Raw genomic sequence first — 54,830 nt, 5'->3', positions numbered from 1 at the left:
CACGACTCGATCTGCTCAACCGTCAGCGACTTCTCACACAGTCACACCAACGAGCCCCAGCCCACACGGTCACACCACATGCGGTTGCAGTATTAGGGGTGAGGGGAACAGATCCCCTAAGGGGTGCGAGGGCCCCCTCGGGGCCGACAACGTGGCGGGGCGAGGCGGTATTCCCGGCGGAACGGCGTAACCACGGGAGAACACCACGGCGGGAACCGGGTGCAGTTCGGCCCGTATGCCCCGTACGAGCGGTACGGGCGGTACAGCGGTGCGGGTCATACGGCCCGCGTGGCCCCGTAGGTCGCTACCGCACGGGCCTACGGGTCATCTGGCCCCGCGTGGCCCCGTAGCTCGCTACCGCCTAAGCCGGTCGCCCCGACGTCACCGCGTAGAAGGCCACCGCCGCGGCTGCGCCGACGTTGAGGGAGTCGACGCCGTGGGCCATCGGGATGCGGACCCATTCGTCGGCGGCGCGCAGGGCGCCGGTGGTGAGGCCGCCGCCCTCCGCGCCCAGCATCAGGGCGACGCGGTCGAGCGTGTGCGGGGCGGCCTCGTCGATGGTGGAGGCCTTCTCGGCGGGGGTGAGGGCGAGCAGTTTGAAGCCCGCTTCCCGTACGACGGACAGGTCGCGGGGCCAGCTCTCCAGGCGGGCGTACGGGACGGAGAAGACCGCGCCCATGGAGACCTTCACCGAGCGGCGGTAGAGGGGGTCGGCGCAGTCCGGGGAGAGCAGCACCGCGTCCATGCCGAGGGCCGCCGCGCTGCGGAAGATCGCGCCGATGTTGGTGTGGTCGTTGACGGCCTCCATGACCACGATGCGGCGCGCCCCGGCGAGGAGTTCGGTGGCCGCGGGCAGCGGGGTGCGCTGCATGGAGGCGAGCGCGCCGCGGTGTACGTGATAGCCCGTCACCTGTTCGGCGAGGGCCGGGCTGACGGCGTAGACCGGGGCCGGGACCTCGTCGATGACGTCGCGCATGACGTCGACCCACTTCGAGGAGAGCAGCATCGAGCGCATCTCGTAGCCGGCGTGCCGGGCGCGCCGGATGACCTTCTCGCCCTCGGCGATGAAGAGTCCCTCCGCGGGCTCGCGCCGGCGCCGCAGTTCGACGTCGGTCAGGCCGGTGTAGTCGGCCAGCCGCGGGTCGTCCGGGTCGTCGACGGTGATGATTTCTGCCACGGGGAGATAGTGCCTTGTCGGTGTCGGGGTTCCAATGCCGGGGGAATGCCCGGGGAAACGAATCGGCTAGTCGGCCGTGGTCGTCGCGCCGATCGTGACGACGTCGCCGATGACGATGACCGCCGGCGGCCGGACGCCCTCGGAGCGGACCGTCTCGCCGAGGGTGGCCAGGGTGGCGTCGACCCGGCGCTGGGTGGCGGTGGTGCCCTCCTGGATGACGGCGGCCGGGGTGTCGGCGGGGCGGCCGTGCTCGACGAGCTTGGCGGCGATGGCTCCGCTGTTCTCCACTCCCATGAGGACGACCAGGGTGCCGCGCAGCTTGGCGAGGGCGGGCCAGTCGACCAGGGAGCGCTCGTCGTCGGGGGCGACATGGCCGCTGACGACGGTGAATTCGTGGGCGACACCGCGGTGGGTGACGGGGATGCCGGCGGCGGCGGGCACCGAGATGGTGCTGGAGATGCCGGGCACGACCGTGCAGGGGATGCCGGCCTCGGCGAGCGCTTGGGCCTCCTCCATACCGCGGCCGAAGACGAACGGGTCGCCGCCCTTGAGGCGGACCACGGCCTTACCGGCCTTGGCGTGCTCGATCAGCGCGTTGTTGATGGCCTCCTGGGCCATGAACCGGCCGTAGGGGATCTTCGCGGCGTCGATGACCTCGACGTGCGGGGGCAGCTCGGCCAGCAGGTCGCGGGGGCCGAGGCGGTCGGCGATGACGACGTCGGCCTCGGCAAGGAGACGGCGGCCGCGGACGGTGATCAGGTCGGGGTCGCCGGGGCCGCCACCGACCAGGGCCACGCCGGGGGTGTGCGCGCGGCGGTGGTGCGGCGCGGCGATGCTGCCGTCACGCAGGCCCTCCACGATGGCGTCGCGTACGGCGGCCGAGCGGCGCGGGTCGCGGCCGGTGAGGACGGCTACGGTCACGCCCTCGCTGCGCCCGGTGGCCGGGGTCCAGGCGGTGGCCGCCTCGGCGTCGTCGGCGCGTACGCACCACACCCGCCGCTCCTCGGCCTCCTGGGAGGCGGCGGCGTTGGCCTCGGGGTCGTCGGTGGAGATCAGCGCGTACCAGGCCTCGGCGAGGTCACCGGCCTGGTACCGGCGGCGCTCCCAGCGGATCTCGCCCGCGTCGGCCATCGCCTCGACGGAGGGGGTGGCGGACGGGGAGACGAGCACGACGTCCGCGCCCGCGGCGACGAGCGAGGGGAGGCGGCGCTGGGCGACCTGACCGGCTCCCAGGACGACCACCCGGCGGCCGGACAGCCGCAGTCCGACGGGGTAGGCAGCGTGTTCGGCGACGTGCTCGGCCATGGCGGGGCGGCTCCTTGTGCGGATGGTGCGAGTTCGAAACCGGATCGGTCGCTGCGGCTCTGGAGCGGCTGATCAGGGATGATACGACGCTTGAGGGCGTACGGCCCCGGCCCACAGCCTAGGGGGCTGCGGGCCGGGGGTCATGCGGTGCGGCCGCGTTCCGGCCGCACCGCATCAGCTCTTCTCCGTCACTCCGGCGGAGTCGAAGGTGGCGACCTCGTGCATGGCGCGGGCGGCGCTCTGCACGACGGGGAGGGCCAGCAGGGCGCCGGTGCCCTCGCCGAGGCGCAGGTCGAGGTCGACGAGCGGGCGCAGGCCGAGCTTGTTGAGGGCCGCGACGTGGCCGGGCTCGGCGCTGCGGTGGCCGGCGATGCAGGCGGCCAGCGCCTCGGGGGCGATGGCGCGGGCCACCAGGGCGGCGGCGCCGGCGCTGACGCCGTCGAGGATCACCGGCGTGCGCAGCGAGGCGCCGCCGAGGATCAGGCCGACCAGGGCCGCGTGCTCCAGGCCGCCGACCGCGGCGAGCACGCCGATCGGGTCGGCCGGATCGGGCTGGTGGAGTTCCAGGGCGCGGCGGACCACGTCGACCTTGCGGGCGTGCGTCTCGTCGTTGATGCCGGTGCCGCGGCCGGTGACCTCGGCCGGGTCGACGCCGGTGTAGACGGCGATCAGCGCGGCGGAGGTGGTCGTGTTGGCGATCCCCATCTCGCCCGTGAGCAGGGCCTTGTTGCCGGCCGCGACGAGGTCGCGGGCGGTTTCGATGCCCACCTCGATGGCCTTGAGGACCTCCTCCTGGGTGAGCGCGGGGCCCTGGGTGAAGTCGGCGGTGCCGGGCCGGACCTTGCGGGGCAGCAGGCCGGGGGTGGCGGGGAGTTCGCTCGCCACGCCGACGTCCACCACGCACACCTCGGCGCCGACCTGGTTGGCGAAGGCGTTGCAGACCGCGCCGCCGCCCAGGAAGTTGGCGACCATCTGGCCGGTGACCTCCTGGGGCCAGGGGGTGACGCCCTGGGCGTGCACGCCGTGGTCGCCGGCGAAGATCGCCACGGCGGCCGGCTCCGGGATCGGCGGCGGGCACTTGCGGGACAGTCCGCTCAGCTGCGCGGAGATGATCTCCAGCATGCCGAGCGCGCCGGCGGGCTTGGTCATCCGCTTCTGGCGCTCCCACGCCTCGCCGAGCGCCTTGGCGTCCAGCGGGCGGATGCCCTGGAGGGTCTCCTGGAGGAGGTCGTGCGGGTTCTCGCCGGGCAGCGCGCGGCGGCCGTAGGTCTCCTCGTGGACGACCCAGGACAGCGGGCGGCGCTTGGACCAGCCGGCCTGCAGCAGCTCGGGCTCCTCGGGGAACTCGTCGACGTAGCCGACGCACAGGTAGGCGACGACTTCGAGGTGCTCGGGCAGGCCCAGTTCGCGGACCATCTCGCGCTCGTCGAAGAAGCTGACCCAGCCGACGCCGAGGCCCTCGGCACGGGCCGCGAGCCAGAGGTTCTCGACGGCGAGCGCGGAGGAGTACGGGGCCATCTGCGGCTGGGTGTGCCGGCCGAGGGTGTGCCGGCCGCCGCGGGTGGGGTCGGCGGTGACAACGATGTTGACCGGTGTTTCGAGGATCGCCTCGATCTTCAGCTCGCGGAACTGCTTGGCGCGCGCCTTGGGCAGCGACTTGGCGTATGCGTCGCGCTGCTCCATCGCGAGCTGGTGCATCTTCTCGCGGGTCTCGGCGGACCGGATGACGACGAAGTCCCAGGGCTGGGAGTGGCCGACGCTGGGGGCGGTGTGGGCCGCCTCCAGGACGCGCAGCAGGACCTCGTTGGGGATCGGGTCGCTGCGGAAGCCGTTGCGGATGTCGCGGCGCTCGCGCATCACGCGGTGGACGGCGGCGCGCTCGGAGTCGTCGTAGCCGGCGGCCGGGGGGCCTGCCGGGACCTCTTCCGCCGCGGGGGCTCCGTCGGCGGCGTCGGTCTCCTCGGCGGCGGGCTGCTCGTCTGCGGCCTGCTCGTCTGCGGCCTGCTCGTCTGCGGGCTGCTCGTCAACGGCCTGCGGCTGGTCGGCCGCCGGAACCGCGTCGGGCTCCTGCGGCTGGTCCTCGTCCGCGCCCTCACCGAGCTGGAGGAGCGCCTCGGCGTCCTGCTGGTGGGGGGCCTCGTCGGCGGGGGCCTCGTCGGGCATCTCTACGGCGACCGGGGTGCCGGCGGGGTCCTGGGCCTGCGGAACGGTGTCGTCCGCGGCGGCCTGCGGCTGCTGTTCGGCGACCTGCTGGGCCGGGATGTGGACGGTGCCGGGCTGGGCCGCGGGGGCGGCCTTTGCGGGGGCGTCGGCCGGGATGGCGGGCTGCTCGTCGGCGGCCTGGGGCTGCTGGGGCGCGGGGGCCGTGTCTGCTGCCTGCGCCGGTTCCGTTGCCTCTTCCACTGCCGCTGCCGCCGCTTCTTCGGTTGCGGCCGGTTCCGCGGCCTCTGGCGTTGCTGCTTGCTCTGTGGTCGCGGGGGCTGCCGAGGCCTCCGGGGTGGCTGCGGCGGGCTCCGGAGCCGGGGTGACCTCGGGAGTCGCTGCGGCCTCGGGGGACGCGTCGGCAGGGGTGTCCGGCGTGGCGTCCGGTGTGGCGTCCGCGGCGGGTGCTGCGGACTCGGCGGCCGGGGTCGCCTGTCCCTCGGGGGCGTCCGTGGCGGCAGCGGCGGCCGAGGTGTCAGGGGTAACGGCCTCGGGCGGCTCTATGACGACCTGCTCCTGCTCGACGGGGGCGCCGTCCTCTGCTCCGGGCAGGGCGACGGGGCCCTGCGGCGGCGCGGCGGCCTCGGGGGCGACGGCCTCAGGGGCGACGGCCTCAGAGGCGACGGTTTCCGGCGCGGCGGCCTCGGGCTGCGGCTGGGCGGCGGCGTCGACCGTGACGTTCTCCTCCGTGCCCTCGGCCGCGCCCTGCTCGGAAACGTCCTGTACGGGTACTTCCTGGGCAGGCACTTCCTGTGCGGGCGCGTCCGGAACCGGAGCCTCCTGTGCCGGAGCGTCCGGAGTCTGTGCCTCCGGGCTCTGGGCCTCCGGGCTCTGGGCCTCCGGAGCCTGGGCATCCGGGGCCTGGGCGGTCGGCTGCTCCGCCGTCGGGGCCTCGACGGGCTCGCCCGGTACGGTCCCGTCCGCGGCGCCCTCCGCGGGCTGCGCCACCGGCTCGGGCTGTGCCTGCGGCTGCACCACGGGCTGCTGTTCGGCCGGCAGCTGCTGTTCGGCGTGCAGCTCGGGGTCCTGGGCGACGGGCTGCGCGACCGGCTGCGCGGTCTCGTCCGCCGGCGCGGCGGTGGCCTCCGCGGGCGCGGTCGCCTCCGCCGCCGGGGCCGCTTCCACCACCGGTGCCTCGTCGGCAACCGGGGCCGCTGCCGCGGCCGTTGTGGTCTCCTCGACCGGCGGCACCTGATCCGCCACCGGCGCCGGTGCGGCCACCGCGGCCGGTTCGGGAGCCGGTGCCGGCTCGGGGGCCGGCTCGGGGGCGGGGGCCGGGGCGGCCTGGGCCGTGGCGTCGTTCCAGGCCGGCATCTGGGCCGGGATCTCGCCGAGCTGCGGGCCCGGCAACGGGCCCTGGCCGGCGGCGCCGTAGGTCTGCTCGGGAGACAACTGCCCACCGTAGGACTGGCCACCGTAGGACTGGCTGCCGTACGTCTGCTCGGCGTACGGCGCCGCCCCGGCCTGCGGCTGCGGTGCGGCGTACGCCTGGGCCGGCTGGGCGTCCTGGGGTGCGGCGGGGGCCTGCTGGGCGGCCGCGGCGGCTTCCGGGGCCACGGGGGCCTGGGCGGGGGCGGCGGCGTCGAAGTATTCGGGGGCACCGGCGGGCGGGGCGGCGTGCCGGGCGGGGGCGTCTGCGGGGCCGCGGTCGGCGAGCGAGCGGACCACGCCGCCGGTCGCGTCGGGCACCGGCGGGCCCATGTGCAGCGGGCGGCGGTTGGGCGCGGCCGCACGGGCCCGGTCCGGCTGCTGGGGCGCCGCGGGCTGCGGGATGCGGACCGCGCTCAGGTCGACGGAACCGGAATCCCGGCCGCCGCTCTCGTGGTCGCCGGCCTGGGCGGGCATCGCCTCGTAGCCGGTGGCTCCCTGGGCGGCGGCGTCGAACGGCACACCCTGCTGCGGCTGCTGGGTCTGGCCCTGGTGGGTCTCGTGCGGCAGCGGCTGGGCCGCGGGCTGCTCGCTCCAGGCGCCCTGGGCGCCCGGCATGAGCAGCAGGTCGTCGTCCTCGACGCCGGGATCGGTCTGGTCGAGGTAGGGGTAGTCGCCCTGAGGGGTCACCATGCCCGGCAGCTCCGTGGGTCCGGCGTCGGCAGGGGAGGGAGCGGCCGCCGGCTGCGGCTGCCCGGGATGTCCGCCTGCGTTCTCCGGCTGTCCCTCGCCCGGGACCTGGCCGGTGTCGGTCATGCGTACCCCTCGCCCATTGGTAGTGCTCCTTCCAACCGCTCGTGCGACACGCTCGACCGGGGCGCCCCGACGCCCCGATAGCTAGAACGAGCGAGCACGCCTCGCGGCACGTCCACGCTCACAGCTTCATATTCGTCCAAAACCACGGCATTTTCCGGATATTGGCGTACGAAGCCGAACGGGGAACGGCGGCGCAACGATCCGCCAGCCTACCTCGCGCGGGTTGCCTTCCAGGTCAGGGGTGAGGAACGCGATACCCGCTGAGCAAAAACACCACGGACCGCTCGCGTTCGACCCAGACGGAGGTGTCCAGGTCCACGGACTGCAGCAGGGCGCACTCGACGTCGTACCCGCCGTCCGCCAGTGCCCGGCCCAGCAGCTCGGCCTCGTCGCGGGTGGCGGCGTGGGTGACGATCCGTTCGGGACGGCGGGCGGCGCAGGCGGTGACGACCTCCACTCCCCCGCCGCCGATCCGTACGACGTCGGGCTCGGGCAGGTCCTCCAGGATCTGCGGCGCCCGCCCGTGCACGACCTGGAGTTGGACGCCGTGCCGGCGGGCGACGGCGGCGGTGCGTCCGCAGGCGTCCGGGTCGGCGTCCACCGCGATGACCGCGGCGCCGAACCGCGCGGCCTCCACGGCGGCGGCTCCGCTGCCGGTGCCGATGTCCCAGACCAGGTCGCCCACCCGGGGCCCGAGGCGGGCGAGTTGGGCGGTGCGCAGCTGGACGGTTTCCCCCTCGGCGAGGGCTCCGCCGTAGGCGCGGTTGGGCAGTCCCCAGCCACGCGGTCCGGTCGGGTGGCCGACCTCGTGGCCGGCGATCCAGCCGGTGCCCTGGGCCGCGGCGCCGCCGGGTGAACCACCGACGACGATGACGACGTTGGGGTCGCGCCAGACGTGGTCGGCGGCCTTGTCGGATGTGAGGACCGTCACCTGCTCGCGTTCGGTGCCCAGTTCCTCGCAGATGACGAAGGTGCGGTGGACGCCGCCGAGCAGCAGGGCGAGTTCGGCGGGGCCGGCGCCGGGCGAGGTGAGCACCGCGACCTTGGTGTGGGCGCGGCAGACGTTGACCGCGCGGCGCAGGTCGCGGCTGTGGGCCACGACGATCTGGGCGTCGTCCCAGGGCATGCCGGCGCGGGCGAAGGCGGCCGCGACGGAGGAGACTGCCGGGACGACCTCGACCTCCAGGCCGTGCTCGGGGGCCCGCAGGGTGCGGACGACGCCGAAGAAGCCGGGGTCGCCGTCGGCGAGGACGACGGCGGTGCCGCGGTGCTGGGCGATCCGGCGGGCGGCCAGGGTGACGCTGCCGAGCCGGATCCGCTCGGCGTGCGGCGGGACTTCGGGCAGTGCGAGGTGGTGGGCGGCACCGGCCACCAGTGTGGCGGCGCCGAGGGCGGAGCGGGCGGCGGCGGTCAGCGGAGAGCCGTCCCATCCGATCACCGTGACCCGGTCGGCCATGCTCGTCAGTCTCCTGGGGCTGCTGTGGGTACGCGGGCGGTGGCGGCCGCGGGGTGGCCGCGGGCCGGTGGCGCGCCGCTGTGGTGCGCCGGACGCAGGTCCGCGCTGGTCGCGCGGGTGCGCGGCAGGCCGAGAGTACCCCGAGAGGTACGGACCTGGACGCGGGCGTGGGTCAGTTCCACTCGAGGTAGGTGAATCCGTTCGCGTCGGCCATCCGGTCGGGGATCCCGTCGAGGTCCTCGGGCAGCAGGCTCCAGACGATCAGATCGGTGCGGATGTCCGTCCAGCCGCCGTCCTCCGTGCGGCTGCGGGCTATCCAGGCGTTGCGCAGCACGCCCTCGCTGATGCAGCCGATCTTCTGGGCGACCTGCTGGGAGGCGGTGTTGTCGGCGGCGGTGCGCAGTTCGAGGCGTTCGAACTTCTCGTGGTGGAAGAGCCACTGCGCGACCGCGAGGACGGATTCCGAGGCGTAGCCCTCGCCGCGGGCCCAGGGGGCGGTGACGTAGCCGATCTCGGTGGAGCGGATGCGCCAGTCGGTGTTTTCGAGGTGGACGGTGCCGACCAGGCGCTGGGTGAGGAATTCGGTGACGGCGAGGGCGAGGCCGCGGCCGGTGGTGCGGAGCGCGGCGGCCTTGCCGGTGGCCCAGGCGCGGGCCTCGGCGGTGGTGTACGGGTGCGGCAGCGCGGTCCAGGCGGTGACCAGCTCGTCGGACATCATCTCGGCGAGGGCGGGGACGTCGGCCTCTTCGAAGGGGCGCAGCACCAGCCGGTCCGTGCTGAGGGAGATGTCCGGAAAGGTGGATGTCATGCCGCTGCTCCAACGCCGTTGACCGTGGGTGCTCCGGGACGTCGCGGGATGGTTCACCGCGAGGTCACGGGCCGTCTGACCGTCTTGAATGCACCAGCATGCAGCATGGGCGGGTGGGTGTGCCACGCGCCCGGGCCCCGGCCGCGCGGGGTGCGCTGCCGGGGCCCGGTGGTGGCTCGGGGGTCAGGCCTTGGCGGGACCGAAGGCGGGGATGACCGAGCCGTCCTTGTACTTGTCCTCGATGAACTTCTTGACCTCGGGGGAGTTCAGGAGCTTGGCCAGCTTCTTGATCCGCGGGTCGTTCTCGTTGCCCTTCTTGACGGCGAGGAAGTTGGCGTAGGGGTTGTCCTTGGCCTTCTCCAGCGCGAGGGCGTCCTTGGAGGGCTTGAGGTGGGCGCCGATGGCGAAGTTGCCGTTGATGATGGCGGCGTCGACGTCGTCGATGCGCGGCGCGGTCTGTGCGGCCTCCAGCTCCGTGATCTTGACGCCCTTGTCGTCCTTGACGTCGGTGAGCTTGGCGTCGGCGCCGACGCCGGGCTTGAGGGTGATCACGCCGTTGTCGGCGAGCAGCTTGAGCGCGCGGCCCTCGTTGGACGGGTCGTTGGGGACCGAGACGGTCGAGCCGGACTTGAGGTCCGAGAGCTTGTGGATCTTCTTGGAGTACAGGCCGAGGGGCTCGATGAGCACGTTCTGGACCGGCACGATGTGGGTGCCGTTCTCCTTGTTGAAGGTGTCCAGGAAGGGCTTGTGCTGGAAGAAGTTGGCGTCGACCTGGCCGTCGTCGGTGACCTTGTTGGGGATCTTGTAGTCGTTGAACGGCTTGACGACGAGCTTGAGGCCCTCCTTGGCCGCCAGCTTCTTCGCGACGAAGTCGAGGATGGTGGCGTGCGGGGTGGGGCTCGCGGCGACGACGAGGGGGGCGTTCTTGTCGCTCTTGTCGCTGCTGGCCGTGGTGTCGGAGGGCGCGGAGCAGGCGCTCGCGCCCAGGGCGACGGCGGAGGCGGCGGCGACGGCCACGGTGATCTTGACGGTGTTGCGCACGAAGAGTGCCTCTTTCTTGTTGCCACACGGGGGTGTCCGTGTGCTGTCCGCCCGGCAAAGGGTCCGGGCTCTCGGGTGGTGCGGGTGACGCGGGTGGCTTACGGGGTCAGGCGGCCTCGGTGACGGCCGCCGGCTCCTCGGTGCGGGCGCGGCGCAGGCCGACGCGTACGGGCGAGGAGGGGCGGGTGCCGCGGCCGGCGAGCCGGCGGACGATCAGGTCACCGAGCAGCTGGACGAGGGTGACCAGGACGATCAGCTCGACGACGGTGGTGATCATCAGGGAGGTCTCGTACTGCTGGTAGCCGTAGGTGTAGGCGAGGTTGCCCAGTCCGCCGCCGCCGACCGCACCGGCGATCGCGGAGTAGCCGATCAGCGTGATCACGGTGGTGGTGACGGCCGCGACCAGTGCGGGCAGGGCCTGCGGCAGCAGCACCTTGAAGATGATGGTCCAGGTGCCGCCGCCCATGGCCTGGGCGGCTTCCACCAGGCCGTGGTCGACCTCGCGCAGCGCTGCCTCGACGAGGCGGGCGAAGAACGGGATGGCGGCGATGGCGAGCGGGACGACCGCGCCGGTGGGGCCGATGGAGACGCCGACGACGAGCCGGGTGAAGGGGATCAGCACGACGATCAGGATCAGGAACGGGAAGGACCGCCCGATGTTCACGATCGCGCCGAGGACCTTGTTCACCACGACGTTCTGCAGCAGGGCGCCGCGGTCGGTCAGATGCAGCAGCACGCCGGCCGGGATGCCGAAGAGGACCGCGTAGAACGTCGACCACCACACCATGAAGAGGGTGTCGAGCGTGTTGTCGTAGAGCAGCGGCTGCATCTCGGTCCAGCTCACTTGGCACCTTCCTTCTGGAGCGGGGCGGCGGCGGGCGCCGGGACGGCGGGGGCGGCGTCGGCCACGTCGGCCACGGCAGCCACGGCAGCCACGTCGACCTGTAGGCCCTGCTCGCGCAGGAAGCCGATGGGGACGACGTTCTCCTCGAAGCGGCCGGGCAGCTCGATCCGCATCCGGCCGATCTGCTTGCCGCCGACGGTGTCCATGGCGGCGCCGAGGATCGAGATGTCGACGTTGTAGGTGCGTGCCAGCTCGGAGATCACCGGGCGGGTGGCGGCCGAGCCGTGGAAGGTGATGTCGACGACGGTGCGGTCGTCGGCCGAGGGCTCGCCGCCGACCGGGAAGAGCTCCCGGGCGAGTTCGGAGCCGGGGGTGGCGAGCAGTTCGGCGACGGTGCCCTGCTCGACGACGCGGCCGTTCTTCATCAGCGCGGCCGAGTCGCAGATGGTCTTGACGACGTCCATCTCGTGCGTGATGAGGACGATGGTCAGGCCGAGCTGGCGGTTGAGGTCGCGCAGCAGGGTCAGGATGGAGCGGGTGGTCTCCGGGTCGAGGGCGCTGGTGGCCTCGTCGGAGAGCAGCACCTTGGGGTCGCCGGCCAGGGCGCGGGCGATGCCGACGCGCTGCTTCTGGCCGCCGGAGAGCTGGGCGGGGTACGCCGTGGCCTTGTCGGCGAGACCGACCAGGTCCAGCAGTTCCAGGGCCTTGCGGGAGCGTTCGCGGCGGTCGACCTTGAGGATCTCCAGCGGCAGTTCGACGTTGTCCTGGACGGTGCGCGAGGACAGCAGGTTGAAGTGCTGGAAGACCATGCCGATGTGGCTGCGGGCGGCGCGGAGCTGGGCGCCGGCGCGCTTGCCGCGCCCGGCGATGGAGGTCAGCTCCTGGCCGGCGACGGTGACCGTGCCGGAGGTGGGGCGCTCCAGGAGGTTGAGGCAGCGGATGAGGGTGGACTTGCCGGCGCCGCTCTGGCCGATGACGCCGTACACCTCGCCCTCGCGGACGTGCAGGTCGACGCCGTCCAGGGCGGTGACGTCGCGGTCTCCTGAACGGTAGACCTTGGTCAGGCCCGTTGTGGTGATCACAGGGAATTCCGTCACTGTCGAGTGCACGGCGGGGTCGCCGCCGGCACGGGGCATTCTTGCGAGTGCGGCAGGGGGGAACGGGAGCGGTGGCGGGCGCGGAGCCCGGCTCCTGGTTCCGGTGACGCGGGGCGGCCGGCGCGGTCGGGGACCGGTGCACGGCATGGGGTCTCGCTTCGGGGCGCGAGGCTCAGGCGGGGGCCCTCAGCGGTCACACATTCGACACATGCAACGAGCACCGGGCGTCAGGTTCGCCTCGGTCGCAGGGGTGCGGTAGCTCGTCGTGGTCATGGCGGCAAGTAAACCAGACGGCCGTGCGGGCCGATCAACCGTGTCCGAATGGCGGACCTGACCGACCGACTTGTGGACAGCGCCTCATCCCGCCAGGGAGATCTCCACCGTCCCGTCCGTGGCCTGCGCGGATACCGCAGACAGGTCGGGGACGACGACGTCGGCGGAGAGCTCGGCGGCCGGGTGGGTTGTGGTCAACGCCACGGTCGTCATGCCGGCCGCGCGGCCGGCCGCCAGCCCGGCCGGGGCGTCCTCGAAGACGACGCAGCGGGCCGGGTCCACGCCGAGCCGGCGGGCGGCCAGCAGGAACGGCTCCGGGTCGGGCTTGCCGCGGGTGATGTCGTCGGCGGCTATCAGCTTCTTCGGCCGGATGCCGACCTCACCGAGGCGGGCCTCGGCCAGCCGCCGGGTGGCGGAGGTGACCACCGCCCACCGCTCGGGAGGCAGGCCCGCGAGGAGGGCGCGGGTGCCGGGCAGCAGGGTCACACCCCCGGCGGCGTCCTCGACCTCCAGCTGTTCGATCCGTGCCAGCGCGCCGGGCACCTTCCCGGCCGGGAGCAGATCGGCGGCGATCTCGACGGCCGGACGGCCGTGCAGCTCGACCCGGGCGAAGTCCTCGGGGGCGATGTCGTACTCCTCGGCCCAGCGGGTCCAGCAGCGGTGGACGGAGTCGAGGGAGGAGATCAGGGTGCCGTCGTTGTCGAAGAGGAGTGCGTCCGCGTGGATCTTCATGGGGACCGAGCGTATGTGCGGTCCGGGGGCGGGCGCATCGGGTCTTTTGGCCCGTAATAGGGTCTCGGCATGCTTGATGCCCTGACGATCGCGACCGGTGTGGCCGCGCTCGCGCTCGCCGCCTGGTGCGGTTTCGCCGCCTACCGGGACCAGCGGACCATGGACTGGCACTTCCTCGGCATGGCCGTGGTGTCGCTGCTCGCCGTGGTGCAGCTGGTCGTCGGCATCGTCCAGCTGGCGCGCGGCGAGAAGCCCGCGCAGGGCACGGCGATCTTCGTGGCGTATCTGCTCGGCGCGTTCGCCTGTGTGCCCGCCGCGGGCTTCATGTCCCTTGCGGAGCGCAGTCGTTGGGGCTCGCTGACGGTCTCCGCCGGCGGCGTGGTGCTGGCCGTGCTCGAAGTGCGGCTGTTCGACATCTGGGGAGGCTGACGTGACGGCGACCGATCGCACCGCCGAGGAGGGTGCGCCGGGCACCCGCCGGAAGCTGATCGCCGGCCCGGGGATCCTGCTGGTCTGGCTGTACGGCGTGATGGTCGTCGGCGCCGTGTCGCGCTCGGTCTTCCAGATCGCCACGGACTTCGACCGGGCCCCGCTGGCGTACTCGCTCTCCGCGCTCGCCGGTGTGGTCTACGGCTTCATCACCTACTCGCTGGTCCGCGGCGGCGACCGGGCGCGCCGGGCGGCGCTGGTGTGCTGTGCGGCGGAGCTGGTGGGCGTGCTGATCGTGGGCACCTGGACGCTGCTGGAGCCGTCGGCGTTCCCCGACACCACGGTGTGGTCCGACTACGGCAGGGGCTACCTGTTCATCCCGGTCCTGCTGCCGGTCACCGGGATGCTGTGGCTGCGCCGGGCGCGCACGGCGTAAGGGTCGCCCCGGGGCCCCTGCGGCACCTCGCCGGTGGACGGGCCCGCCCCCACGCGGGCCCGTTCCCCTTCCGCGATGTCCGCGACGCGCGAGGTGCGAGTCGCTACGCCTGGGCCACGAACTCCTCGGCCGCGGCCTCCTTCTCCAGCGTGACCAGGCTCAGCCGCCGGCTGAGCTCCTCGGTGCCCACGGGCGCGTAGCCGTGGCTGCGGTACAGCCGCAGATTGCCCTCGCTGCGGTGGCCGGTGAAGAGGCGGAACCGGGTGGCCGAGCGCTCCTCGGCCAGCCGCTGCTCGACCGCGGCCAGCAGCCGGCCGCCGAGGCCGTGCCGCTGGAGCCGGGGGTGCACGATGAGCTTGGCTATCGCCGCGGTGCCCGACGCGTCGACGGTGCCGCGCACGGATCCGACCACCTCGTCACCGAGCCGGGCCACCAGCACGCACCCCTCGCTCAGTTCGGCGCGCAGTGCGGCCAGTGTCTGGGTGAGCGGCTCGATGCCGTAGTCGTCGTACAGCGCGGCCTCCGACTGGTAGCAGAGGTACTGCAGTTTGAGGATCTGCTCGGCGTCCTCGTCGGTCGCCGCAGAGATGGTCACGCTCGTGCCCATGCGCGTATGCCTCCCCTTATTCGGTTGGCCCGGGCGCGCGAGGGTGTAAGGGGTGTGCGCCCGGACGTGGTGCCCTGACTTCCGGACTCCCCGGAATGTGGCGGCGGCAATCGCCACCGGGAGCATTCTGCGCAGGCAATTGGGGCAAGCGGAACGGACCGGCACCGAGCTCCTCTGTGACATTCCCAACTCAGATGAGAGCGGGGGGGAGGTCGGGGGCCCGGTGCCGGTAAGCGACCGGGCGGCCGGTCAGTGCGTGCGGAACTCCTCGGCGGCCAGCAGCGCGGTGTCGGGGTTGTCGGAGAACAGCCCGTCGATGCCGGTGCCGAGGTACGCCTTGAAGACGCCGAGGGAGTCGCCGTAGGCGTTGGGGTCGGTGCCGCGGCGGAAGTCGGCCGGCAGGAACGTGTTCTCGTTACGGACCGTGTACGGATGCAGGACCAGCCCGGCCGCGTGCGCGTCCTTGACGACGGAGGTGGGCTCGCCGAGCTTGCCGTCCTTGTCCCGCGGGATGATCACGGTCAGGTCCGGGCCGATGCCCTCGGCGAAGCCGGCGATCCACGCGAGGCCCTTGGGCGTGACCAGGTCGGCGACGGTGCGCGGGTCGCCCGCCTCGGTGAAGTCCCAGGGGCGGTCCTTGAGCGTGCCCAGCAGGACGACCTTGGGGCAGTCGACGAGCTCGCCGAGGCGCCGGATGCTGCTGGGCTCGAAGGACTGCAGGAAGTTCGGGGAGTTGCGGCGGTGCCGGCCGTGTGCGCGCAGGGCCTTGGCGAGGCGCTCCTCCAGGCCGAGGCCGAGCTTGCGGAAGTAGGTGGGGTGCTTGGTCTCGATGTGGAGCCAGACCCGGCGGCCCCGCTTGCGGCCCTCCCGCTCGGCCCACTGGAGGACCTCCTCGAAGGTGGGCACCTGCCAGTGGCCGTCGTAGAGGGTGTTGTGCTGCCGGGTGCCCGGTATGCGCTCCTTGGCGCGCAGGGTCTTGAGTTCGGCGAGCGTGAAGTCCTCGGTGAACCAGCCGGTCAGCTGCTGTCCGTCGACGGTCTTGGTGGTCCTGCGGTCGGCGAACTCCGGGTGTGCGGAGACGTCGGTGGTGGCGGTGATGTCGTTCTCGTGCCGGCAGACCAGATGGCCGTCCTTGGTGGGGACGAGGTCCTGCTCGATGACGTCCGCACCCATGTCGAGGGCGAGTTGGTAGGAGCCGAAGGTGTGCTCGGGGCGGTAGCCGCTGGCGCCGCGGTGGCCGACGATCAGCGGCACGGGCAGTTCCCGGCCCGCCGTGCCGCGTACGGCGGCGCTCGCCTGCCCGGCCCCGCCGAGCACCGCCGCTCCCGCCCCGAGGGCCGCCGCCCCCAGCACCGTCCGCCGTCCCGGCTGCTGCCGCTTCTGCATGCCCACGCTCCTTGTTGTGCGTCGTTGTGCGTCGTTTCGTGCGTTCCGGGCGCGCCCGGGCGCTTCAGTGCTTCCGGGTGCTTTCCGGGTGTTTTCCTGCCCGCTTCGAGGCGTGTTGCCCGGGCGGGCGGGGAACCCGGCTGATCGTAGGCACGGACGGGTCATGCCGGGGAGACGCACGACGACTCCGGAGGGAACATGGTGGTAACACACGTCAACCGTGAGTCAACTGTGCGTATCGACCTCATGAACCCGATGTGCGCGCGGGAACGACCCGCGAGTATCGTCCTGGGCTGCAGAGTTCTGCGCCCGCTTGACGCTGACCAGACAGCCACGACCCGGAGGACCCGTTGTCCCGCATTGTGCTCAAGGCGATTCTCGGATTCGTCATGCGTGTCCTTTACCGCCCGAAGGTCGAGGGTATGGAGCGCATTCCGGCGACCGGACCGGTGATCCTGGCCGGTAACCACGTGACCTTCATCGACTCGCTGTTCCTGAGCCTGGTGGTCAAGCGGCCGGTCTACTTCATCGGCAAGGACGAGTACGTCACCGGCACCGGCATCAAGGGCCGCCTGATGGCCTGGTTCTTCACCAGCGCCGGCATGATCCCGGTGGACCGGGACGGCGGCCACGGCGGGGTGGCGGCCCTGATGACCGGCCGCCGCATCCTGGAGCAGGGCAAGGCGTTCGGCATCTACCCCGAGGGCACCCGCTCCCCCGACGGCCGCCTCTACCGCGGCCGTACCGGCATCGCCCGGCTCGCCCTGATGACCGGCGCGCCCGTCGTCCCGTTCGCGATGATCGGCACGGACAAGGTGCAGCCCGGCGGCAAGGGCCGGCCGCGGATCGCCCCGGTCACGATCCGCTTCGGTGAGGCGCTGGACTTCTCCCGCTACGACGGGATGGACCGCGACCGCTACGTGCTGCGGGCCGTCACCGACGAGGTGATGAGCGAGGTCATGGAGCTGTCCGGCCAGGAGTACGTCGACATGTACGCCACCAAGGCCAGGGCCGCCGCCTGAGCCGGCGGTCCGACACGGCGTCACCGGGCCCCGTCCGCAGCTGCGGACGGGGCCCTTCGTGTGTCAGCAGGGCACCCGGAAGCCGCCGGGGGCGCGCTGGCCCTCGGCTCCGCCGGTCAGCGCGGTGCGCAGCGCCGCCTCGGGGCGCGGCACCACGCTGCCGTCCTGGAGCAGTTGCTGGCGCTGGGTGACGGTGCCGGTGCGGGCGCCGCGCACGGCGGCGTTCTTGACCGCGACCCGGCCCAGCGGGGCGGGCACCAGCCGCTTCCGGGTCCGTACGAAGGCGATGAAGCTCTCGAAGTCGCGGGTGTGCCGGACGGGGGCGGTGAAGCCGGTGAAGGCGCTGAAGCCGTCCTGGTTGATGAGGGTGTAGGAGGGCGCGGCGAGGCGGTAGCTGCGCTTGAGGTCGAGGGGCGTGCCGTCGATGAGGACCTCGGCGGGGTCCACCCGGCGGCCGACCTTGCCGGCGGCGTCGAAGGTGTAGCGGACGTTGGCGGAGACGGCGAGGGGGGAGAAGCCGAGGCCGCCGCCGGGGGTCGGCGCCCACTGTTCCTCCAGGGCGTCGTGGATCTGCCGGCCGGTGACGGTGACGGTGACGATCGGGTCGCCGAAGCCGACCGCGTTCCAGGCCTGGGCGAAGGTGACGGTGCCGTCCGATTCCTCGTCCAGGATCAGGTCCCCGGCGATGACCGCCTGGCCGACGCGCGGGGCGACCGCGATGACGGCGAGGTCGGCGGGGGTGTCGGGGTGCTCGGCGGGGTCGGCCGTCGGGCCGGGCGGCTGCCGGCCGGCCCACAGGGCCCAGTCGGCGACGAGGTTGCCCATGGTGGACTCCCCCAGTGCGTTGCGGCGCCGGGTGAAGGAGGCGGTCTGGGTGCCGATCTTGGTGCGGGCCCGCCGGCTGCCGTAGCCGGCCCAGTAGGAGGCGATCGACTTGAGCTCCGGATCGGGTGCCACATCGCGGGTGTTGGGGTGGTTGACGGAGGTGGTCAGCTCCCGGACGACCGCCCCGGTGTCGGGGTCGAGGCGCAGATTGATCTCGTTGATGAGCTGGCCGTAGCAGCCGGCCTCGACGAAGGGGCGGGGCTCGCCGTCGGGGTCGGGCAGCATCATGGTGAAGGCGCAGTGCCAGTGGCCGGTGACGATGGCGTCGATGTCCGATGAGGCCCGCAGCGCGAGTTCATAGGCGGGTCCGGAGGGGTTCTTGCCGCTGGAGAAGTCACTGCCGGCGACCGCGCCGTCGTGCATGCTCAGCACGATCGCGTTGACGCCGCGTGACTTCAGCTCGGCGGCGCAGCGGTTGGCGGTCTCCAGTTCGTCCAGGGTGCGCAGGCCGGGCTGGTAGGAGCCGGGGAAGGACTCGGTGCCGATGGCGGTCAGGTGGATGAAGCCGATCGGCAGCCGGCGGCCGCCGCCGGCGTCCACGTGCACGATGTTGTACGGCGGAAGGACGCGTTCGCCGGTGGCGTTCCACACCATGTTGGCGCTGTAGTACGGGAAGTCCGCACCGCGGAAGCGGCGTCCGGTGGAGTCCTTGAAGCCGTCGTCGCGGCCGGCGGTCGGGAAGGCGTCGCCGTCCTCCATGTGCGAGGTCAGGAAGCGGGCGGACTTGTCGAATTCGTGGTTGCCGGCGGAGGCGAAGTCCAGGCCCATGGCGTTGAGCGCCTCGATGGTGGGCTCGTCGGCGAAGGCGGCCGCGTCGAACTCCCAGCCGGAGAAGAGGTCGCCGGGGGCGAAGAAGAGGGAGTTGCGGCGGCCGTCGCGCAGCCGCTCCAGGTGGGCGGCCATATAGGCGACGCCGCCCACGGTGTAGGTCTTGCCGCCGGCTCCGGTGATGACGGAGTGGGCGCCCGGGGCGCCTTGCAGATAGCCGTGCAGGTCGGTGATGTTGAGGAGCTGGACGTCGACGTATTCGTCGGCGGTGGCCGCGTCGCGGGCGTGGCCGGTGGCGTAGGCGTTGCTTCCGATGGCGCTCGCGGTGGCCAGGGCCCCCGCGGCGGTGAAGAAGGACCGTCGTCCGATGTCGCGCACTGCGTCACTCTCCTGAGCGGGCCGTCCGTAGGGGGACGACCGGAGAGTCGAACGAGCCGCGCCTGACGGCCGGTCACCAGGGCGCGTGCCGGGCGTGAACGGGCGGGGGACAGTCGCCCCCAGGGCGTGTCCTGTGGATCATCGCGGGTGCGGGGCGGGGTGATCCATCAGACACGCCCTGGGGCGGGGGTGTGCCCGCCGTCCGGCGGAGCGGCGGGCGTGCGGCGGGGTTACCTGTTGTCGGCGAGTTCCTGGCCGCGGAGCAGGAACCAGGCGGCGACCGCCGCGGCGAGCAGCACGACGGAGCCGACCGCGGCGGCGGAGTCCACGCCGGCCACGAAGGAGTGCTGAGCCGCCCTCATCAGAGCCGCGCCCTGGTGGGAGGGGAGGTGGACGGCGGTCTCGACGGCGCCGCCGAGCGATTCGCGGGCCGCGCCGACGGCGTGCTCGGGGATGCCCTCCGGGGTGGGGAAGCCCCGGTAGATGCTGGTGACGATGGAGCCGAGCAGGGCGATGCCGAGCGCGGCGCCCAGTTCGTAGGCGGTCTCGGAGACAGCGGAGGCGGCGCCGGCCTCCTCCTTGGGCACGCTGGAGAGGATCACGTCGGCGGTGACGGTGAAGGAGAAGCCGGCACCGACGCCGACGACGAAGAGGATGACGCACATCGCGGCGGTGCCGGTGTCGCCGTGCAGGGTGGTGCAGCCGGCCAGCGCGAGCCCGACCACGGCCAGGCCGCCGGCCACCACGATCCGTACGGACAGCTTGCGGGCGACCCAGCCGGCGGCGAGGCCGGCGCCCACCGCGCCGACCGCGGCCGGCAGTTCGACCAGGCCGGCGTTGAGGGGTGAGCGCAGCTGCACCATCTGGAGGAACTGGGAGAGGAAGAAGACCAGTCCGGACAGTCCGAGGATGGTCAGCAGGTCGGCGAGGACGGCCCCCGAGAAGCCCCGGTGGTGGAAGAGCTTCATGTTGAGCAGCGGGAATTCCAGGGTGAGCTGCCGGCGGACGAACACGACCAGGGCGAGGACACCGAGGACGGCGGTCAGCGCGACGTCCCAGCGGTAGCCGTCCACCGCGGCTTCCTTCACCGCGTAGACCACACCGACGATGCCCACCAGGGCCAGCAGCACGCTGGGGATGTCCCAGGGACCGGGGTCGGGGTTGCGGGACTCGGGGATCACCTTGGCGCCGACGACGACCAGCAGCAGCATCACCGGCAGGTTGATGAGGAAGACCGAGCCCCACCAGAAGTGCCCCAGCAGGAAGCCGCCGAGGACCGGGCCGACGGCCATGCCGGCCGACGCCATGGCGCCCCAGATGCCGATGGCCAGGCTGCGTTCCCTGGGGTCGTGGAAGAGGTTGCGGATCAGCGCGAGGGTGGCCGGCATCAGGGTGGCGCCGGCGACGCCCTGCAGCGCCCGGGCGGCGATCATCATCTCCGGGCTGGTGGCGTAGGCGGCGAGCACCGACATCGCGCCGAACGCGACCGAGCCCGTCAGCAGCAGCTTCTTGCGGCCGATGCGGTCGCCGAGGCTGCCCATGGAGACCAGTAGGCCGGCGATGACGAAGGAGTAGATGTCGCCGATCCACAGCAGTTGGGTGCCGGACGGGCGGAGGTCCTCGCTGAGGAAGGGGGTGGCGAGGCCGAGGACCGTGGCGTCGACGCCGACCAGCAGGACGGCCAGGACCAGGACGGCCAGCGCGAGCCAGCGTCCCGGGCGGGGCTGGTCGTCCACATGGGCCGAACCGGCCCGGCCTGACGCGATGGTCTCGGTCATTTCTCCATGCTCCGTCGGATGCCACCGAGCAGCAGCTCGGCGATCGAGTGGGTGAGGTCGTTGCGGGCGACCCGTCCTTCGTGGACGGACCAGGCGCCGGCGCCGATCAGGCCGTAGAACGCCTCGGTGAACCAGGCGGCGCTCAGGTCGAGGCGGAAGTCGCCGTCCTCCTGGCCGCGGCGGAAGAGGGCGGTGATGCGGGCGTCGAGTTCCGCCCAGCCGGCGTTGATCTCGCCGTCCTCGAAGAGCTGGTTCTCGGTGAAGAGGAACCCGAGGACGGCGGCGACCGGTTCGGCCTCCCGGATCAGCCGGCGCAGCGCGGCGGGGGCGTCGCCCTCGTCGAGCCGGGCGGTGTCCATCGCCTGCGCGAACCGGGCGATCCCGTGCTCCTCCAGCGCTCTGATCAGGGCGTCCCGGCCGGCGAAGTGCCGGTGCAGGGTGGCGCGGCTGATGCCGGCGGCGCGGGCGATCTCGTCCATCGACGTCGACGCCCGGCGCGTCAGCAGCGCGGCGGCTTCCTTGAGTACCCGTTCACGATCTACAGCCATGAGACGCAGGATAGCCGAATGAGACATCAATGTCTCACACGAGACGCTTCTTCTCGCACGCTGACGGCCCGCATCCGGGGTCTGTTCCGGATACGGGCCGTCAGTACGGGTCCGTCGTCGCCTACCGCGGCTGCTTGGCCGCCGCCCACTCCTGCTGCCGCACCAGGTCGGCGCGCATCTCGGCGAGCTGGACCGCCACCGCCGAGGGCGCGGTGCCGCCGCGGCCGCTGCGCGCGGCGAGCGCGCCGGGGACGTTGAGCACCTCGCGGACCTCGGGGGTCAGATGCGGCGAGATCTTGGCGAACTGCTCGTCGGTGAGCTCGTCCAGCTCGATGCCGTGCGCCTCGCACTCCTTGACGCAACTGCCGGCGACCTCGTGCGCCACCCGGAACGGCACGCCCTGCTTGACCAGCCACTCGGCGATGTCGGTGGCGAGCGAGAAGCCGGCCGGGGCGAGCTCTTCCATCCGCTCGCGGTGGACGGTCAGGGTGGCCATCATGCCGGTGAACGCCGGGAGCAGTACCTCCAGTTGGTCGCAGGAGTCGAAGACCGGCTCCTTGTCCTCCTGCAGGTCGCGGTTGTACGCCAGCGGCAGCGCCTTGAGCGTCGCCATCAGGCCGGTCAGGTTGCCGATGAGGCGGCCCGACTTGCCGCGCGCCAGCTCCGCGATGTCCGGGTTCTTCTTCTGCGGCATGATCGACGAGCCGGTGGAGAAGGCGTCGTGGAGGGTGACGAAGGAGAACTCCTTCGTGTTCCAGATGATGATCTCTTCCGCGATCCGCGAGAGGTTCACACCGATCATCGCGGTGATGAAGGCGAATTCGGCGACGAAGTCGCGGGAGGCGGTGCCGTCGATGGAGTTGCCGGCGCTGCCGTGCTCGAAGCCGAGGTCGCGGGCCACGGCCTCCGGGTCGAGGCCGAGGGACGAACCGGCCAGCGCGCCCGAACCGTACGGCGAGACGGCGGTCCGCTCGTCCCACTGCCGCAGCCGCTCGGCGTCCCGGGACAGCGACTGCACGTGCGCCAGCACGTGGTGCGCGAACAGCACCGGCTGGGCGTGCTGCAGATGCGTACGGCCCGGCATCGCCACGTCCGGGTGGGCCTCGGCCAGGCCGATCAGCGCCTCCTGGAGGTCGGCGATCAGACCGCCGATGATCCGGGCGTGGTCGCGCAGGTACATCCGGAAGAGGGTGGCGACCTGGTCGTTGCGGGACCGGCCGGCACGCAGCTTGCCGCCCAGGTCCGGGCCGAGCCGCTCCAGCAACCCTCGCTCCAGGGCGCTGTGCACGTCCTCGTCGGCGACGGTGCCGGTGAACGAGCCGTCGGCGACGTCCGCCTCCAGCTGGTCGAGCCCGGCGAGCATGCGCGCCAGCTCGTCCTCGCTGAGCAGCCCGGCCTTGTGCAGGACCCGGGCGTGCGCCCTCGACCCGGCGATGTCGTACGGCGCGAGGCGCCAGTCGAAGTGGACGGACGCCGACAGCTGGGCCAGGGCCTCGGCGGGACCGTCGGCGAACCGGCCGCCCCAGAGCCGGACGTCACCGCTGTTGCTGCTCACTGCTGCTCCTCGCAAGGGATGGGATGTGCGGCCGCCTCCCCACCGCTGGGCGGGGAGGCGGCCGTGGTACGAACTGTCGTCGTGGCCAACGAGCCGGGCTCGGGCCGGGTCGCGTTCGGGCTAGGCCCGCAGTTGACGTTGCGCCGCGATCTTGCTCGACATGCCGAAGATCTCGATGAAGCCCTTCGAGAGCGACTGGTCGAAGGTGTCGCCGGTGTCGTACGTCGCCAGGTTGAAGTCGTACAGCGAGCGGTCGGACCTCCGGCCGGTGACCACGGCCCGGCCGCCGTGCAGCGTCATCCGGATCTCACCGGAGACGTGCTGGTTGGCCTCGTCGATGAAGCCGTCCAGCGCCCGCTTGAGCGGCGAGAACCACAGGCCGTCGTAGACCAGCTCGCCCCAGCGCTGCTCGACCTGGCGCTTGTAGCGGGCGAGTTCGCGCTCGACGGTGACGTTCTCCAGCTCCTGGTGGGCCGTGATCAGCGCGATCGCGCCGGGCGCCTCGTACACCTCGCGGGACTTGATGCCGACGAGGCGGTCCTCGACCAGGTCGATCCGGCCGATGCCCTGGGCGCCGGCCCGCTTGTTGAGCTCCTGGACGGCCTGCAGGACGGTGACGGGCCTGCCGTCGAGGGCGACCGGCACGCCCTCGTGGAAGGTGATGACGACCTCGTCCGCCTCGCGCGGGGTGGCCGGGTTCTGGGTGTACTCGTAGACGTCCTCGATGGGCGCGTTCCAGATGTCCTCAAGGAAGCCGGTCTCCACGGCCCGCCCGAAGACGTTCTGGTCGATGGAGTACGGCGACTTCTTGGTGGTGGCGATCGGGAGGTTCTTCGCCTCGCAGAAGGCGATCGCCTTGTCCCGGGTCATGGCGTAGTCACGGACCGGGGCGATGCACTTCAGGTCGGGGGCCAGGGAGGAGATGCCGGTCTCGAAGCGGACCTGGTCGTTGCCCTTGCCGGTGCAGCCGTGGGCGACGGTGGTGGCGCCGTGCTTCTTGGCGGCGGCCACCAGGTGCTTGACGATCGCCGGCCGGGAGAGCGCCGAGACCAGCGGGTACCGGTCCATGTACAGCGCGTTGGCCTTGATCGCCGGGAGGCAGTACTCGTCGGCGAATTCGTCCCTGGCGTCCGCGATCTCGGCCTCGACCGCGCCACAGGAGAGCGCCCGCTTGCGGATGACGTCCAGGTCCTCGCCGCCCTGACCGACATCCACGGCGACGGCGATGACCTCGGCGCCCGTCTCCTCGGCGATCCAGCCGATGCAGACGGAGGTGTCCAGGCCGCCCGAGTAGGCGAGTACGACGCGCTCGGTCACGGGTCTCTCCTTACGTGCATTCCTCGATAGGCATAAGTATGCACTCCACCGTATGTATCGTCAATGAACGGGGAAACGCCCAGGTCAACGACATACGGTCAGTGGCAGGCCGGACGCATCGACCACCCGCCAAACCCCTCGGAACCCCCTCAGAGCCCCTTCTCCAGCACCTCGACCAGCACGGCGACATGGCTGAGCGGCACCTCCTTCGTCGCCGTCAGCAGCGTCAGCGGCCCCTGGTCGGCGAGCCCCCGCAGCCGCTCCAGCGCCTCCCCGGCCGCCTCCTCCTGCGCCAGCTCGGCGCGGTACCGCTCGGCGAACCGCTCGAACCGCCCCTCCTCGTGCCCGTACCAGCGCCGCAGCTCCGAGGAGGGCGCCACGTCCTTGCACCACTCCGTCAGCCGCGCGTCCTCCTTGGACAGCCCGCGCGGCCACAGCCGGTCCACCAGCACCCGCGCCCCGTCCGCCTTCTCGGCCGGCTCGTACACCCGCCGCATCCGGATCCCCGCACCGTCGGACATTTCACCCATATCCCCATCGAAACACGGAAGCCACCACCCCGCCGCGAGACCGGGAAGCGCCCCTCGGGGACCCCGCTTTGGATTCGCGGCCCGGGACAGGGTATTTTTCTTCTGCACGCCCCGGCCGGGACTCCTCCGGTCGGCCGTAGCACCGGGACGTGGCGCAGCTTGGTAGCGCACTTGACTGGGGGTCAAGGGGTCGCAGGTTCAAATCCTGTCGTCCCGACGGTGCAAAGGGCCCATGGCCCGCTTGGAGGCCCTGCCGCACTTCGGTGCGGCAGGGCCTTCGGCGTTCCTGCGGGCGGGCACCGCTGACCCGCCCGCAGCCGGCCACCCGGCCAGATCTATGTGCTCCCGCCGGTGTGAGGCAGGCAGGCTGACGCGAGCGGCGTGTGCCGTTCCGGGGGCCGGTCGGGGCGGCGGTGCGGGCGGTTCAGCGGGCCTTCTGGGCCAGGCGGAGCAGATGGTCGGCGAGGGCCTGGCCGCCGAGCGGGTCGCGGCTGATGAGCATCAGGGTGTCGTCGCCGGCGATGGTGCCGAGGATGTCGTGCAGCTCCGCCTGGTCGATGGCGGAGGCCAGGAACTGGGCGGCGCCGGGCGGGGTGCGCAGGACGACGAGGTTGGCGGACGCCTCGGCGGAGATCAGGAGTTCGCCGGAGAGCCGGCGCATCCGCTCCTCCTTGGCGGACTCGCCCAGCGGGGCGCGCGGCTTGCGGTCGCCGCCCTCGCTGGGCACCGCGTAGATCAGCTCGCCACCGGTGTTGCGGATCTTCACCGCACCCAGTTCGTCCAGGTCGCGGGAGAGCGTCGCCTGGGTGACGGACAGGCCGTCGTCGGCGAGCAGCTTCGCGAGCTGGCTCTGGGAGCGGACCGGCAGCCGGTTGAGGATGTCCACGATCCGGCGGTGGCGGGCGGTGCGGGTCTGCGGTACGGCCTGGCCGTTGTGCACCTCGTTGTCCTGCGGCTCGCTCATCGGTCTCGTCAGTCTCCGGATCGTTGTTCCCCGTCGGCCCCTTGGCGGACCGTGTTGAGGACAGCGGGGAGCCTCCGCAGGAACGTGTCCGCCTCGTCGTCGGAGACGATCAGCGGCGGGGCGAGCCGGATGACGTCCGGCGCGACCGCGTTCACCAGGAGACCCGCGTCCTGAGCCGCCTGCTGCACGCGCGGCGCGAGCGGCTCCGTCAAGACGATACCGAGGAGCAGGCCCGCGCCGCGGACCTGGCCGACCATTGGGTCACCCAGCGCCTCGATCCCGTCCCGCAGCCGCTCGCCGACGCGCTTGACGTTCGCGAGCACGCCGTCCGCCTCGATGGTGTCGAGAACGGCGAGGGCGCCGGCGCAGACGACCGGGTTGCCGCTGAAGGTCGAGCCGTGCGACCCAGGGGTGAGCAGGCCGGCGGCGGGGCCGAAGGCGAGGGTGGCGCCGATCGGCAGGCCGCCGCCGAGGCCCTTGGCGAGGGTGATGACGTCCGCCTCGACGCCCTGCGCCTGGGACTCCAGCCAGTGGCCGGTCCGGCCGATGCCGGTCTGGATCTCGTCCAGGACCAGCAGGGTGCCGGTGGCGGCGGTGATCTCCCGGGCGGCGCGGAGGTAGCCGGGCGGCGGCACGACCACGCCGTTCTCGCCCTGGATCGGTTCCAGGACGACGAGGGCGGTGTCGGTGGTGACGGCGGCCCGGAGCGCCTCCACGTCCCCGTACGGGACGTGGGTGACGTCTCCGGGGAGCGGGGCGAACGGGGCCTGCTTGGCGGGCTGGCCGGTGAGCGCGAGGGCGCCCATGGTGCGGCCGTGGAAGCCGCCTTCGGTGGCGACCATATGGGTGCGCCCGGTCAGCCGGCCGATCTTGAAGGCGGCTTCGTTGGCCTCGGCGCCGGAGTTGGAGAAGTACACCCGGCCGGGGCGCCCGCCGGCCAGCGCGAGCAGCCGCTCGGCGAGTGCCACGGTGGGCTCGGCGACGAAGAAGTTCGAGACGTGGCCGAGGGTGGCGACCTGGTCGGAGACGGCGCGGACCACGGCGGGGTGGGCGTGCCCGAGGGCGTTGACCGCGATTCCGCCGAGGAAGTCGAGGTATTCCTTGCCGTCGGCGTCCCACACCTTGACGCCCTCGCCGCGGACGAGGGGGACGCGCGGGGTGCCGAAGTTGTCCATCATGGCGCCCTGCCAGCGCCGGGTGAGGCCCTCGTTGGTCGCCGGCCCCTGATCGTGTGCCTCCCGGCTCATGACTCCCCCTCGGTTTCCGCGTCCGGCACGACCATCGTGCCGATTCCCTCGTCGGTGAAGATCTCCAGCAGGATCGAGTGCTGGACCCGCCCGTCGATGACCCGGGCGGTGTGCACGCCGTTGCGCACGGCGTACAGGCAGCCCTGCATCTTCGGGACCATGCCGCTGGCCAGGTCGGGCAGCAGCTTCTCCAGTTGGCCGGCGGTGAGGCGGGAGATCACCTCGTCGCTGTGCGGCCAGTCCTCGTAGAGGCCCTCGACGTCGGTGAGGACCATCAGCGTCTCGGCGCCGAGGGCGGCGGCCAGGGCGGCGGCCGCGGTGTCGGCGTTGACGTTGAAGACCCCCGAGGCGCCGGACGCGCCGGACTGCACGTCCTCCTCGTCGCTGCTGCGGGCGATGGAGGAGATGACCGGGATCCGGCCGTCGTCCAGCAGCGCCTGGACCGCGCCGGGGTCGATGTCGGTGATCTCGCCGACCCGGCCGATGTCCACCCGCTCGCCGTCGATGTCGGCGTAGTGCTTGGTGGCGGTCATCAGATGGGCGTCCTCGCCGGTCATGCCGACAGCGAGCGGGCCGTGCTCGTTGAGCAGCCCGACGAGTTCGCGCTGGACCTGGCCGGCCAGCACCATCCGGACCACGTTCATCGCCTCGGGCGTGGTGACCCGCAGGCCGCCCTTGAATTCCGACGGCAGGCCCAGCAGGTCCAGATGGGCGCTGATCTGCGGGCCGCCGCCGTGCACGACGACGGGGCGCAGCCCGGCGTGCCGGAGGAAGACCACGTCCTGGGCGAAGGCGCGCTTGAGCTCCTCGTCGACCATGGCGTTGCCGCCGAACTTGATGACGACGGTCTTGCCGTGGTGGCGGGTCAGCCAGGGCAGCGCCTCGATGAGCGTGCGGGCCTTGGGCAGCGCGGTGTGCTTGCGGGTGGTGGTCATGAGGAGTACGCGCTGTTCTCGTGGACGTAGTCGGCGGTGAGGTCGTTGGTCCAGATGACCGCGGACTCGGTGCCGGCGGCGAGGTCGGCGGTGATCCGCACCTCCCGGTAGCGCATGTCGACCTGGTCGCGGTCCTCCCCCACCGAACCGTTCTTGCAGACCCAGACGCCGTTGATGGCGACGTTCAGCTGGTCCGGCTCGAAGGCCGCGGCGGTGGTGCCGATGGCGGAGAGCACCCGGCCCCAGTTCGGGTCCTCGCCGTGGATGGCGCACTTGAGGAGGTTGTTGCGGGCGATGGAGCGGCCGACCTCGACGGCGTCCGCCTCGCTCGCGGCGTTGATCACCTCGACCTTGATGTCCTTGCTGGCGCCCTCGGCGTCCCGGATGAGCTGCTGGCCCAGGTCGTCGCAGACGGCCCGTACGGCCTCGGCGAACTCCGCGTACGCGGGCGTGACCCTGGAGGCACCGGAGGCGAGCAGCAGCACGGTGTCGTTGGTGGACATGCAGCCGTCGGAGTCGACCCGGTCGAAGGTGACCTTGGTGGCGTCCCGCAGGGCCCGGTCCAGGACGTCGCCGTCGAGGTCGGCGTCCGTGGTGAGCACGACGAGCATGGTGGCGAGGCCGGGCGCGAGCATGCCGGCGCCCTTGGCCATACCGCCGACGGTCCAGCCGTCGCCCTCGTGGACGGCGGTCTTGTGGACGGTGTCGGTGGTCTTGATGGCGAGGGCGGCCTTCTCACCGCCGTGCTCGGAGAGCTGCGCGGCGGCGGTCTCGATGCCCGGGAGCAGCTTGTCCATGGGGAGCAGGACGCCGATCAGCCCGGTGGACGCGACGGCCACCTCGCCCGCGTTCAGGTCGAGGACCTCGGCGACCTTCTCGGCGGTGGCGTGGGTGTCCTGGAAACCCTTCGGGCCCGTACAGGCGTTGGCCCCGCCGGAGTTGAGGACGACGGCGGAGACCGTGCCGCCCTTGAGGACCTGCTCGGACCACAGGACGGGGGCGGCCTTGACGCGGTTGGAGGTGAAGACGCCCGCGGCGGCCTGGCGGGGCCCGTTGTTGACCACGAGGGCCAGGTCCGGGTTCCCGCTGTCCTTGATCCCGGCGGCGATACCCGCCGCCGTGAATCCCTTGGCTGCCGTCACACTCACGGCGCGACTCCGATCGTGGTGAGCCCGGTGGTCTCGTCGAGACCGAGGGCGATGTTCATGGACTGGACGGCACCGCCGGCGGTGCCCTTGGTGAGGTTGTCGAGGGCGCTGATCACGATGATGCGGCCGGCGGCCTCGTCGTGCGCGACCTGGATCTGTACGGCGTTGGAGCCGTGCACGGCGGCCGTGGCCGGCCACTGGCCCTCGGGCAGCAGGTGGACGAACGGCTCGTCGGCGAGCGTCTTCTCGTAGGCGGCGCGGAGGGACTCCCCGGTGACCCCGGCACGGGCCTTGGCGCTGCACGTGGCGAGGATGCCGCGCGGCATCGGCGCGAGCGTGGGCGTGAAGGAGACCGAGACCCGCTCCCCCGCGACCGCGCTGAGGTTCTGGATCATCTCGGGGGTGTGCCGGTGCCCGCCGCCCACGCCGTACGGGGACATGGAGCCCATGACCTCCGAGCCCAGCAGGTGCGGCTTGGGGGCCTTGCCGGCGCCGGAGGTGCCGGAGGCGGCGACGATCACGGCCTCGTTCTCGGCGAGCCCCGCGGCGTACGCGGGGAAGAGGGCCAGCGAGACGGCCGTCGGGTAGCAGCCGGGCACCGCGATGCGCGTGGAGCCCTTGAGCGCGGCGCGGGCACCCGGGAGTTCGGGGAGCCCGTAGGGCCAGGTCCCGGCGTGCTCGCTGCCGTAGAACTTCTGCCAATCGCCGGCGTCCGCGAGCCGGAAGTCGGCGCCCATGTCGACGACAAGGACGTCCGGGCCGAGCTGCTCGGCGACGGCCGCGGACTGGCCGTGCGGCAGCGCCAGGAAGACCACGTCGTGGCCGGCGAGGACCTCGGGGGTGGTCTCCGCGAGGACACGGTCGGCCAGCGGGAACAGGTGGGGCTGGAGTGCGCCCAGGCGCTGGCCGGCGTTGGAGTTGGCCGTCAGCGCGCCGATCTCCACGTCGGGGTGGGCGAGCAGCAGGCGCAGGACTTCACCGCCCGCGTATCCGCTCGCACCGGCCACTGCCGCTCGTACCGTCATGGACCCTCCTCGTCGATGGCATGACTATACGGACTGCAACAGTTTTATGCAATGCCATTCCGTTCCGGGCCGGCTACCTGCGTTCCGGTCCATGTGCGTTCCGGCCTACCTGCGGATGGCGTGGCAAGCGGGCACATAAGATCGCCGGCATGGCACTGCGACCTGTTCAGGTGAACATCAAGGCTCTTGATCACTCGGCGGTCGGCCGGTTCTGGGCGGCGGCGCTCGACTGGGGGCTCTCCAGCGAAGGGCCGGGCGTGACCAACGTGGAACCCGGCGGCGGCTTCGTCTGGCCGGACCCGACCACCGTCTGCATCGACGTCGTCGCCGTCCCGGAACCCAAGACCACCACGAAGAACCGTGTGCATCTCGACCTCGCCACCACCTCCGCGGCCCATCAGGCGGAGTGGGTCGCGCGCCTGAAGGCTCTCGGTGCGACGCCCGCCGACGTGGGCCAGGGCGATGTGCCGTGGACGGTCCTCGCCGACCCCGAGGGCAACGAGTTCTGTGTACTGGAGCCCCGGGAGATCTACCGGGACACCGGGCCGATCGCCGCGGTGGTGGTCGACTGCGCGGATCCGCGGGCCATGGCGCGGTTCTGGGACGAGGCGCTGGACTGGACCCTGCACGAGGTGGCCGACGATCGTGCGGTGCTGCGCTCCGCCAAGGGTGTCGGCCCGTACCTGGAATTCCTCCGCACGCCCGGCGTGCCGACCGTGCCGGACCGCGTCCATCTCGACCTCCTGCCCTACCCCGGTGACGACAAAGCAGCGGAGGTGGCGCGGCTGCGAGCCCTCGGCGCCACCGACCTCGGCCTCGGCCAGGGCGACGTCCCGTGGACGTGCCTGGCCGACCCGGAGGGCCACGAGTTCTGCGTCCTCGCCCCGTGAAGCGCCAGGTCACCCTGCACTCTTCCGCTGCCGTACGTACGGCCGCCCTCCCGTGCCGCGCGTACGGCCGCCCCGTGCTGCGGGGCGGCCGAGGGCGCCGGCTCTCCCCGGCGGCCGAATGGGTGCCGGGGGCTCAGGCGGGCTGCGGCATCTCGTTCTTCAGGGATTCCCGGATCTGGTCCCGCAGCTCGGGGCTGTCGGTGTGGCCGTGGACGGAGATGGCGTGCTCGGTGGCGGCGCGCACCACTTCCTCCTCCTCGCCGGAGATCACGAGGGAGCAGTTCATCTCGCTCGGGTAGTCACGGCAGTCGATCTTCTTGCGCATGGCGCACCTCCTCGCTTCCAGTGTCGGCGGGCGTCCGGGGCCCGCCGTATACGGCGAATCCCGTATGGCGCGCGGAGCGGCGGGGCTGGTGGAGTGGAAGACGACCTGGTGGCTGTGTGGAGGCGACGGGAGGTGCGGGACGTGGCGACTTCTACCTCCGCCGGCGCCCCTTCCGGCGCCGTGGACCAGGAGCGGGTGCAGCGGTTCCTGGAGAAGGTGATCACCGACGGCGGGGCCGCGGTGGCCGGGCTGTGCACCTCGCTCGGCGACCGGCTGGGCCTGTACACGGCGATGGCCGGCGCCGGTCCGCTCACCTCCGCCCGGCTCGCCGCCCGCACCGGCCTGGTCGAGCGCTACGTCCGCGAATGGCTGGACGCCCAGGTGGCCGGCGAGTACGTCACGTACGCCCCGGGGACCGACACCTACCAGCTGCCCGACGAGCACGCCGCCGTACTGGCGGACCCGGACCGGAGCACGTACGCCGCCGGGTTCTTCACCATGCTGCAGGCCGTGTACGCCACCGAGGACAGCCTGATGGACGCCTTCCGCACCGGCGAGGGGGTCGGCTGGGAGGAGCACGGACCGGCGCTGTTCGCCGGCACCGCGAAGTTCTTCCGCCCCGGCTACGCGGCCGCGCTGGTGCCGGAGTGGCTGACCGCGCTGGACGGTGTGGTGGAGAAGCTGGAGCGCGGGGCGCGGGTCGCCGACGTCGGATGCGGCTACGGCTATTCCACGACGCTGATGGCCCGGGCCTTCCCCCGGTCGTGCTTCCGGGGCTTCGACTTCCACCGCCCGTCCGTCGAGGCCGCCCGCGGCATCGCGGCCGAGCGGGGAGTGGCCGACCGGGTCAGCTTCGACGTCGCCACCGCACAGGACTTCCCGGGCGAGGGCTTCGACCTGATCACGTTCTTCGACTGTCTGCACGACATCGGCGACCCGGGCGGCGCGCTGCGGCACGCCGAGCACGCGCTGGCCGACGGCGGCACCTGCATGATCGTCGAGCCGAACGCCTCAGGCCACGCCCAGGAGAACACCAACCCCGTCGGCCGGGCGCTGACCGCCGCCTCGGTCGCCGTCTGCCTGCCGTCCGCGCTGGCCCAGCACGGACCGCAGGCACTGGGGAACCACGCGGGTGAGGAGGCGATGCGGAAGATCGCCGACGACGCCGGGCTCCACCACTGGCGGCTCGCCGCCGAGAGCCCGGTCAACCGCGTCTATGCCGTCGGGCGTTAACCGCGCCTGACGCGCCCGGCCGGTCTTCCCCCGGCCGGCCGGGTGGCACCCCGGGGGCCGGGCGGACCTGCCTTGACGGGCCCCGGCCCCCTCGGCACGCTGGGTACATGACCCCGGCCGCGGAGGTCGGCCTGCGACGGATCCTCGCCGTCGTGGACCTCCTGATGGATGCCGTCATCGATGCCGTCGACGAGGAAACCCTCGTTCCGGTGCTGCTTCCGCTGCTGCTCGGGGCGGTCCCCGGCGACAGCATCGTCTGGTCGCCGCACGCCGGGAGTGCGGAGCGCCCGTTCACCGTCCCCACCGGGCTGCTGAGCCAGGACATCCGCGACGCCTTCGACCGCGAGGCGGCCTCCGATTCCCTCGTCCTGCACACCACCGCCGGCCCCGGCACGCCGATGCGCCGCTCGACGCTGCAGACCCGCCGCGAGTTCCACGCGCTGGCCGCCTACCCGGACGTCTACCGGCCGCTCGGCGTCGAACAGCAACTCGCGATGTCCTTCCCGGCCGGCCGCGCCGACGAGCCGCCGCGCAAGGTGTGCGTGGCGGTCAGCCGGGACGGCAGCGATTTCTCCGACGACGACGTGGCCACCGCCGCGCTGCTGCGCAGCCGGCTCACCCGGGTCCTCACCCGGCTCGCCCCGGCGCTGCCCGCCCCGCCGCCGGTCACCCGCCGGGAGTCCGCCGTACTCGCCCTGCTGGCCCGCGGTCTGACGAACCAGCAGATCGCGCACCGGCTGGCGATCAGCCCGCGCACGGTCGACAAGCACCTGGAGCACGTCTACGCGAAGCTGCGGGTCGGCAGTCGCGTCGAGGCGGCGAACGCGTGGCTGACGCGGGACGCGGCGGCGGCGCGTCCGGTCCCGTAGCGGCGGTTGCTGGTCCGGTCCGGGAGCGGCGGTTGTGCGTCCGGTCCGGGAGCGGCGGTTGCGCGTCCGCCGCCGTCGGCTTCTTCAGTCGTCCAGCCGGTCCGGGTCGGCGGCCACCGACTCCCAGAACTCCGCGTGGGCGCGCTCGTGCAGCACCCCGAGGCGCAGCAGCCGGGCCCGGGAGCGCTGCCTGGAGTCCTCGGCCGGATCGAGGTCCGCGCGCAGCGACTCGTAGTGGGCGAGCCATCCGCGGTGCCGTTCGGCCTGCCGGGTGGCCAGCGCGACGATGTCGGCGGCGGCGCCGAGATCGGCGAAGAACAGTTTCAGCTGGGCCGGATCGCGGGTCTCCGCCTCGGGGGTGTCAGGGTCGGCCAGCCAGCGTTCCAGGGCGGCGCGGCCCTCGGCCGTGAGGTGGAAGATCCGCCGGCGGCGGCCCGCCGTCTCGGTCTCCTCGCGCAGCAGACCGGCCTGCGCCAGCTCCGCCGGGATGCGGTACAGCTGCGCATGCAGGATCGGCCAGAACGGCTGGATGTCGTCCTCGACACGGGACTTGAGCTCGTACGGCGTCATCGCCCCGTGCCGGGCGATCAGTCCGAGCACGACGTATCTCGCCGGGCTGTACTCCGCCATCCTCCGCCGCCTCCCACTCACCTTGACACCATCTCATTGAGACCATACCTTCCCTCTCATCGAGACCATCTCAATGAGATGGTTAGGTTCATCTCCCAGTCATGTGCCACAGAAACGGGGAATCCCATGCCCGGCCGCACCACCGCGACCGCCGTCCGCCCGCATCCCGAACTGGCCGAGATCCTCGGCCAGTTGCCACCACGACCCGCCGACCCGTACGCCGACATCGAGGCGGTGCGCAGTGGCTTCCGGCAGCTCATGGCACCGCTGATGCCGGCCCACGACCCGCGGGTGACCGTGCGGGAGACGACCGTCCCGGGGCCGGACGGAAACCGCCTCGACGTCCAGGTGCTGCGCCCCGCCGGCGCCGAGGGGGTGCTGCCCGGCGTCCTCTACCTGCACGGCGGCGGCTTCGCGTACGGGGAGCTGGACGGGCCCAGCCCGATGGCCCGCAACGCCTGTGCCGCCGCGGGGGCGGTGGTGGTCAACGTCCACTACCGACTGGCCCCCGAGCACCGCTACCCGGCCGGGGTCGAGGACTGCTACGCCACGCTGGAATGGATGGCCGCGGCGGCGGACGAACTCGGCATCGACCGCGACCGGATCGCCGTCACCGGGGCCTCCGCCGGGGGCAATCTGAGCGCCGCCGTCTGCCTGATGGCCCGCGACCGCCAGGGGCCGCGGATCGCCTTCCAGGGCCTGCTGATCCCCTGCCTGGACGACCGGGACCGGACCGCCTCCCGGCGGCGGATCGACGACCCGCGGATCATCAACGGCACCGGCATCGCACGCACCTGGGACACCTACCTCGGCCCCGGCCGCGGCCCCGACACCCCCGCCTACGCGGCCCCCGCCCGGGCCACCGACCTCACCGGACTGCCGCCCGCGTACGTCCTGACCTGCGGCCTCGACCCGCTCCGCGACGAGGGCCTGGAGTACGCCCGGCGCCTGATGGAGGCGGACGTCCCGGTCGAGGTCAGGGACGTCCCCGGCGCCTGGCACTTCTTCGAGGCGTACGCCCCGGAATCCGGCCTGGCCCGCCGCACCACCGACCACTGGCTGGCCGCGCTGCGCACCGCCCTCAACTGAGGGACCCAGGTCCCCGACGGCCGGTGACCGCCGGGCCGTCGGGGCTCAGTGCGGAACGGAGCGGCGGCGGTAGGTCACCTTGTTGTCGTGGACGCGGGTGACCTCGACGGTCAGGTGGCGGTAGCGGCCGATCGGGAAGTGCGCCGTGCAGCGCACCGCGGCGGACCGCACCGGCCGCAGATCGCCCGAGCAGTGCACCGCGTCCGGGCCGCTGCGGAACGGGAGGGTGAGCTGGCCGCTGAGGGTGCGGGCGATCTCGGTGCGCAGGACGGTGTGGGTGCCGTCGTCGACCTCGCTGGTGGCGTCCCGGCCGTACAGCGCGGGCACGACGAGCACGAGGAGGACGGTGCCGGCCGCGAGGAGGGCGGTGAGCAGGCCGAGGAGCAGCCCGCGGCGGGGCGGTGGCTGACCGGTCACCGCCGTCAGCCCTGGGCCCGGCGGGCCCGCCGGCGGTGGGCCGAGGCTCCCCAGCCGGCCGCGCCGAGCAGCGCCAGGCCGCCGAGCACCGCCGCCGTCCGGTCACCGCCGTGGCCGGCCGTGCCGCCGAGACCGGTGCGCGATCCGCCCTGCGGGAAGTACCGGCCGGAGTCGTCGGAGAGCCCGGAATCGTCGAGCCCGGAGCGGTCGGAGAGCGCGTCGTCCGGCTGGGCCGCGTCCTCGGGGGCCGAGCCGCCGGAGAACGTCCCGGCGCCGTCGGAGACCGGGCTGGCCAGGAGCGCGCCGCCCGTGACGGTCAGGGTGCCGGTGGCGGTCTTCGCCGCCTTCCGTCCGCCGCCGTCCTCCTGCCCGGCGCGGGCCGCCTGGTACACCGCGCGGTGCTGCCCGGTACCCCTGGCGCCACCGCAGACGACGGTGACCCGGTACGTGCCCGGGGCGACGCCCTGCGGCAGGACCGCGGTGGCGCCCGCCTGGTCGGCCATGGCGGACAGCCGCAGGACCGGGATGTCCGGGCTGTCGAAGCGGGCCTCGGCGGACCCGCCCGCGCAGACGCCGCCGTCGTACACCGAGAAGGCCCCGCCGGGCGCCACCCGCTCGGGCCGGACGGTCACCGCGCCGGAGGCGTCCGGCGCGAGCCCGGAGGCGGCCTTGGACGCGGCGCCGCCCGCCGCCTCGCTCACCGCGTCCGTGGCGGCGTCCGCACCGTCCCCGTCACCGAAGAGCAGCACGGACACCGCCAGACCACCGGCCGCCAGCGCATAGAGAGGAATGTGGCTTATGTGCATACCCCACAGAGAAGCGCCCCGCCCGGCGGCCCGCACCTCGATGGGAACCGCGGCCGCCGCCCGCGACCAGGGACAACGTCGCGACCGCCACCGTTCGCGCAGGTCAGACCGGGTGCGCATGCCCAGGACAGCGGGAACGCGCGGGCTGGACCTTCCGGGTGGTGACGGTCCGTGACGGTCGGTGAGGAGCGGAACCGGGTGCCGCGGCCCGTCACGCCTCCAGCCGGAGGTCCCATTTGCCGGAGCGGCCGGTGAGGGTCACCACCGACAGCGGCTGGACGTCGATGCGCCAGTACGCGTGCGGCGGCGCCTGGAGGGCGTAGACCAGGGCGGCCCGGACCACGCCGGGTTCGGCGACCGCGAGCAGCCCGGCGGCGTCCTCGACCGGGCGGGTGTCCAGCCAGCCGCCGACCCGGGTGATGAAGGCCAGCAGCGATTCCCCGCCGTGCGGGGCCGAGCGGGGATCGGCCAGCCAGGTCTCGACCGCCGCCGGCTCGGCCGCCGCGACCTCCCCCAGGGTGCGGCCGCGCCAGCGCCCCATGTCGCAGTCGCGCAGCGCCGGCTGGGGCAGCGGGCGCAGGCCCAGCCCGTCCCCGGTCTCCCGGCAGCGCGCGGACGGCGAGCAGTAGCGCAGCTCGGCGGCGGCGAGCCGGCACAGCACGGGCGCGGCCCGCTCGACCTCCTGCCAGCCCACCGCGTCGAGCGGGCGGTCGTCGTCGAACTGCGTCGCGAGCAACGCGGAGCTGCGGGCCGCGGCCAGCATCGAGAGTCGAACGCTCATTCGCCGATGGTAAGAGCAGGATCGGCCGGCGGGACCCCGCTTGCGCGGATCCCGAGCGGTCCGCCTCAGATCCCGAGCGGGCCCGGGTCGATCAGCCCGAGGGTCATCCACTGCTCGGGCGCCACCAGCGACCGGAAGCCGATCTTCTCGTAGACGCCGTGCGCGTCCTTGGTGGCGAGGGTGAGCCGGTTCAGCCCGCTGGGCGCCAGGTGGTCGGCGATGGCCTCGACCAGGGCCGTGCCCAGCCCCTTGCCGCGGTCGTCCCGGCAGACGTAGACGTCACAGAGCCAGGCGAAGGTGGCGTGATCGGTCACGACCCGGGCGTACGCCACCTGGCGGCCGGAACCGGACGCGTACAGGCCGAAGTTGAGCGAGCCCGCGACGGCGCGGTCGTGCAGGGCCCGGGGCCGGTCCAGCGCCCAGTAGGCGTCGGTGGCGAGCCAGTTGTGGACCAGGTCGGCGTCCAGGCGGGCCGGGTCGGTGGAGATCTCGTAGCCGTCGAGGGCGTGCGCGTTCATGCCGGGAGATTCCCAGAAGGACGGCGACGGCGTCGAACCGGTGTGCCCCCGGACGCCGTCATTCGACGGTCACCCCCAGTTCGTCGCAGGCCGTGCGCAGCCGGCGGACGCCCTCGGTGATCTCGGCCGGGCCGGCCGCGGCCGCGAAGCTCAGCCGGAGGTGCCCGGCCGGCGGCTCGGCGGCGAAGTACGGGCGGCCGGCCGCGACCGCGACCCCGGCCCGCAGCGCCGCACCCGTCAGCGCGGCCTCGTCGGCGCCGTCCGGCAGCCGCAGCCAGAGCTGGTAGCCGCCGCACGGCACGTACGGGCCGCCGTCCCGGCCGGGAATGCCGCCGTACGCGGCGCCGGGCCCGGCGAGGGCCGGCAGCCGGCTCGCGAGGGCCGCGGTCAGCGCGTTCCGGCGGACGGTCAACTCGCCTGCGATGAACCGGAGATGGCGCCCCCAGGCGGGTGAGCCGACCAGTTCCAGGGCGGTCTCCTGGAGCGGTTGGGGCACGAAGAAGTTGTCGACGACCTGGATGGCGCGCAGCCGGTCGCGGACCGGGCCGCGGGCGGCCAGTGCGGCCACCCGGAGGTTGGGCGAGGTGGCCTTGGTCAGGGACCGGATGTGCACGACGGTGCCGTCCCGGTCGTCCGCCATCAGGGTCGGCGGCAGCGCGGCCGCGTCGCCGTGGACCAGCAGCCGGGCGAAGTCGTCCTCGATCACGAAGGCGCCGGCCGCCCGGGCCACCCGGAGCACCTCGCGCCGCCGCTCCGCGGACAGCACCGCCCCGGTCGGGTTCTGGAACAGCGGCTGGCAGACGAAGAGCCGGGCGCCGCTGGCCCGGAAGGCGTCGGCCAGCAGGTCCGTCCGTACGCCGTCCGCGTCCACCGGGACCGGCACCGGACGCAGTCCGGAGGCGCGGGCGACGGCGAGCATGCCGGGGTACGTCGGCGATTCGACCAGGACGGGTGCGCCGGGCGCGGCGAGCGCGCGCAGGGCAGCGGTCAGCGCGTTCTGGCCGCCCGCGGTGATCTGCACGTCGCTCGCGGCCAGCGCGCCCCCGGGGCCGCCGATCTCCCGGGCGAACCAGGCGCGCAGCTCCGGCACGCCGTCGACCGGCGGCCGCGCCCAGGCACCCGGCCGGCGGCCGGCCCGGGCCAGGGCGGCGGCGAGGGCGCGTTCGGGCTGCAGGTCGGGGTGCAGATAGCCGCCGTTGAGTTCGATGACGCCGGGGGCCGGGCGGGCGAGGGTGGCCACCACGCCCGACGCGTCGACGCTGCGCGGCACCTGGTCCCCGCCCGGCTCGGCGCTGAGCGCGATCTCCTGCCAGGAGGTGTCGACCGGCCGGGCGACCGCTGCCGGGGGCTCGGCCCGGAAGGCGCCGGCGCCGGGCCGGGTGGTGACGAGACCCTCGGCGACGAGTTCGGCGAGGGCCCGGGAGACGGTCACGGGGCTCACGCGATGCCGCTCCACGAGGGCCCGGCTCGATGGCAGCTTCTCCCCCGGAGAGTAGCGCTTCAGCTCGTCCCTCAGGCTCGCGGCCAGCTCAGCCACACTGCTACGCTCTTGCATGAGAGCCAACGATAGCGCTACTACCCCCATGGCGATAGCGGTGAACGCCCCCGCCGCGACCTCCCGGACCGCCGCCACCGCCGCCGCCACCGCCGTCGAGGCCCCGGAGGCCGCCGGGTCCACCGGCAGCGCCCCGGCCGGCCGCGGGGCGCTGCTCGCCGGCCTGGGCGTGGCGTCCTTCTCCCTCACCTTCCCGGGGACCGCCTGGGCGCTGGAGGGCATGGGGCCCTGGACCGTGGTGATGCTGCGCAGCGTGCTGGCCGCCGTCCTTGCCGGCAGCGCGCTGGCCGTCCTCCGGGTGCGCCTCCCCGAGCGCCGCCACTGGGCCGGGATCGCGGTCGTGGCCGGCGGCGTGGTGCTCGGGTTCCCGCTGCTGACCACCCTGGCGCTGCAGACCTCCACCACCTCCCACGCGGCCGTCGTGGTCGGCCTGCTGCCGCTGACCACCGCCGCCTGCTCGGCCCTGCGCACCGGCGCCCGCCCGTCCCGCACCTTCTGGGTGGCGTCCCTGGTCGGCGCCGCCGTCGTCCTCGGCTTCGCGGTGCAGCAGAGCGGCGGCGCCCCGGGCCGCGGTGATCTGCTGCTGTTCGCGGCGCTGCTGGTGTGCGCGGCCGGCTACACCGAGGGCGGCCGGCTGGCCCGCCACATGCCGGGCTGGCAGGTGATCGGCTGGGCGCTGGTGCTGTGCCTGCCGGTGACGGTGGCGGGTGCGGCGGTCGCGCTGTCCACCGAGCCGCTGCGGCTGACCGCCCACGCGGTCATCGGGCTGCTGTGGCTGGCGGCCGGTTCGCAGTTCCTGGGGCTGGTGGTCTGGTACCGCGGGATGGCCGTGATCGGCGTCTCCAAGGCGAGCCAGCTCCAGCTCGCCCAGCCGCTGCTGACCCTGGTGTGGTCGGTGCTGCTGCTCGGCGAGCGGCTGCCGCCGGCCGCACCCGTGACGGCGCTGGCGGTCCTGGCCTGCATCGCGGTCACCCAGCGGGCCCGCGGGTGACCGGCCCGGGCGCGCTGGCCGTGGGCCCGGCCGCCGGTTCTCGGGGAACCGGCGGCCCGCTCCCCGGGTGCGCCGCGCCCCCGCGGACGTAAACTTGCCGCGATGGCAGATAGCGCGCCGTCCGGGCCGCGCCAGGCCCGTAACCCCTTAAACCGTTGGCCGTTCAACCGCTCGGCCGTCCCCGCGTCGGCCGTTCGGGTCCGCGGCCGCCCGAAGCGGGGAGGACCCTGATGCACGCGACCAAGGGCGACCGGCTGGTGGTGCACGGCAGGACCGTCGGGCATCACGACCGGGTCGTGGAAATCGTCGAAGTACTGGGGACGAACGGCGATCCGCCCTACCGCGTCCGCGCGGAGGACGGACACGAGGCGATCGTGTCGCCCGGGCCCGACTCGGTCGTCCGGCACGCCGAGACCTCCGACGTCGAACCCGGCCGCTGACACCCCTCGACCGACCGGCCGAGGACCCACCGGGGCCACCCGGCCCCGCCACCCGACCCGCGCCGCGCGGACCGGCCCGGGGCGAGCGCCCCTAGGACCGTGCCGCGCCGCCGTAGTGGTCGCGCACGACCCGGGCCAGTGCGCCCACCCGGTCCTTGGCCACCTCCTTCGCCGAGAAGTAGACGTGCCCGCCGACCTGGGGGTAGCCGCGGGCGAAGGTGAGATGGCGGGAGAGTTCGGCCGGGTTCTTCCAGGCCGCCGGCCGGCTGTCGCCCGCCTTGTAGAGCGCCTCGCCGATGTAGAGGTCGACGCCGGTGCCGTCGACCGTCCGTGACCACCACGGCACCAGTTCGGCGTAATCGGCGGCCTTGGTGCCGATCGGCCAGTAGACCTGCGGCACGATGTAGTCGAGCCAGCCCTCGCGCACCCAGCGGCGGGTGTCGGCGTAGAGGTCGTCGTACGTCTCCACCCCCGCCTGGGTCCGGGAGCCGCGCTTGTCGGTGGCCTGGTTGCGCCAGACCGCGAACGGGCTGACGCCGAACCGCACCCGGCGGCCCTCCTGTTGGCCGCCCTCACCGAGCCGCTGCGCCATCTCGTACACCAGCCGGTCGATGTTGTCCCGACGCCAGTCGGCCCGGCTGTCGAAGTCCCCGCCGTAGGTGTCGTAGGCCTCGTCGTCGTCGAAGGTCTTGCCGGCGGCCGGATACGGATAGAAGTAGTCGTCGAAGTGCACCCCGTCGACGGAGTAGTGCTCCACCGCGTCGAGCATCGCGTCCTGGACGAACGTGCGGACCTCGGGCAGGCCGGGGTTGTAGTACAGCTTGCCGTTGTAGGGCACGATCCAGTCAGGATGCCGGCGGGCCGGGTGGTCGGCGGTCAGCCGGCCCGGGTCGGCGTGGTTGGCGACCCGGTACGGGTTGCACCAGGCGTGCAGTTCGAGGCCGCGCCGGTGCGCCTCGCGGACCGCGAAGTCCAGCGGGTCCCAGCCCGGATCGCCGCCCTGCCGCCCGGTCAGCGACTCGGCCCAGGGCTCGTACGGGGACGGCCAGAGCGCGTCCGCGGCGGCCCGCACCTGGAAGAACACCGTGTTGAGCTTGTGCGCGACCGCCGCGTCGAAGTGGGCGCGCAGTTCGCGCTGCTGCTCGGCGGCGGTCAGCTTCGTCCGCGAGGGCCAGTCGAGGTTGCCGACGGTGGCCAGCCACACCCCGCGCATCTCGCGCCGCGCCGCCCCCCCGGCCGGTCCGGCCGCCGCCACCCCGAGCACCGAGCCCGCCATGCCGATCGCCGCCCTGCCGAACACCCTGCGTGTGATCTGTCGCATCAAAAGTCCCCAGCTTGTCCGGTTCGTCCCGTCCTGCGGGCTCAGAATGCCCGCCCCGGAAGCCGTGGCCCAGCACCGCGCGGAGTAACGTCGGGGCCGAGGCGGCCGCCGGACCCTTACGGCGCACCGCCGGTCCTGAAGATCAGCGAAAGGCACGAGGTGACGGACATCGAACGCGTCGGAGTGGTCGGTTGCGGCCAGATGGGCGCAGGCATCGCCGAGGTGTGCGCCCGCGCCGGGCTGGACGTCATGGTCGCCGAGACCACGGGCGAGGCCCTGGAGCTGGGGCGTACCCGCCTGACCAACTCCCTCGGCAAGGCCGCCGAACGCGGCAAGATCACCCCCGAGGAACGCGACGCGACGCTCGACCGGCTCAGCTTCACCACCGACCTCGGGGAGTTCGCCGACCGCGACCTCGTCATCGAGGCCGTGGTGGAGAACGAGCAGGTCAAGACCGAGATCTTCCAGGTTCTCGACCAGGTCGTCAGCCGCCCGGACGCGATCCTGGCGTCCAACACCTCCTCGATCCCGCTGGTGAAGCTGGCGGTGGCCACCTCCCGCCCGGACCAGGTCATCGGCATCCACTTCTTCAACCCGGCGCCGGTGCAGAAGCTGGTGGAGCTCATCCCGGCGCTGACCACCGGCGAGGAGACCATCAAGCGCGCCGAGGCGCTGGTCCAGAACGTGCTGGACAAGCACGCCATCCGCGCCCAGGACCGCTCCGGCTTCGTGGTCAACGCGCTGCTCATCCCGTACCTGCTCTCCGCGATCCGGATGTTCGAGTCGGGCATCGCCAGCCGTGAGGACATCGACAACGGCATGGAGCTGGGCTGCGCCCACCCGATGGGCCCGCTCAAGCTGTCCGACCTGATCGGCCTGGACACCGTCGCCTCGGTCGCCGCGTCCATGTACGAGGAGTACAAGGAGCCCCTGTACGCCGCTCCCCCGCTGCTCCAGCGCATGGTCGACGCGGGCCGGCTGGGCCGGAAGAGCGGGTCGGGGTTCTACCCGTACTGAGTGCGGACCCCGCGGATGCCAGGGCCGGCGGAGCTCGTCCGCCGGCCCTTCGGCGTTCACCGGGCAGGCCACCGGGGCGCCGACGTCGCCGCGCCCGTCAACCGCTCCGCCCGTGGAGGGTGCTGAACCCCGTGTCCCCCGGGGCGTGCACTCCCGTGGCGGGGAGCGGTACGGCCGGATCGTGGCCGGTGCCGTCCGCGCAGAGCAGCACGAGCGCGACGTCGTCCGACAGCCGCCCACCGGCATGCCGCAGCAGCGCCTCCCGTACGTCGTCCACCACCCCGGCCGGTGCGGGCCCGGGCGTCCCGGGGGTCGTCGCCACGCTGCTGTACAGCCGCTGCGCCAGCGGGAAGAACTCCCCGGTCCGGTCCCGGGCCTCCACCGCACCGTCGGTGTGCAGGAAGAGCCCCTCCCCGGGCCGCAGCCGCCCGCAGCACACCGGCGCCGCGTCCGCCGGGAGCGGGAACAGCCCGAGCGGCGGCATCGGCTCGCCCGGGGCGAGCGGCGCCACCGGGTCCACCGCCCGCCACACGAGGCGGTACGGCCACGGGTGCCCGCAGTTGAGCGCCGTCATCGAGCCGTCCGGGGCGATCTGCACCAGCAGCAGCGTCACGAACTCCTCCCCGGCCGGGCTCGCCGCACCGGCGTCCGCCGGGTCCGCCCGGCGCGCCCGCTCCCCGAGATGCCGCTGGTGCGCCCGCTCCAACCGCCGCAGCACACCGGCGAGTTCGGGCTCGTCGTGGGCGGCCTCGCGGAAGCTGCCGAGCACCGCCCCGACCGTGCCTATGGCCGCGAGGCCGTGCCCGCGGACGTCGCCGATCACCGCCCGGACGCCGTACCGGGTGCCGACGACCTCGTAGAGGTCCCCGCCCACCACGGCGCCCTCGCTCGCGGAGAGGTGGTCGGCCGCCAGGACCAGCCCGCCGATCCGCGGCGGCAGCGGCCGCAGCAGGACCCGCTGGGCGGCCGTGGCGACCTCGCGGGTGCGCTCCAGCTCCCGCAGCAGCCGCTTCCGCCGGCCGGCCGTCAGATAGCTGGCACCGACCACCGCGAGGACCGCCCCGCAGGTCATCACGCGGGTACCCGGGCCGGGGCCGGCGTCGCCCGCGCCGAACGGGACCAGGGCGGCCAGTGCGCACACCCCGCCGAGCAGGACGCACTGGCGGCGGCCGGTGCCCGCACAGGCGATGGCCGGCGCCGCGGCGAGGAGTTGCAGCAGCCGGCCACCGGTCGGCTCGCAGAGCTCCCAGGTGACCACGCCCAGGACCCAGAGTCCGGGCAGCACGAGGACGAGACCGCGCCGGGCACGGCTCGCCCCGTCGCGCGCGCCTGTCCTCGCCCAGGCTCGGATCATGCCGATGGTCCCCCCAGCCGGTGGTCTGGCTCGACCGGATCGATTCTCGCGACGTTCCGTATCCGTTCCGCGACGAAACGTACATCACCACCCGATTGGGTGATGGTGTATGGATCGGATCGTCGACAAAGCGGCACGGCATGCGAAGAGGACGTGGACGGCCGTGCCGTCCACGCCCTCTCACCGGGCTCGTGCGCGGGTCAGCCGCGCAGCACCGCTCCGGTCCGCTCCACGGCCGACGCCACCGCCGCGTCCCGGGCGGCCGACGCCTCCTCCGCGGTCAGCGTGCGGTCCCCGGCCCGGAAGCGCAGCGCGTACGCCAGCGACTTCTTGCCGGCGCCGAGCTGCTCACCGGTGAAGATGTCGAACAGCCGCAGCGCCTCCAGGAGTTCACCGGCCCCGTCGCGCAGCGCGGCCTCGACGTCCGCCGCCGGGACGGTGTCGTCGACGACGAGCGCCACGTCCTGGGTGGCGACCGGGAACGAGGAGATCGAGGGCGCCTTCAGCGGGCCGGCGCCGGCCCGCTCCAGACGGTCCAGGTCGATCTCCATCGCGCAGGTGCGCTCCGGCAGGGACAGCGTCTTGATGACCCGCGGGTGCAGCTCACCGGCGTTGCCGACGAGGACCTCCTCGCCGTCGACGACGGCGAGGAGCGCCGCGCACCGGCCCGGGTGGAACGGCGCGTGCTGGTCCTGACGGATGATCAGCTCGACGCCCGCCTCCCGGGCGACCGTACGGCCGGCCTCGATGGCGTCCGCCCAGTCGGACGGACGGCCGCCGCCCCACCAGCCGGGCTGCTCGCGGTGGCCGGCGAGGACCACCGCGGCGCGCCGCGGCTGCTGCGGCAGCGAGGCGTCCAGCGAGGCGATCTCGTCGTCGGTCGGCCGGCGGTCGACGACCAGCCGGCTGGCCGGCTTCTCGTCACCGCTCGCCCGGAAGACCGGACCGGTCTCGAAGAGCGCGAGGTCGTGCGTGCCCCGGCCGTAGTTGCGGCGGAGCGCGCCCAGCAGCCCGGGGATGAGCGTCGTGCGGAGGTCGGGTTCCTCGTCGGAGAGCGGGTTGACGAGGGTGACCGCCGAGCGGCGCGGGTCGTCGGGCTCGATGCCGAGCTGATCGAGGACGTGCGAGCCGGTGAACGGGTAGTTCAGCGCCTCGACGTAACCCGCACCGGCCAGCGCCCGGCCGACCCTGCGGTGCATTCGCTGACGCTCCGTCAGGCCGCGGCCGGCCGGCGGCTTCGGCAGGGTGGAGGGCAGGTTCTCGTAGCCCTCCAGGCGGATGACCTCTTCGGCCAGGTCGTTGGGGTCGGAGAGGTCCGGCCGCCAGGACGGCACGGTGACGACCAGTTCATCCTGGCCGTAGACGTCGCAGCCGACCTGCTGAAGGCGGCGGACGACGGTCTCCCGGCCGTAGGTGACACCGGCGACCTTGTCGGGGTGGTTCGCCGGGATGGTGATCGTGCGCGGCCCGCGGGGCGAGACGACCTCGGTGACACCTTCCCCGGCGGTACCGCCGGCGAGCAGCACCAGCAGGTCGACGGTGCGCTGCGCCGCCGCCGACGCCGCCTCCGGGTCCACCCCGCGCTCGAAGCGCTTGGCCGCCTCGGAGGACAGCTTGTGCCGGCGCGCCGTACGGGCGATGGCGATCGCGTCGAAGTGCGCGGCCTCGATCACGACGTCGGTGGTGCCGCGCAGCTCACCGGTCTCCGGGTCGGTGACCGGGGCGGCGATCTCGGTGTTGGCGCCGCCCATGACACCGGCGAGCCCGATGGGGCCGCGGTTGTCGGTGATGACCAGGTCCCCGGCGTCCAGCGCGCGCTTGGTGCCGTCCAGGGTGGTCAGCTTCTCGCCGGGGGTGGCACGGCGGACGCCGATCGGGCCGTCGACCATGGTGCGGTCGTAGGCGTGCAGCGGCTGGCCGAGCTCCAGCATCACGTAGTTGGTGATGTCGACGGCGAGCGAGATCGGGCGCATGCCGGCCTTCTGCAGCCGGCGCTGCATCCACAGCGGGGTGCGGGCGCCGGGCTCCAGGCCGGTGACCGTCCGCGCGGTGAAGCGGTCGCAGCCGATCGGGTCGGCGACCTGGACCGGGTAGCCGGCGGCGTTCGGCGGCGGGACGTCCAGCAGCGCCGGGTCGCGCAGCGGCAGCCCGTAGGCGGTGGCGGTCTCGCGGGCCACGCCGCGCATCGACAGGCAGTAGCCGCGGTCCGGGGTGACGGCGATGTCCAGCACCTCGTCGACGAGCTCCAGCAGCTCGATGGCGTCGGTGCCCACCTCGTACTCCGGCGGCAGCACGATGATGCCGTGCGTCCCGTCGTCGCCCATGCCGAGCTCGTCGCCGGAGCAGATCATGCCGTGCGACTTCTTGCCGTAGGTCTTACGGGCGGCGATCTTGAAGCCGCCGGGCAGCTCGGCACCGGGGAGGACGACCACGACCTTGTCGCCGACGGCGAAGTTACGGGCGCCGCAGACGATCTCCTGGGGCTCACCGGTGCCGTTGGCCTGGCCGACGTCCACCGTGCAGAAGCGGATCGGCTTCTTGAAGCCCTCCAGCTCCTCGATGGTCAGCACCTGGCCGACGACGAGCGGGCCCTTGAGGTCCGCGCCGAGGCGCTCGACGGTCTCGACCTCCAGGCCGACCGCGATGAGCTTCTCCTGTACGTCCCGGCCGGTCTCCGTCGCCGGCAGGTCGACGTACTCCCGCAGCCAAGAAAGCGGGACCCGCATCAGATCTCCATCCCGAACGGCCGGGTGAACCGGACGTCGCCCTCGAACATGTCGCGCATGTCTTCCACGTTGTGCCGGAACATCAGCATCCGGTCGATTCCGAACCCGAAGGCGAAGCCGCTGTACTTCTCCGGGTCGACGCCGCAGGCGATGAGCACCTTGGGGTTGACCATCCCGCAGCCGCCCAGCTCGATCCAGCCCTCGCTGGAGCACGTACGGCACGGCCGGTCGGGATTGCCCACGGACTCGCCACGGCAGACGTAGCAGACCATGTCCATCTCGGCGGACGGCTCGGTGAACGGGAAGTAGTTCGGCCGCAGCCGGGTCTTCATGTCCGGGCCGAACAGCGCCCGGACCATGTGGTCGAGGGTGCCCTTGAGGTCGGCCATGGTCAGGCCCTCGTCGACGGCGAGCAGCTCGATCTGGTGGAAGACCGGGGAGTGCGTGGCGTCCAGCTCGTCGGTGCGGTAGACCCGCCCCGGGCAGACGACGTAGACCGGCGGCTCGCGGTCGACCAGGGTGCGGGCCTGGACCGGCGAGGTGTGGGTGCGCAGCACGACGCCGGACTCATCGTCCTGGGCGCCGTTGGCCTTGACGAAGAAGGTGTCCTGCATCTGGCGCGCCGGGTGGTCCGGCACGAAGTTCAGGGCGTCGAAGTTGAACCACTCCGCCTCGACCTCGGGGCCCTCGGCGATCTCGTAGCCCATCGCGACGAAGACGTCCGCGACCCGCTCCATGAACGTGGTGAGCGGGTGCCGGGCGCCGGCCGGGACGCGGTCGTAGGGCAGCGTGACATCCACCGCCTCCTCGACCAGCACCCGCGCATCGCGCTCCGCCTCCAGCTCTTCCTGGCGGGCCTTGAGCGCCTGGTTGACGCGGCCGCGGGCCTGGCCGACGCGCTTGCCGGCGTCCGCCTTGGCGTGCGGCGGCAGGGCGCCGATCTCCCGGTTGGCGAGGGCCAGCGGCGAGCGGTCGCCGGCGTGGGCGACCTTCACCTCACGCAGCTGCTCCAGATCGGCCGCGGCGGCGACGGCGGCCAGCGCCTCGTCCAGCCGGGCGGCGATCTCTTCCGGTTTCAGGGCTTCGACCTCGACAGGGTCGTACGACTTATTGGGTGCGGACATCTCTTCCCGTGCTTCCGGTGGACTGGCTTGGCTTGGCTCGCTTCGCCTCGGCTCTTCGATCACATGGGTCGTATGGGCCGAGCCCGCGCTGCGCCCGCGATGCCTCTGCGCCAAAGGTGCCAAAGGTCAAGTCTAAGGGGGACGGGTGGCGCGGCCGGCCCGAGCCCCTGCGGGGCGCCCGGCGCGGACCCGCTCAGTCCCGTCCGTCGCCCGCCACCACCCTTGCACGACGCTGCGCGACACCTCTAATTCATAAAGGCCGGCGTCGCGACGGGCAGGCTGAACCGGAACTGGGCGCCGCCGGTCGGGGCCCGGCCGACCGTGATCGTGCCGCCGTGGGCCTCGACGATGCCCTTGACGATGTAGAGGCCCAGGCCGGTGCCACCGCGCTTGCTGCCCCGCCAGAAGCGGGTGAACACGCGGCTCATCGACTCCTCCGGGATGCCGGGGCCCTCGTCGCTCACGGTGACGCTCGTCCCTTCCGTGCTGGTCGCGTCCGTTGCCGGTCCGACCTCGATGGTGACCGTTCCCTCGCCGTGGCACACCGCATTTTCCAGGAGGTTGCCGAGCACCTGGTCCACCTTGTCCGGGTCCGCCCACAGATCGGGCAGTGGTTCCCGCATCCGGATCAGAAAGCGGTCCGGCCGCTGGCCCGCGGTGGTCTGCGCCTGGACGTGCCGGCGCACCGCGGCGATCATGTCGACCCGCTGCCGGCGCACCTCCAGTCGCCCGGAGTCGATCCGGGAGATGTCCAGCAGTTCGGCGATCAGCCGGGTGACGCGGTTGGCGTCGGCGTCCACCGTCTCCAGCATCAGCCGCTTCTGGTCGTCGGTGAAGCGTTCCCACTTCTGGAGGAGGGTGGCGGTGAAGCCCTTGACGGAGGTCAGCGGCGAGCGGAGCTCGTGGGCGACGGTGGCGATCAGCTCGGCGTGGCTGAGCTCGGTACGGCGCCGGGCCTCGGTGCCGCGCAGCGCGATCACCAGCCGCTCGACCGGCCCGCCCGGCCGGCCGCGGACGTAGCGGGCGGAGACCAGCACCTCGCGGCCGCCGAGCAGGAGGTTGCGCTCGGGCTGGCCGCGGCGGATGGCCAGGCCGCCGTAGGGGTCGGTCAGCCGCCACCAGCGGCGGCCCTCGATGTCCTGGAGCGGCAGGGCCTCCTCCAGGGGGCGGCCGAGCGCGTCCTCGGGGGCGAGGCCGGTGATCCTCGCGGCCGCGGCGTTGAAGCAGCTGACCCGGCCGGTCGCGTCGGCGACCACCAGGCCGTCCGGAAGGTCGTCGGGGTCGAGCCCGAGCCCGGTGTCCGGGGCGGTGGACGCCACCGCGCGGGCCGGCGGCGGGCCGCCGGCCGGTCCGTCGGACGGGCTGCCGTCGGCGCGTGCTGTGATGCCGGAAGTCCTCACACTCATCCCCGTTACCCCCTTCCGGGCCCCCGGGCACGCAACACTACTAGCTCGCCCCGTATGTGCCGGGCGTTCCGGTGGACGCCCCTCAGGCGGGTGACGCGGAGCGGCAACCACCGGGGCCACGCTGGGCACGGGCCGAGGCGTAGAGGCAGACCGCGGCGGCGGTGGCGAGGTTGAGGCTCTCGGCCTTGCCGTGGATGGGGACGCGTACGACGGCGTCGGCGAGCGCCCGGGTCTCCTCAGGGAGGCCCCACGCCTCGTTGCCGAAGACCCAGGCGGTGGGCCCGCCCATGGATCCGGTGTCCAGCTCGGCGTCCAGATCACGGTCACCCGCGCCGTCCGCGGCGAGGATCCGTGCGCCGGCGCCCTTGAGCCCGGACACCACCTGCTCGACCGGTACGCCGACCGCGACCGGGAGGTGGAAGAGGGAACCGACCGACGCCCGTACGGACTTGGGGTTGTACAGGTCGACGGAGGCGTCGGTGAGCACCACGGCGTCCGCGCCGGCGGCGTCCGCGCAGCGCAGCACCGTACCGGCGTTGCCGGGGTCGCGGACGTGGGCGAGCACCGCGACCAGCTTCGGGCGGGCGGCGAGGATCTCCTCGAACGGCGAGTCGAGGAAGCGGCAGACGCCGAGCAGGCCCTGCGGGGTGACCGTCTGGGAGATGTCCCCGATGGTCCGGTCGTCGGCGAGGTGCACCCGGACCCCGGCCGCGCGGGCCGCCCCGACGATCTCGTGGTGGCGCTCGGCGGCCTCGACGGTGGCGAACAGCTCGATGAGCGTGGCGGCGCCGTCCGTGCGGTGCGCGATGGCCTCCCGTACGGCCTGCGGGCCCTCGGCGATGAACCGGCGCTCCTTGCCGCGGAAGGCGCGGCGGGCCAGCCGCCGGGCGGCGGTGACGCGCGGGGAACGCGGGGAGATCAGCTCGGGGGTGCCCATGGGCGGCGGCTCGCTTCTGTGGTTCGGGGCGGGGCGGGGCCGGGCGGCCCGGGCCGGAAAAGCATCGGACCCGCAGGCCCGGGGCCTGCGGGTCCGATCACGACGGTGTCACGACCGCGTCGGTCGTCACGCCAGGTCGTCAGGCTGGTGTTCAGGCAGCCTTCGGGGCGTTGACGTCGCTCGGCAGGGCCTTCTGGGCCACCTCGACGAGCGCGGCGAACGCGTTGCTGTCGTTGACCGCGAGGTCGGCCAGGATCTTGCGGTCCACCTCGATGTTGGCGGCCTTCAGACCCTGGATGAAGCGGTTGTAGGTCATGCCGTTGGCGCGGGCAGCGGCGTTGATGCGCTGGATCCACAGCTGACGGAAGTCGCCCTTGCGCTTCTTGCGGTCGTTGTAGTTGTAGACGAGGGAGTGGGTGACCTGCTCCTTCGCCTTGCGGTACAGGCGGGAGCGCTGGCCGCGGTAGCCGCTGGCCTGCTCGAGGATCGCCCGACGCTTCTTGTGGGCGTTGACTGCCCGCTTGACGCGTGCCACTTGTTAACTCCTTGTAGCGGGGCCGTGGTTGTCGTCACACGGCCCGAATCGATTGGGTCCCGGTCCGAGTCGCGCACCCCGCTCGGTCAGCGGGGGCGCGGCGACTCACTTGCCGAGAAGCTTCTTGATCTTCGCGGCGTCGCCCGGGGCCATCTCGGCGTTGCCGGTGAGGCGACGCGTCACGCGGGACGACTTGTGCTCGAGCAGGTGGCGCTTGCCGGCGCGCTCGCGCAGCACCTTGCCGGAGCCGGTGACCTTGAAGCGCTTGCTGGCACCGCTGTGCGTCTTGTTCTTCGGCATGCGCCGTTCTCTCCTCGTCAGTGGCGCTCCCACCGGCACGGGCCGGCTGGCGGGAGCGTCAGATGTATCGGTTGGTGTCCGGGGCGGGTTTGCCCCGGCATGAATCCGGGGCTCTCGCCCATGGATCACGCCTCGGCGGGCTCCCCGGCGGGCTCCTCCGCGGGAGCACCACCCTGGCGCTCCGCCTTGCGGGCGGCCTGCGCCTCACGGGCCTCGGCCATCGCCTCGGTCTTCTTCTTGTGCGGACCGAGGACCATGATCATGTTGCGGCCGTCCTGCTTCGGGTTCGACTCGATGAAGCCGAGCTCCTGGACGTCCTCCGCGAGCCGCTGCAGCAGTCGGAAGCCCAGTTCGGGGCGGGACTGCTCGCGACCACGGAACATGATCGTGATCTTGACCTTGTCACCCTGCTTGAGGAACCGGACGACGTGACCCTTCTTGGTGTCATAGTCGTGCGGGTCGATCTTCGGCCGGAGCTTCATCTCCTTGATGACCGTGTGCGCCTGGTTCTTGCGCGCCTCACGGGCCTTCATGGCCGACTCGTACTTGAACTTTCCGTAGTCCATGAGCTTGCAGACCGGCGGACGGGCGTTCGCCGCCACCTCGACCAGGTCGAGGTCGTACTCCTGCGCAAGCTCCAGGGCCTTGGCAAGCGGCACAATGCCGACCTGCTCGCCACTGGGACCGACGAGTCGCACCTCGGGGACGCGAATCCGGTCGTTGATGCGGGGCTCGGCGCTGATGGATCCTCCTCGGTAGCACCACGCGACGGCCTGGCGGACTGCCGCGTAACGTCTGTTCGGTGTGACCAACCGCGCCGGTACATGAAAAATGCCCCGGACGGGACACAGGCGGGGCTCCACATAGATCTGGAGCACCGCCGCGAAGTCTCCGCGGGGCGCAGCCGGACCGTTGACCCGCCAACCTGAGGTCGGTCGGGTGGGAGATCGGAGCCTCCACTTGTGGGCCGGTCACATGAGTGTCCGGCCGGTCGGAACACCAGGATACACGAGTCAAGCCCTGGCCCCCACTCGTACGCCCCGGTGCGGGCGCCGCCCGTCAAGGGTGCCAGTCCCGGACGCCGGGCCCGCGGAGGCGGGCCATAGGCTGGAGCGGACCCCTCTTTCAGGAAGAAGCCCTTAAGACATGAGCGACCAGACCCCGCAGCCGTCCGACGCGCCCGAGCCGTCCGGCACCCCGCACGCGGCGAGCCCCGACTTCGATGCCATGACCCGGGACATCGCGGACGTCCCGGCGGTCGAGGTGATCACCACCGTCGCGGTGCATCTGATGAGCTCGGCGGCGGTCAACCTGGGGCTCGCCGAGGGCGGCGAGGCGCACAAGGACCTCGACGAGGCGCGCAAGCTCATCCAGGCGCTGGCCGGTCTGGTCACCGCCAGCGCCACCGAGATCGGCTCGTACCACGCGGCACCGCTGCGGGACGGCCTGAAGTCGCTGCAGCTGGCCTTCCGCGAGGCCTCGGTCGTCCCGGACGAGCCGGGTCAGGGCCCCGGGGAGAAGTTCACCGGGCCGGTCTACGGCTAGTCCGTACCCTTTGCGGGCCTTGCGCCCCTTTGCGTGAGACCACGAGCCCCGGCCGATGCGGCCGGGGCTCGTGTGTTGGGGGGTGCTCGTGTGGTGAGGGGACCCGGGGGGGGTCAGACCCGTTCGCCGGGGCCGGCGGTCGGCTCATGGGGCGAGACCTGGTCGGCGACGAGCACCTGTTCCTGCGGCGGGTGGGTGACCTGGTGGACCACCGCGGCGATCGCCCCGCCGATCAGGGGCGCGACGATGAAGAGCCACAACTGGGTGATGGCCGCGCCGCCCGCGAACAGCGCCGGGCCGATGGAGCGGGCCGGGTTCACGGAGGTGCCGTCCAGCGGGATGCCGATGAGGTGGACGGTGGCCAGTGCCAGACCGATCGGCAGGCCGTCGAAGCCGATCACGGCCACCCGGTGGGTGACCGACAGCACCACGAAGACGAACAGGAAGGTCATCACTATCTCGGCGACGAAGGCACCGCCGAGGTTGAGGTGCACCGCCGAGCGGTCGCCCCAGCCGTTCGTGCCGAAGGCCGCATGGGTCTGCAGGCCCGGGACCTGTTTGGCGACCAGGAAGAGCAGCGCGGCCCCCACGATGGCGCCGAGGATCTGGGCGATCCAGTACTCGACGGCCGTACGGGGGGTGATGCGGCGGGACAGCAGCATGCCCAGCGTCACCGCGGGGTTGATGTGGCTGCCCGAGATCGGGCCGAGCGCGTAGGCCAGGGCCAGCATGGTGAAGCCGAAGGCCAGGGCGATGCCGAAGGTGCCGATGTACTCGCCGGCCAGCACCGCCGAGCCGACGGCGAAGAACACCAGGAGCAGCGTGCCGAGGAATTCGGATACGACCGTGCGGGTCACGACCGAGGGGGTCTCCGTTGTCTCCATGTGGGCTCTCCTCGCGTGGATCTTGAGCTCTCCTCGCATTGTGCGGCCCGGAGGACGAACCCGCCCGTCGGCGATCTCCCGGGCCATGGAGGCACGGCCCACGGAGGCACGGCCCACGGAGGCACGGCCCACGGAGGCACGGCCCACGGAGGCAACCCGCCGCGGGCTCCGTCAGCGCTGGTAGAGCGGTTCCCCGGTGGCCGCCGCACCGGGCGGCAGGAGCGCCAGGTCCAGGCCCCGTACGAGCCGGGCCCGCAGGACCTCGTCGGCGGCCAGCGCCTGCGCCAGCCGCTGGGCGACCTCGGCGGTGGGGGCGTCGGCGGCCAGGCCCAGGGCGAGGGTCCCGTCGGTCTCGCCGGACGGCGCCAGCCGGGCGGTGAGGACGGCCGGCTCGGCGGCGAGGAGGGCGCGCAGGGCCTCGGTGACGGCCGGGTCGGCGAGCGGGTCGGCGGTCGTACGCCCCTCGGCGAGGGCGCGCAGCGCGGGCCCGGTGAGCTGGTAGGTGACCGGGCCCGCCAGGTCGATCACGACGGTGTCGGCCTTCTCGTGCGAGGCGGCCAGCAGCGCCTGCTGGAGCGGGACGGCAACCGGCCGGGCGTCCGGGCGCCAGCGGTGCAGGGTCTCCGTGCTGGTGAAGGCGGGGAGGGCACGCCGCCCGTCCGGGGCCTGGAGGGTGGGCACGGCCATGTCACTGGTCTTCTCGCGACGCAGGCCGTCGGGTCCCGTCTCGACCTCACCGAGGATCGCGACGACGGGTACGAGGAGCCGGGCACCGGCCAGCGCGGTCAGCAGCGCGGGCTCGGTGGACCGGTCGGCGCCGTAGGCCGCCAGGGCCGCGGCGAGGCCGGGATCGGCGGACCCGTCGTCGTCGGAGAAGGGCGAGTCGGGAATGTTCTTCTGCACGTGCCCGAGCGTATCGGGGCCTCGCCGTACGTTTTGCGGTGCCTCCCACGTACCTGGCTTTCCCGCCGCGGGGCTTGCTCGCCGTTGCGCTTTGCGGCGCCCCGCACGTAGCTGGCTTTCCCGCCGCGGGGGTTCTCGCCGTTGCGCATTGCGGCGC

Annotated in this window: 51 protein-coding genes and 1 tRNA gene; 12 read left to right on the top strand and 40 right to left on the bottom strand. The window is 72.9% G+C overall.

The features are described from left to right. Nucleotides 1–361 precede the first annotated feature (361 nt). From IG62_RS0127545 to IG62_RS0127505, 9 genes are all read right to left on the bottom strand, one after another. Nucleotides 362–1,177, bottom strand: a complete 816-nt coding sequence (locus IG62_RS0127545) for a TrmH family RNA methyltransferase (protein WP_030808849.1) — start codon at nucleotides 1,175–1,177, stop codon at nucleotides 362–364. Between the two features lie 66 nt (nucleotides 1,178–1,243). Then, nucleotides 1,244–2,482, bottom strand: a complete 1,239-nt coding sequence (gene cobA / locus IG62_RS0127540; protein ID WP_030808846.1) for a uroporphyrinogen-III C-methyltransferase — start codon at nucleotides 2,480–2,482, stop codon at nucleotides 1,244–1,246. Between the two features lie 174 nt (nucleotides 2,483–2,656). Further along, entirely contained in the window at nucleotides 2,657–6,868 is a 4,212-nt protein-coding gene (gene cobT / locus IG62_RS0127535) for a nicotinate-nucleotide--dimethylbenzimidazole phosphoribosyltransferase (RefSeq protein ID WP_030808843.1), read from the bottom strand. A 235-nt stretch (nucleotides 6,869–7,103) separates the two neighbouring features. Continuing rightward, nucleotides 7,104–8,324, bottom strand: a complete 1,221-nt coding sequence (gene cbiE / locus IG62_RS0127530; RefSeq protein ID WP_030808840.1) for a precorrin-6y C5,15-methyltransferase (decarboxylating) subunit CbiE — start codon at nucleotides 8,322–8,324, stop codon at nucleotides 7,104–7,106. A 172-nt stretch (nucleotides 8,325–8,496) separates the two neighbouring features. Beyond that, nucleotides 8,497–9,132: a GNAT family N-acetyltransferase gene (locus IG62_RS0127525; RefSeq protein ID WP_030808837.1), complete on the bottom strand. Its 636-nt coding sequence runs from the start codon at nucleotides 9,130–9,132 to the stop codon at nucleotides 8,497–8,499. Between the two features lie 183 nt (nucleotides 9,133–9,315). Then, nucleotides 9,316–10,173, bottom strand: coding sequence for a MetQ/NlpA family ABC transporter substrate-binding protein (locus tag IG62_RS0127520; protein WP_030808834.1), 858 nt, complete (start codon nucleotides 10,171–10,173; stop codon nucleotides 9,316–9,318). 106 nt (nucleotides 10,174–10,279) lie between these two features. Then, nucleotides 10,280–11,017 carry a methionine ABC transporter permease gene (locus IG62_RS0127515; protein ID WP_030808832.1) on the bottom strand — a complete coding sequence of 246 codons (738 nt, stop codon included), beginning with the start codon at nucleotides 11,015–11,017 and terminating at the stop codon, nucleotides 10,280–10,282. Beyond that, nucleotides 11,014–12,099 (bottom strand): methionine ABC transporter ATP-binding protein, encoded by a 1,086-nt coding sequence (locus tag IG62_RS0127510; protein WP_030808828.1) that lies wholly within the window; start codon nucleotides 12,097–12,099, stop codon nucleotides 11,014–11,016. The genes IG62_RS0127515 and IG62_RS0127510 overlap by 4 nt, the downstream gene beginning before the upstream one ends. Nucleotides 12,100–12,471: 372 nt before the next feature. Further along, on the bottom strand, nucleotides 12,472–13,119 hold the full coding sequence (locus IG62_RS0127505) for an HAD-IA family hydrolase (RefSeq protein ID WP_030808825.1): 648 nt from the start codon (nucleotides 13,117–13,119) through the stop codon (nucleotides 12,472–12,474). A gap of 69 nt (nucleotides 13,120–13,188) precedes the next feature. On the opposite strand from IG62_RS0127505, the gene IG62_RS0127500 reads away from it, so the two are divergent. Both IG62_RS0127500 and IG62_RS0127495 read left to right on the top strand, forming a co-directional pair. Then, nucleotides 13,189–13,548: a hypothetical protein gene (locus IG62_RS0127500; protein WP_030808822.1), complete on the top strand. Its 360-nt coding sequence runs from the start codon at nucleotides 13,189–13,191 to the stop codon at nucleotides 13,546–13,548. A 1-nt stretch (nucleotide 13,549) separates the two neighbouring features. After that, entirely contained in the window at nucleotides 13,550–13,984 is a 435-nt protein-coding gene (locus IG62_RS0127495) for a hypothetical protein (RefSeq protein ID WP_030808819.1), read from the top strand. Nucleotides 13,985–14,087: 103 nt separating this feature from the next. On the opposite strand, the gene IG62_RS0127490 is transcribed toward IG62_RS0127495, so the two are convergent. Both IG62_RS0127490 and IG62_RS0127485 read right to left on the bottom strand, forming a co-directional pair. Continuing rightward, entirely contained in the window at nucleotides 14,088–14,591 is a 504-nt protein-coding gene (locus tag IG62_RS0127490) for a GNAT family N-acetyltransferase (RefSeq protein WP_030808817.1), read from the bottom strand. A gap of 249 nt (nucleotides 14,592–14,840) precedes the next feature. Next, nucleotides 14,841–15,977 (bottom strand): glycerophosphodiester phosphodiesterase, encoded by a 1,137-nt coding sequence (locus IG62_RS0127485; protein WP_030808815.1) that lies wholly within the window; start codon nucleotides 15,975–15,977, stop codon nucleotides 14,841–14,843. Nucleotides 15,978–16,327: 350 nt separating this feature from the next. Between IG62_RS0127485 and IG62_RS0127480 the strand changes: the two genes are divergently transcribed. Further along, nucleotides 16,328–16,999, top strand: a complete 672-nt coding sequence (locus IG62_RS0127480) for a lysophospholipid acyltransferase family protein (protein ID WP_030808813.1) — start codon at nucleotides 16,328–16,330, stop codon at nucleotides 16,997–16,999. Nucleotides 17,000–17,062: 63 nt separating this feature from the next. Here IG62_RS0127480 and IG62_RS0127475 read toward each other — a convergent pair whose 3' ends face one another. The 6 genes from IG62_RS0127475 to IG62_RS0127450 all read right to left on the bottom strand — a co-directional run bounded on the left by IG62_RS0127475 (nucleotide 17,063) and on the right by IG62_RS0127450 (nucleotide 24,749). Beyond that, nucleotides 17,063–19,030 carry a bifunctional metallophosphatase/5'-nucleotidase gene (locus tag IG62_RS0127475; RefSeq protein WP_030808811.1) on the bottom strand — a complete coding sequence of 656 codons (1,968 nt, stop codon included), beginning with the start codon at nucleotides 19,028–19,030 and terminating at the stop codon, nucleotides 17,063–17,065. A gap of 230 nt (nucleotides 19,031–19,260) precedes the next feature. Further along, complete coding sequence (locus tag IG62_RS0127470) at nucleotides 19,261–20,808, bottom strand: MFS transporter (RefSeq protein WP_051798672.1); 1,548 nt, start codon at nucleotides 20,806–20,808, stop codon at nucleotides 19,261–19,263. Beyond that, nucleotides 20,805–21,356, bottom strand: a complete 552-nt coding sequence (locus IG62_RS0127465; RefSeq protein WP_030808803.1) for a TetR/AcrR family transcriptional regulator — start codon at nucleotides 21,354–21,356, stop codon at nucleotides 20,805–20,807. Before IG62_RS0127465 ends, IG62_RS0127470 begins: the two co-directional genes overlap by 4 nt. A gap of 121 nt (nucleotides 21,357–21,477) precedes the next feature. After that, nucleotides 21,478–22,911 (bottom strand): argininosuccinate lyase, encoded by a 1,434-nt coding sequence (argH, locus tag IG62_RS0127460; RefSeq protein ID WP_030808802.1) that lies wholly within the window; start codon nucleotides 22,909–22,911, stop codon nucleotides 21,478–21,480. Nucleotides 22,912–23,031: 120 nt separating this feature from the next. After that, the gene (locus IG62_RS0127455; RefSeq protein WP_030808799.1) at nucleotides 23,032–24,228 is read right to left on the bottom strand and encodes an argininosuccinate synthase; all 1,197 of its coding nucleotides are present in this window, start codon (nucleotides 24,226–24,228) and stop codon (nucleotides 23,032–23,034) included. 149 nt (nucleotides 24,229–24,377) lie between these two features. Further along, nucleotides 24,378–24,749 (bottom strand): DUF488 domain-containing protein, encoded by a 372-nt coding sequence (locus IG62_RS0127450; RefSeq protein ID WP_037839451.1) that lies wholly within the window; start codon nucleotides 24,747–24,749, stop codon nucleotides 24,378–24,380. 152 nt (nucleotides 24,750–24,901) lie between these two features. Between IG62_RS0127450 and IG62_RS0127445 the strand changes: the two genes are divergently transcribed. Then, a tRNA-Pro gene (locus IG62_RS0127445) sits at nucleotides 24,902–24,975 on the top strand. A gap of 207 nt (nucleotides 24,976–25,182) precedes the next feature. On the opposite strand, the gene IG62_RS0127440 is transcribed toward IG62_RS0127445, so the two are convergent. From IG62_RS0127440 to argC, 5 genes are read right to left on the bottom strand one after another with little or no spacing between them, the layout of a single operon-like run. Then, a complete protein-coding gene (locus IG62_RS0127440) occupies nucleotides 25,183–25,722 on the bottom strand; it encodes an arginine repressor (protein WP_030413081.1) in 540 nt (179 codons plus the stop codon). Nucleotides 25,723–25,730: 8 nt separating this feature from the next. Continuing rightward, complete coding sequence (locus IG62_RS0127435; RefSeq protein WP_030808785.1) at nucleotides 25,731–26,969, bottom strand: acetylornithine transaminase; 1,239 nt, start codon at nucleotides 26,967–26,969, stop codon at nucleotides 25,731–25,733. Further along, nucleotides 26,966–27,904, bottom strand: coding sequence for an acetylglutamate kinase (argB, locus tag IG62_RS0127430; RefSeq protein ID WP_030808783.1), 939 nt, complete (start codon nucleotides 27,902–27,904; stop codon nucleotides 26,966–26,968). The genes IG62_RS0127435 and argB overlap by 4 nt, the downstream gene beginning before the upstream one ends. Next, complete coding sequence (gene argJ, locus IG62_RS0127425; RefSeq protein WP_030808781.1) at nucleotides 27,901–29,052, bottom strand: bifunctional glutamate N-acetyltransferase/amino-acid acetyltransferase ArgJ; 1,152 nt, start codon at nucleotides 29,050–29,052, stop codon at nucleotides 27,901–27,903. Before argJ ends, argB begins: the two co-directional genes overlap by 4 nt. Beyond that, entirely contained in the window at nucleotides 29,049–30,077 is a 1,029-nt protein-coding gene (argC, locus tag IG62_RS0127420) for an N-acetyl-gamma-glutamyl-phosphate reductase (RefSeq protein ID WP_030808775.1), read from the bottom strand. Before argC ends, argJ begins: the two co-directional genes overlap by 4 nt. Before the next feature lie 149 nt (nucleotides 30,078–30,226). Here argC and IG62_RS0127415 point away from each other — a divergent pair, with 149 nt between their 5' ends. Beyond that, nucleotides 30,227–30,967, top strand: a complete 741-nt coding sequence (locus IG62_RS0127415; protein WP_030808773.1) for a VOC family protein — start codon at nucleotides 30,227–30,229, stop codon at nucleotides 30,965–30,967. Between the two features lie 133 nt (nucleotides 30,968–31,100). On the opposite strand, the gene IG62_RS0127410 is transcribed toward IG62_RS0127415, so the two are convergent. After that, nucleotides 31,101–31,292: a DUF1059 domain-containing protein gene (locus IG62_RS0127410; RefSeq protein WP_030808766.1), complete on the bottom strand. Its 192-nt coding sequence runs from the start codon at nucleotides 31,290–31,292 to the stop codon at nucleotides 31,101–31,103. 141 nt (nucleotides 31,293–31,433) lie between these two features. Here IG62_RS0127410 and IG62_RS0127405 point away from each other — a divergent pair, with 141 nt between their 5' ends. Together IG62_RS0127405 and IG62_RS0127400 are read left to right on the top strand one after the other, a co-directional pair. Further along, nucleotides 31,434–32,525, top strand: a complete 1,092-nt coding sequence (locus IG62_RS0127405) for a class I SAM-dependent methyltransferase (protein ID WP_037839458.1) — start codon at nucleotides 31,434–31,436, stop codon at nucleotides 32,523–32,525. A gap of 107 nt (nucleotides 32,526–32,632) precedes the next feature. Next, on the top strand, nucleotides 32,633–33,394 hold the full coding sequence (locus tag IG62_RS0127400) for a helix-turn-helix transcriptional regulator (RefSeq protein ID WP_030808758.1): 762 nt from the start codon (nucleotides 32,633–32,635) through the stop codon (nucleotides 33,392–33,394). Between the two features lie 84 nt (nucleotides 33,395–33,478). Here IG62_RS0127400 and IG62_RS0127395 read toward each other — a convergent pair whose 3' ends face one another. Further along, entirely contained in the window at nucleotides 33,479–34,024 is a 546-nt protein-coding gene (locus IG62_RS0127395; RefSeq protein ID WP_030808755.1) for a PadR family transcriptional regulator, read from the bottom strand. Between the two features lie 126 nt (nucleotides 34,025–34,150). Between IG62_RS0127395 and IG62_RS0127390 the strand changes: the two genes are divergently transcribed. Next, nucleotides 34,151–35,113, top strand: coding sequence for an alpha/beta hydrolase (locus tag IG62_RS0127390; protein ID WP_051798669.1), 963 nt, complete (start codon nucleotides 34,151–34,153; stop codon nucleotides 35,111–35,113). A 45-nt stretch (nucleotides 35,114–35,158) separates the two neighbouring features. Here the strand turns inward: IG62_RS0127390 and IG62_RS0127385 are convergent, their stop codons facing one another. The 5 genes from IG62_RS0127385 to IG62_RS0127365 form a co-directional block, all read right to left on the bottom strand. Beyond that, nucleotides 35,159–35,530 carry a hypothetical protein gene (locus tag IG62_RS0127385; protein WP_051798667.1) on the bottom strand — a complete coding sequence of 124 codons (372 nt, stop codon included), beginning with the start codon at nucleotides 35,528–35,530 and terminating at the stop codon, nucleotides 35,159–35,161. 5 nt (nucleotides 35,531–35,535) lie between these two features. After that, complete coding sequence (locus IG62_RS0127380; protein WP_030808747.1) at nucleotides 35,536–36,336, bottom strand: hypothetical protein; 801 nt, start codon at nucleotides 36,334–36,336, stop codon at nucleotides 35,536–35,538. 211 nt (nucleotides 36,337–36,547) lie between these two features. After that, entirely contained in the window at nucleotides 36,548–37,117 is a 570-nt protein-coding gene (locus tag IG62_RS0127375; RefSeq protein WP_030808746.1) for a histidine phosphatase family protein, read from the bottom strand. A 65-nt stretch (nucleotides 37,118–37,182) separates the two neighbouring features. Continuing rightward, nucleotides 37,183–37,635 carry a GNAT family N-acetyltransferase gene (locus tag IG62_RS0127370; RefSeq protein WP_030808745.1) on the bottom strand — a complete coding sequence of 151 codons (453 nt, stop codon included), beginning with the start codon at nucleotides 37,633–37,635 and terminating at the stop codon, nucleotides 37,183–37,185. A 58-nt stretch (nucleotides 37,636–37,693) separates the two neighbouring features. Continuing rightward, nucleotides 37,694–39,190 (bottom strand): PLP-dependent aminotransferase family protein, encoded by a 1,497-nt coding sequence (locus tag IG62_RS0127365; RefSeq protein ID WP_030808742.1) that lies wholly within the window; start codon nucleotides 39,188–39,190, stop codon nucleotides 37,694–37,696. Here IG62_RS0127365 and IG62_RS0127360 point away from each other — a divergent pair. Then, the gene (locus tag IG62_RS0127360) at nucleotides 39,189–40,181 is read left to right on the top strand and encodes a DMT family transporter (RefSeq protein WP_030808737.1); all 993 of its coding nucleotides are present in this window, start codon (nucleotides 39,189–39,191) and stop codon (nucleotides 40,179–40,181) included. The genes IG62_RS0127365 and IG62_RS0127360 overlap by 2 nt on opposite strands. 230 nt (nucleotides 40,182–40,411) lie before the next feature. Further along, nucleotides 40,412–40,621 (top strand): DUF1918 domain-containing protein, encoded by a 210-nt coding sequence (locus IG62_RS0127355; protein ID WP_030808734.1) that lies wholly within the window; start codon nucleotides 40,412–40,414, stop codon nucleotides 40,619–40,621. Between the two features lie 91 nt (nucleotides 40,622–40,712). On the opposite strand, the gene IG62_RS0127350 is transcribed toward IG62_RS0127355, so the two are convergent. Next, nucleotides 40,713–41,942 carry a glycoside hydrolase family 10 protein gene (locus IG62_RS0127350; RefSeq protein WP_030808732.1) on the bottom strand — a complete coding sequence of 410 codons (1,230 nt, stop codon included), beginning with the start codon at nucleotides 41,940–41,942 and terminating at the stop codon, nucleotides 40,713–40,715. A gap of 159 nt (nucleotides 41,943–42,101) precedes the next feature. Between IG62_RS0127350 and IG62_RS0127345 the strand changes: the two genes are divergently transcribed. After that, nucleotides 42,102–42,959: a 3-hydroxybutyryl-CoA dehydrogenase gene (locus IG62_RS0127345; RefSeq protein WP_030808730.1), complete on the top strand. Its 858-nt coding sequence runs from the start codon at nucleotides 42,102–42,104 to the stop codon at nucleotides 42,957–42,959. Nucleotides 42,960–43,056: 97 nt separating this feature from the next. Here the strand turns inward: IG62_RS0127345 and IG62_RS0127340 are convergent, their stop codons facing one another. The 8 genes from IG62_RS0127340 to infC all read right to left on the bottom strand — a co-directional run bounded on the left by IG62_RS0127340 (nucleotide 43,057) and on the right by infC (nucleotide 52,153). Continuing rightward, complete coding sequence (locus tag IG62_RS0127340) at nucleotides 43,057–44,313, bottom strand: PP2C family protein-serine/threonine phosphatase (RefSeq protein ID WP_078872270.1); 1,257 nt, start codon at nucleotides 44,311–44,313, stop codon at nucleotides 43,057–43,059. Between the two features lie 200 nt (nucleotides 44,314–44,513). Further along, entirely contained in the window at nucleotides 44,514–47,039 is a 2,526-nt protein-coding gene (pheT, locus tag IG62_RS0127335; RefSeq protein ID WP_030808724.1) for a phenylalanine--tRNA ligase subunit beta, read from the bottom strand. Then, on the bottom strand, nucleotides 47,039–48,163 hold the full coding sequence (pheS, locus tag IG62_RS0127330; protein ID WP_030808721.1) for a phenylalanine--tRNA ligase subunit alpha: 1,125 nt from the start codon (nucleotides 48,161–48,163) through the stop codon (nucleotides 47,039–47,041). The genes pheT and pheS overlap by 1 nt, the downstream gene beginning before the upstream one ends. Nucleotides 48,164–48,408: 245 nt before the next feature. After that, nucleotides 48,409–49,569 (bottom strand): sensor histidine kinase, encoded by a 1,161-nt coding sequence (locus tag IG62_RS0127325; protein ID WP_030808719.1) that lies wholly within the window; start codon nucleotides 49,567–49,569, stop codon nucleotides 48,409–48,411. A gap of 82 nt (nucleotides 49,570–49,651) precedes the next feature. After that, nucleotides 49,652–50,506 (bottom strand): TrmH family RNA methyltransferase, encoded by an 855-nt coding sequence (locus tag IG62_RS0127320; RefSeq protein WP_030808716.1) that lies wholly within the window; start codon nucleotides 50,504–50,506, stop codon nucleotides 49,652–49,654. Nucleotides 50,507–50,657: 151 nt separating this feature from the next. After that, entirely contained in the window at nucleotides 50,658–51,041 is a 384-nt protein-coding gene (gene rplT, locus IG62_RS0127315) for a 50S ribosomal protein L20 (protein ID WP_030413047.1), read from the bottom strand. A 105-nt stretch (nucleotides 51,042–51,146) separates the two neighbouring features. Beyond that, on the bottom strand, nucleotides 51,147–51,341 hold the full coding sequence (rpmI, locus tag IG62_RS0127310) for a 50S ribosomal protein L35 (protein ID WP_016576627.1): 195 nt from the start codon (nucleotides 51,339–51,341) through the stop codon (nucleotides 51,147–51,149). Between the two features lie 125 nt (nucleotides 51,342–51,466). After that, nucleotides 51,467–52,153: a translation initiation factor IF-3 gene (gene infC / locus IG62_RS0127305; protein WP_078866077.1), complete on the bottom strand. Its 687-nt coding sequence runs from the start codon at nucleotides 52,151–52,153 to the stop codon at nucleotides 51,467–51,469. Between the two features lie 334 nt (nucleotides 52,154–52,487). On the opposite strand from infC, the gene IG62_RS0127300 reads away from it, so the two are divergent. Then, the gene (locus tag IG62_RS0127300) at nucleotides 52,488–52,886 is read left to right on the top strand and encodes a DUF1844 domain-containing protein (protein WP_030808712.1); all 399 of its coding nucleotides are present in this window, start codon (nucleotides 52,488–52,490) and stop codon (nucleotides 52,884–52,886) included. Between the two features lie 113 nt (nucleotides 52,887–52,999). Here IG62_RS0127300 and IG62_RS0127295 read toward each other — a convergent pair whose 3' ends face one another. Together IG62_RS0127295 and IG62_RS0127290 are read right to left on the bottom strand one after the other, a co-directional pair. After that, complete coding sequence (locus tag IG62_RS0127295; RefSeq protein ID WP_030808710.1) at nucleotides 53,000–53,770, bottom strand: MIP family channel protein; 771 nt, start codon at nucleotides 53,768–53,770, stop codon at nucleotides 53,000–53,002. A gap of 171 nt (nucleotides 53,771–53,941) precedes the next feature. Continuing rightward, nucleotides 53,942–54,673 carry an SseB family protein gene (locus IG62_RS0127290; protein ID WP_030808708.1) on the bottom strand — a complete coding sequence of 244 codons (732 nt, stop codon included), beginning with the start codon at nucleotides 54,671–54,673 and terminating at the stop codon, nucleotides 53,942–53,944. Between the last annotated feature and the right edge of the window lie 157 nt (nucleotides 54,674–54,830).

The sequence above is a fragment of the Streptomyces sp. NRRL S-337 genome (genome assembly GCF_000720175.1).
In the GTDB taxonomy this organism is placed as follows: domain Bacteria; phylum Actinomycetota; class Actinomycetes; order Streptomycetales; family Streptomycetaceae; genus Streptomyces; species Streptomyces siderophoricus.
Note: the sequence above shows the minus strand (reverse complement) of the source record. Positions and strands in the feature narration are given on the sequence as shown.

Bases quoted from the DNA above. Each gene is read 5' to 3' on its own strand.
- IG62_RS0127525 (WP_030808837.1), bottom strand. From the start codon at position 9,132: ATGACATCCACCTTTCCGGACATCTCCCTCAGCACGGACCGGCTGGTG.
- IG62_RS0127500 (WP_030808822.1), top strand. From the start codon at position 13,189: ATGCTTGATGCCCTGACGATCGCGACCGGTGTGGCCGCGCTCGCGCTC.
- IG62_RS0127450 (WP_037839451.1), bottom strand. From the start codon at position 24,749: ATGTCCGACGGTGCGGGGATCCGGATGCGGCGGGTGTACGAGCCGGCC.
- IG62_RS0127350 (WP_030808732.1), bottom strand. From the start codon at position 41,942: ATGCGACAGATCACACGCAGGGTGTTCGGCAGGGCGGCGATCGGCATG.
- rpmI (WP_016576627.1), bottom strand. From the start codon at position 51,341: ATGCCGAAGAACAAGACGCACAGCGGTGCCAGCAAGCGCTTCAAGGTC.
- IG62_RS0127440 (WP_030413081.1), bottom strand. From the start codon at position 25,722: ATGAGCGAGCCGCAGGACAACGAGGTGCACAACGGCCAGGCCGTACCG.
- IG62_RS0127410 (WP_030808766.1), bottom strand. From the start codon at position 31,292: ATGCGCAAGAAGATCGACTGCCGTGACTACCCGAGCGAGATGAACTGC.
- IG62_RS0127380 (WP_030808747.1), bottom strand. From the start codon at position 36,336: ATGCACATAAGCCACATTCCTCTCTATGCGCTGGCGGCCGGTGGTCTG.
- IG62_RS0127375 (WP_030808746.1), bottom strand. From the start codon at position 37,117: ATGAGCGTTCGACTCTCGATGCTGGCCGCGGCCCGCAGCTCCGCGTTG.
- IG62_RS0127370 (WP_030808745.1), bottom strand. From the start codon at position 37,635: ATGAACGCGCACGCCCTCGACGGCTACGAGATCTCCACCGACCCGGCC.
- cobA (WP_030808846.1), bottom strand. From the start codon at position 2,482: ATGGCCGAGCACGTCGCCGAACACGCTGCCTACCCCGTCGGACTGCGG.
- IG62_RS0127390 (WP_051798669.1), top strand. From the start codon at position 34,151: ATGCCCGGCCGCACCACCGCGACCGCCGTCCGCCCGCATCCCGAACTG.
- IG62_RS0127415 (WP_030808773.1), top strand. From the start codon at position 30,227: ATGGCACTGCGACCTGTTCAGGTGAACATCAAGGCTCTTGATCACTCG.
- argC (WP_030808775.1), bottom strand. From the start codon at position 30,077: ATGACGGTACGAGCGGCAGTGGCCGGTGCGAGCGGATACGCGGGCGGT.
- IG62_RS0127300 (WP_030808712.1), top strand. From the start codon at position 52,488: ATGAGCGACCAGACCCCGCAGCCGTCCGACGCGCCCGAGCCGTCCGGC.
- IG62_RS0127365 (WP_030808742.1), bottom strand. From the start codon at position 39,190: ATGCAAGAGCGTAGCAGTGTGGCTGAGCTGGCCGCGAGCCTGAGGGAC.
- IG62_RS0127355 (WP_030808734.1), top strand. From the start codon at position 40,412: ATGCACGCGACCAAGGGCGACCGGCTGGTGGTGCACGGCAGGACCGTC.
- IG62_RS0127505 (WP_030808825.1), bottom strand. From the start codon at position 13,119: ATGAAGATCCACGCGGACGCACTCCTCTTCGACAACGACGGCACCCTG.
- IG62_RS0127325 (WP_030808719.1), bottom strand. From the start codon at position 49,569: ATGAGTGTGAGGACTTCCGGCATCACAGCACGCGCCGACGGCAGCCCG.
- IG62_RS0127320 (WP_030808716.1), bottom strand. From the start codon at position 50,506: ATGGGCACCCCCGAGCTGATCTCCCCGCGTTCCCCGCGCGTCACCGCC.
- IG62_RS0127490 (WP_030808817.1), bottom strand. From the start codon at position 14,591: ATGGGCACGAGCGTGACCATCTCTGCGGCGACCGACGAGGACGCCGAG.
- IG62_RS0127360 (WP_030808737.1), top strand. From the start codon at position 39,189: ATGAGAGCCAACGATAGCGCTACTACCCCCATGGCGATAGCGGTGAAC.
- IG62_RS0127395 (WP_030808755.1), bottom strand. From the start codon at position 34,024: ATGGCGGAGTACAGCCCGGCGAGATACGTCGTGCTCGGACTGATCGCC.
- IG62_RS0127485 (WP_030808815.1), bottom strand. From the start codon at position 15,977: ATGCAGAAGCGGCAGCAGCCGGGACGGCGGACGGTGCTGGGGGCGGCG.
- argB (WP_030808783.1), bottom strand. From the start codon at position 27,904: ATGACCACCACCCGCAAGCACACCGCGCTGCCCAAGGCCCGCACGCTC.
- IG62_RS0127340 (WP_078872270.1), bottom strand. From the start codon at position 44,313: ATGATCCGAGCCTGGGCGAGGACAGGCGCGCGCGACGGGGCGAGCCGT.
- cbiE (WP_030808840.1), bottom strand. From the start codon at position 8,324: ATGGCCGACCGGGTCACGGTGATCGGATGGGACGGCTCTCCGCTGACC.
- pheS (WP_030808721.1), bottom strand. From the start codon at position 48,163: ATGTCCGCACCCAATAAGTCGTACGACCCTGTCGAGGTCGAAGCCCTG.
- IG62_RS0127435 (WP_030808785.1), bottom strand. From the start codon at position 26,969: ATGAGCCGGGAGGCACACGATCAGGGGCCGGCGACCAACGAGGGCCTC.
- cobT (WP_030808843.1), bottom strand. From the start codon at position 6,868: ATGACCGACACCGGCCAGGTCCCGGGCGAGGGACAGCCGGAGAACGCA.
- IG62_RS0127465 (WP_030808803.1), bottom strand. From the start codon at position 21,356: ATGGCTGTAGATCGTGAACGGGTACTCAAGGAAGCCGCCGCGCTGCTG.
- pheT (WP_030808724.1), bottom strand. From the start codon at position 47,039: ATGCGGGTCCCGCTTTCTTGGCTGCGGGAGTACGTCGACCTGCCGGCG.
- IG62_RS0127470 (WP_051798672.1), bottom strand. From the start codon at position 20,808: ATGACCGAGACCATCGCGTCAGGCCGGGCCGGTTCGGCCCATGTGGAC.
- IG62_RS0127295 (WP_030808710.1), bottom strand. From the start codon at position 53,770: ATGGAGACAACGGAGACCCCCTCGGTCGTGACCCGCACGGTCGTATCC.
- IG62_RS0127400 (WP_030808758.1), top strand. From the start codon at position 32,633: ATGACCCCGGCCGCGGAGGTCGGCCTGCGACGGATCCTCGCCGTCGTG.